This is a genomic window from Streptomyces telluris (genome assembly GCF_024519335.1).
In the GTDB taxonomy this organism is placed as follows: domain Bacteria; phylum Actinomycetota; class Actinomycetes; order Streptomycetales; family Streptomycetaceae; genus Streptomyces; species Streptomyces telluris.
Genome location: NZ_JANIID010000013.1, coordinates 1 through 56,995, shown reverse-complemented (window position 1 = coordinate 56,995; position 56,995 = coordinate 1). Strand labels below are relative to the sequence as shown.

The 56,995-nt window shown below is 72.6% G+C and carries 49 protein-coding genes; 25 read left to right on the top strand and 24 right to left on the bottom strand.

Annotation, left to right across the window (positions count from 1 at the left end; translation table 11 throughout):
* Positions 1-29 precede the first annotated feature (29 nt).
* Together NQU55_RS16090 and NQU55_RS16085 are read left to right on the top strand one after the other, a co-directional pair.
* Positions 30-1,037: a hypothetical protein gene (locus tag NQU55_RS16090; RefSeq protein ID WP_168094935.1), complete on the top strand. Its 1,008-nt coding sequence runs from the start codon at positions 30-32 to the stop codon at positions 1,035-1,037.
* Positions 1,038-1,086: 49 nt separating this feature from the next.
* Complete coding sequence (locus NQU55_RS16085) at positions 1,087-2,262, top strand: DUF4132 domain-containing protein (protein WP_168094934.1); 1,176 nt, start codon at positions 1,087-1,089, stop codon at positions 2,260-2,262.
* A 59-nt stretch (positions 2,263-2,321) separates the two neighbouring features.
* On the opposite strand, the gene NQU55_RS16080 is transcribed toward NQU55_RS16085, so the two are convergent.
* A complete protein-coding gene (locus NQU55_RS16080; protein ID WP_168094933.1) occupies positions 2,322-3,251 on the bottom strand; it encodes a helix-turn-helix domain-containing protein in 930 nt (309 codons plus the stop codon).
* 98 nt (positions 3,252-3,349) lie between these two features.
* Between NQU55_RS16080 and NQU55_RS16075 the strand changes: the two genes are divergently transcribed.
* Complete coding sequence (locus tag NQU55_RS16075; RefSeq protein ID WP_168094932.1) at positions 3,350-4,171, top strand: NAD(P)H-dependent oxidoreductase; 822 nt, start codon at positions 3,350-3,352, stop codon at positions 4,169-4,171.
* A 93-nt stretch (positions 4,172-4,264) separates the two neighbouring features.
* On the opposite strand, the gene kilB is transcribed toward NQU55_RS16075, so the two are convergent.
* Positions 4,265-4,552: a plasmid transfer protein KilB gene (gene kilB / locus NQU55_RS16070; protein WP_505017588.1), complete on the bottom strand. Its 288-nt coding sequence runs from the start codon at positions 4,550-4,552 to the stop codon at positions 4,265-4,267.
* 418 nt (positions 4,553-4,970) lie between these two features.
* Between kilB and NQU55_RS16065 the strand changes: the two genes are divergently transcribed.
* A complete protein-coding gene (locus NQU55_RS16065) occupies positions 4,971-6,017 on the top strand; it encodes an LLM class flavin-dependent oxidoreductase (protein WP_168096565.1) in 1,047 nt (348 codons plus the stop codon).
* Between the two features lie 51 nt (positions 6,018-6,068).
* Here NQU55_RS16065 and NQU55_RS16060 read toward each other — a convergent pair whose 3' ends face one another.
* Both NQU55_RS16060 and NQU55_RS16055 read right to left on the bottom strand, forming a co-directional pair.
* Positions 6,069-6,536: a hypothetical protein gene (locus tag NQU55_RS16060; protein ID WP_168096566.1), complete on the bottom strand. Its 468-nt coding sequence runs from the start codon at positions 6,534-6,536 to the stop codon at positions 6,069-6,071.
* Positions 6,537-6,818: 282 nt separating this feature from the next.
* Positions 6,819-7,616: a hydroxymethylbilane synthase gene (locus NQU55_RS16055; RefSeq protein ID WP_372504733.1), complete on the bottom strand. Its 798-nt coding sequence runs from the start codon at positions 7,614-7,616 to the stop codon at positions 6,819-6,821.
* Between the two features lie 238 nt (positions 7,617-7,854).
* Here NQU55_RS16055 and NQU55_RS16050 point away from each other — a divergent pair, with 238 nt between their 5' ends.
* A complete protein-coding gene (locus NQU55_RS16050) occupies positions 7,855-8,634 on the top strand; it encodes a nucleotidyltransferase domain-containing protein (RefSeq protein WP_168096397.1) in 780 nt (259 codons plus the stop codon).
* A gap of 68 nt (positions 8,635-8,702) precedes the next feature.
* Here the strand turns inward: NQU55_RS16050 and NQU55_RS16045 are convergent, their stop codons facing one another.
* The 4 genes from NQU55_RS16045 to NQU55_RS16030 form a co-directional block, all read right to left on the bottom strand.
* Positions 8,703-9,569 carry a geranyl diphosphate 2-C-methyltransferase gene (locus NQU55_RS16045; RefSeq protein ID WP_256790759.1) on the bottom strand — a complete coding sequence of 289 codons (867 nt, stop codon included), beginning with the start codon at positions 9,567-9,569 and terminating at the stop codon, positions 8,703-8,705.
* A gap of 133 nt (positions 9,570-9,702) precedes the next feature.
* On the bottom strand, positions 9,703-11,037 hold the full coding sequence (locus NQU55_RS16040; RefSeq protein WP_168094925.1) for a family 2 encapsulin nanocompartment cargo protein terpene cyclase: 1,335 nt from the start codon (positions 11,035-11,037) through the stop codon (positions 9,703-9,705).
* A 35-nt stretch (positions 11,038-11,072) separates the two neighbouring features.
* Positions 11,073-12,500 (bottom strand): family 2B encapsulin nanocompartment shell protein, encoded by a 1,428-nt coding sequence (locus NQU55_RS16035; protein WP_168094924.1) that lies wholly within the window; start codon positions 12,498-12,500, stop codon positions 11,073-11,075.
* Between the two features lie 348 nt (positions 12,501-12,848).
* Positions 12,849-13,679 (bottom strand): SAM-dependent methyltransferase, encoded by an 831-nt coding sequence (locus NQU55_RS16030; RefSeq protein WP_168094923.1) that lies wholly within the window; start codon positions 13,677-13,679, stop codon positions 12,849-12,851.
* 537 nt (positions 13,680-14,216) lie between these two features.
* On the opposite strand from NQU55_RS16030, the gene NQU55_RS16025 reads away from it, so the two are divergent.
* Positions 14,217-17,795: an AfsR/SARP family transcriptional regulator gene (locus NQU55_RS16025; protein WP_256790758.1), complete on the top strand. Its 3,579-nt coding sequence runs from the start codon at positions 14,217-14,219 to the stop codon at positions 17,793-17,795.
* 45 nt (positions 17,796-17,840) lie between these two features.
* Here NQU55_RS16025 and NQU55_RS16020 read toward each other — a convergent pair whose 3' ends face one another.
* Together NQU55_RS16020 and NQU55_RS16015 are read right to left on the bottom strand one after the other, a co-directional pair.
* Complete coding sequence (locus NQU55_RS16020; protein WP_168094282.1) at positions 17,841-18,296, bottom strand: hypothetical protein; 456 nt, start codon at positions 18,294-18,296, stop codon at positions 17,841-17,843.
* Positions 18,297-18,426: 130 nt separating this feature from the next.
* Positions 18,427-19,125, bottom strand: coding sequence for a hypothetical protein (locus NQU55_RS16015; RefSeq protein ID WP_168094281.1), 699 nt, complete (start codon positions 19,123-19,125; stop codon positions 18,427-18,429).
* A gap of 341 nt (positions 19,126-19,466) precedes the next feature.
* Here NQU55_RS16015 and proP point away from each other — a divergent pair, with 341 nt between their 5' ends.
* Positions 19,467-21,008, top strand: coding sequence for a glycine betaine/L-proline transporter ProP (proP, locus tag NQU55_RS16010; protein WP_168094284.1), 1,542 nt, complete (start codon positions 19,467-19,469; stop codon positions 21,006-21,008).
* Between the two features lie 163 nt (positions 21,009-21,171).
* Here the strand turns inward: proP and NQU55_RS16005 are convergent, their stop codons facing one another.
* The gene (locus NQU55_RS16005; RefSeq protein ID WP_168094280.1) at positions 21,172-21,735 is read right to left on the bottom strand and encodes a hypothetical protein; all 564 of its coding nucleotides are present in this window, start codon (positions 21,733-21,735) and stop codon (positions 21,172-21,174) included.
* A gap of 141 nt (positions 21,736-21,876) precedes the next feature.
* The gene (locus NQU55_RS16000; RefSeq protein WP_206329647.1) at positions 21,877-22,365 is read right to left on the bottom strand and encodes a GNAT family N-acetyltransferase; all 489 of its coding nucleotides are present in this window, start codon (positions 22,363-22,365) and stop codon (positions 21,877-21,879) included.
* 324 nt (positions 22,366-22,689) lie between these two features.
* Between NQU55_RS16000 and NQU55_RS15995 the strand changes: the two genes are divergently transcribed.
* Positions 22,690-24,582 (top strand): endonuclease/exonuclease/phosphatase family protein, encoded by a 1,893-nt coding sequence (locus NQU55_RS15995; RefSeq protein ID WP_168094279.1) that lies wholly within the window; start codon positions 22,690-22,692, stop codon positions 24,580-24,582.
* A 115-nt stretch (positions 24,583-24,697) separates the two neighbouring features.
* Here NQU55_RS15995 and NQU55_RS15990 read toward each other — a convergent pair whose 3' ends face one another.
* Positions 24,698-25,675, bottom strand: coding sequence for a hypothetical protein (locus NQU55_RS15990; RefSeq protein ID WP_256790757.1), 978 nt, complete (start codon positions 25,673-25,675; stop codon positions 24,698-24,700).
* Positions 25,676-26,068: 393 nt separating this feature from the next.
* On the opposite strand from NQU55_RS15990, the gene NQU55_RS15985 reads away from it, so the two are divergent.
* The 3 genes from NQU55_RS15985 to NQU55_RS15975 all read left to right on the top strand — a co-directional run bounded on the left by NQU55_RS15985 (position 26,069) and on the right by NQU55_RS15975 (position 28,132).
* A complete protein-coding gene (locus tag NQU55_RS15985) occupies positions 26,069-27,055 on the top strand; it encodes an NAD-dependent epimerase/dehydratase family protein (protein ID WP_168092415.1) in 987 nt (328 codons plus the stop codon).
* Between the two features lie 249 nt (positions 27,056-27,304).
* The gene (locus tag NQU55_RS15980) at positions 27,305-27,739 is read left to right on the top strand and encodes a lasso peptide biosynthesis B2 protein (RefSeq protein WP_168092414.1); all 435 of its coding nucleotides are present in this window, start codon (positions 27,305-27,307) and stop codon (positions 27,737-27,739) included.
* Between the two features lie 180 nt (positions 27,740-27,919).
* Positions 27,920-28,132 (top strand): hypothetical protein, encoded by a 213-nt coding sequence (locus tag NQU55_RS15975; RefSeq protein ID WP_168092413.1) that lies wholly within the window; start codon positions 27,920-27,922, stop codon positions 28,130-28,132.
* Here NQU55_RS15975 and NQU55_RS15970 read toward each other — a convergent pair.
* The 10 genes from NQU55_RS15970 to NQU55_RS15925 all read right to left on the bottom strand — a co-directional run bounded on the left by NQU55_RS15970 (position 28,116) and on the right by NQU55_RS15925 (position 38,765).
* Positions 28,116-28,718 (bottom strand): dihydrofolate reductase family protein, encoded by a 603-nt coding sequence (locus NQU55_RS15970; RefSeq protein WP_168092412.1) that lies wholly within the window; start codon positions 28,716-28,718, stop codon positions 28,116-28,118. The two genes, NQU55_RS15975 and NQU55_RS15970, sit on opposite strands and share 17 nt — an antisense overlap.
* Positions 28,699-29,946 (bottom strand): M6 family metalloprotease domain-containing protein, encoded by a 1,248-nt coding sequence (locus NQU55_RS15965; protein ID WP_168092411.1) that lies wholly within the window; start codon positions 29,944-29,946, stop codon positions 28,699-28,701. Before NQU55_RS15965 ends, NQU55_RS15970 begins: the two co-directional genes overlap by 20 nt.
* Positions 29,947-29,996: 50 nt before the next feature.
* The gene (locus NQU55_RS15960; RefSeq protein ID WP_058041802.1) at positions 29,997-30,677 is read right to left on the bottom strand and encodes a GntR family transcriptional regulator; all 681 of its coding nucleotides are present in this window, start codon (positions 30,675-30,677) and stop codon (positions 29,997-29,999) included.
* A gap of 130 nt (positions 30,678-30,807) precedes the next feature.
* A complete protein-coding gene (locus NQU55_RS15955; RefSeq protein ID WP_168092410.1) occupies positions 30,808-32,181 on the bottom strand; it encodes an aldehyde dehydrogenase family protein in 1,374 nt (457 codons plus the stop codon).
* Positions 32,178-33,182, bottom strand: a complete 1,005-nt coding sequence (locus tag NQU55_RS15950; protein WP_168092409.1) for a proline racemase family protein — start codon at positions 33,180-33,182, stop codon at positions 32,178-32,180. The genes NQU55_RS15955 and NQU55_RS15950 overlap by 4 nt, the downstream gene beginning before the upstream one ends.
* 86 nt (positions 33,183-33,268) lie before the next feature.
* On the bottom strand, positions 33,269-34,177 hold the full coding sequence (locus NQU55_RS15945) for a dihydrodipicolinate synthase family protein (RefSeq protein WP_168092408.1): 909 nt from the start codon (positions 34,175-34,177) through the stop codon (positions 33,269-33,271).
* A gap of 88 nt (positions 34,178-34,265) precedes the next feature.
* Positions 34,266-35,732, bottom strand: a complete 1,467-nt coding sequence (locus NQU55_RS15940; RefSeq protein WP_168092407.1) for an FAD-dependent oxidoreductase — start codon at positions 35,730-35,732, stop codon at positions 34,266-34,268.
* Positions 35,713-36,027: a (2Fe-2S)-binding protein gene (locus NQU55_RS15935; protein WP_168092406.1), complete on the bottom strand. Its 315-nt coding sequence runs from the start codon at positions 36,025-36,027 to the stop codon at positions 35,713-35,715. The genes NQU55_RS15940 and NQU55_RS15935 overlap by 20 nt, the downstream gene beginning before the upstream one ends.
* A 114-nt stretch (positions 36,028-36,141) precedes the next feature.
* Positions 36,142-37,287 carry an NAD(P)/FAD-dependent oxidoreductase gene (locus NQU55_RS15930; protein ID WP_168092405.1) on the bottom strand — a complete coding sequence of 382 codons (1,146 nt, stop codon included), beginning with the start codon at positions 37,285-37,287 and terminating at the stop codon, positions 36,142-36,144.
* A 107-nt stretch (positions 37,288-37,394) separates the two neighbouring features.
* A complete protein-coding gene (locus NQU55_RS15925) occupies positions 37,395-38,765 on the bottom strand; it encodes an aminopeptidase P family protein (RefSeq protein ID WP_256790756.1) in 1,371 nt (456 codons plus the stop codon).
* 127 nt (positions 38,766-38,892) lie between these two features.
* Between NQU55_RS15925 and NQU55_RS15920 the strand changes: the two genes are divergently transcribed.
* From NQU55_RS15920 to NQU55_RS15855, 14 genes are all read left to right on the top strand, one after another.
* Positions 38,893-40,641 carry an ABC transporter substrate-binding protein gene (locus NQU55_RS15920; RefSeq protein ID WP_206329218.1) on the top strand — a complete coding sequence of 583 codons (1,749 nt, stop codon included), beginning with the start codon at positions 38,893-38,895 and terminating at the stop codon, positions 40,639-40,641.
* 13 nt (positions 40,642-40,654) lie between these two features.
* Complete coding sequence (locus tag NQU55_RS15915) at positions 40,655-41,602, top strand: ABC transporter permease (RefSeq protein WP_168092404.1); 948 nt, start codon at positions 40,655-40,657, stop codon at positions 41,600-41,602.
* Entirely contained in the window at positions 41,599-42,585 is a 987-nt protein-coding gene (locus NQU55_RS15910; protein WP_168092403.1) for an ABC transporter permease, read from the top strand. Before NQU55_RS15915 ends, NQU55_RS15910 begins: the two co-directional genes overlap by 4 nt.
* Positions 42,585-43,625: an ABC transporter ATP-binding protein gene (locus NQU55_RS15905; RefSeq protein ID WP_168092402.1), complete on the top strand. Its 1,041-nt coding sequence runs from the start codon at positions 42,585-42,587 to the stop codon at positions 43,623-43,625. Before NQU55_RS15910 ends, NQU55_RS15905 begins: the two co-directional genes overlap by 1 nt.
* Positions 43,622-44,611, top strand: coding sequence for an ABC transporter ATP-binding protein (locus NQU55_RS15900; protein ID WP_168092401.1), 990 nt, complete (start codon positions 43,622-43,624; stop codon positions 44,609-44,611). Before NQU55_RS15905 ends, NQU55_RS15900 begins: the two co-directional genes overlap by 4 nt.
* A 192-nt stretch (positions 44,612-44,803) precedes the next feature.
* Positions 44,804-47,170, top strand: coding sequence for a collagenase (locus tag NQU55_RS15895; protein ID WP_256790755.1), 2,367 nt, complete (start codon positions 44,804-44,806; stop codon positions 47,168-47,170).
* A 370-nt stretch (positions 47,171-47,540) separates the two neighbouring features.
* Positions 47,541-48,161, top strand: coding sequence for a hypothetical protein (locus NQU55_RS15890; protein WP_206329677.1), 621 nt, complete (start codon positions 47,541-47,543; stop codon positions 48,159-48,161).
* Positions 48,162-48,367: 206 nt separating this feature from the next.
* Positions 48,368-49,897, top strand: coding sequence for a sugar porter family MFS transporter (locus NQU55_RS15885; RefSeq protein WP_168094417.1), 1,530 nt, complete (start codon positions 48,368-48,370; stop codon positions 49,895-49,897).
* The gene (locus NQU55_RS15880) at positions 49,894-50,943 is read left to right on the top strand and encodes an aldo/keto reductase (RefSeq protein ID WP_308402241.1); all 1,050 of its coding nucleotides are present in this window, start codon (positions 49,894-49,896) and stop codon (positions 50,941-50,943) included. Before NQU55_RS15885 ends, NQU55_RS15880 begins: the two co-directional genes overlap by 4 nt.
* A 20-nt stretch (positions 50,944-50,963) precedes the next feature.
* Positions 50,964-52,046, top strand: a complete 1,083-nt coding sequence (locus NQU55_RS15875) for a polyprenyl synthetase family protein (RefSeq protein WP_168094419.1) — start codon at positions 50,964-50,966, stop codon at positions 52,044-52,046.
* A 60-nt stretch (positions 52,047-52,106) separates the two neighbouring features.
* The gene (locus tag NQU55_RS15870; RefSeq protein WP_168094420.1) at positions 52,107-52,652 is read left to right on the top strand and encodes a GNAT family N-acetyltransferase; all 546 of its coding nucleotides are present in this window, start codon (positions 52,107-52,109) and stop codon (positions 52,650-52,652) included.
* Positions 52,653-52,745: 93 nt separating this feature from the next.
* Positions 52,746-53,942 carry a UDP-N-acetylglucosamine--N-acetylmuramyl-(pentapeptide) pyrophosphoryl-undecaprenol N-acetylglucosamine transferase gene (locus NQU55_RS15865; protein WP_168094421.1) on the top strand — a complete coding sequence of 399 codons (1,197 nt, stop codon included), beginning with the start codon at positions 52,746-52,748 and terminating at the stop codon, positions 53,940-53,942.
* On the top strand, positions 53,939-54,952 hold the full coding sequence (locus NQU55_RS15860) for an SDR family NAD(P)-dependent oxidoreductase (protein WP_168094422.1): 1,014 nt from the start codon (positions 53,939-53,941) through the stop codon (positions 54,950-54,952). The genes NQU55_RS15865 and NQU55_RS15860 overlap by 4 nt, the downstream gene beginning before the upstream one ends.
* 235 nt (positions 54,953-55,187) lie before the next feature.
* A complete protein-coding gene (locus NQU55_RS15855) occupies positions 55,188-55,769 on the top strand; it encodes a universal stress protein (RefSeq protein WP_168094423.1) in 582 nt (193 codons plus the stop codon).
* Positions 55,770-55,777: 8 nt separating this feature from the next.
* On the opposite strand, the gene NQU55_RS15850 is transcribed toward NQU55_RS15855, so the two are convergent.
* On the bottom strand, positions 55,778-56,902 hold the full coding sequence (locus NQU55_RS15850; protein WP_168094424.1) for a lytic polysaccharide monooxygenase: 1,125 nt from the start codon (positions 56,900-56,902) through the stop codon (positions 55,778-55,780).
* Between the last annotated feature and the right edge of the window lie 93 nt (positions 56,903-56,995).

Genomic DNA, 56,995 nt, shown 5'->3' with positions numbered 1-56,995 from the left:
CTCCGGTGCTCTGCCGAGCAGTGCAGATCATGAACACTTCTTCCGTACCCCGCCGGAGCGTCCTCCGGACCCTGGCCCTCACTGTCGCCCTCGTCGGCTGTGCAACGTCCACCTCGGCCGTCCAGGCCGTCGCGGCAGAGCAGAAGACGTACCGTCTCACGATCCGTCACCTCGACCGCGCGGGCAGCTCGACCGGGGCGTACGACACCACCGTCACCGGCATCTCGGGCGCGGGCTCCGGCAAGTCCGTCAACCCCCACGACGCTTCCGGCACGACCACCGTGCGCCTGCCCAAGGGCCGGTACCTGCTGGACAGTTACCTGACTTCCGGCAAGGCGAAGGGCGCCACTGCCGGGACGAGCGGCGCGGACGGCACGGACTGGATCATCCAGCCGCGCCTCGATCTCGACCGCGACACCACCATCACCGTCGACGCGCGCACCACGGCCCCCGTCGACGTACGGCCGCCCGACCACTCCGCGACGTTCCTGCACGGCATGATGGTCGCCGAGGTCAAGCACGGCGGCGCCACCCGCCTCGTCAACCGGATGGTCTCCTCGCCGAACCTGCGCGTCGCCCACCTGGGCCCCGACGCCGAAGCCGGGTCGGTGAAGCAGTGGTACGACGCGTACTGGACGACCAAGTCCGCCGACTACGCGCTCGGCTATGTCTCCACCGGATCCCGCGCCCTGACCGGGCTCACCCGGCACCCCTCCGCGAAGGACCTGGCCACCCTGCAGGTCCGCGGTGGCGCCAAGCCCGGCACCACCGGGCCCGCAACGGTAGATCTGCAGCCGAGCGCCGGACCGACCGTCGGTCTCAGCGGGCGCCTGACGGTCCCCGGCACCGCCACGTACTTCGTGACGCCCGAACGCGGCACCTGGGACATCACCTACTGGTCCCCCACGGCGCCCGGTGCTCCGTCGAACCGCTACAGCGCCGACGGCATTGCCGTGAGCGCCGGGAGCACGACCACCCGCACCTTCGACGGCGCCGCCCTCACCACGCCGGGCACCGAAGCCCACCCCACGCGGTAACCACGGCCGTGCCGGGGGCGGTGTCAGTGGGCCTTGACAAGATCGGCGCATGACCGATCGCGTGGAAGACCTGCTCGACGCCGGCAACGACTGGAGCCGGAGGATGCGGGACCGGCTGACGGGGCTCTCCCCCGAGCTGACGGAACTCGTCCTGCACCTCGGCACGTCCGTGGGCTTCTGGAACCACCAGTACAAGGTCGACGTGGCGTGGAAGCGCCGGACCAAGGTCCTCCTCAAGGCCGGCGGCGCGGGCGAGCTCGTCCGCGCCGCCGTCCGGGAGCTGTCCGTGGGCGGTTCGCTGCACGGCATGACCGACAACGAGCGCGTGATCCGGGAACTCGGCACGGGCAAGCCGCAGTCCCCCGCCCGGGCGGCAGCGATCGGCTTCACGCTCGCCGCCGGCTGGCTGAGCGGGGACGTCGACGGGCCTGTGAACGGACTCGTCGGCGGGCCCGTGGACGGACTCGTCGGCGGACTCGTCGGTGACCTGGCGACGGTCGCCCGGAAGAACGCCGCCGCCATGGACGTCTACTACCGTCCGGACAACGGCCTGGCAGGCGCGGCCTTCACGGCCCTCGGCGAACTACGCGGACGCGCAGCCATGGAGGCGCTGTGGACCCTGCACTTCCAGGTGCCGGCCTCCCAGCCCTCACAGAGGCACCTCGTCAGGTGCGTGAAGAAGGCGGCCGCCCGGCTGGGCGTGCCGCCGCACGAACTGGCCGAGCGAACGGTCCCCCGGCACGGGCTGGAACCCGACGGCACCCTCACCATCGGCGGGATAGGGCGCGGGGCGGTGTGGGTCAACGCCTGGCTGGACGCGGTCATCACCCTGCACGGCAACGGCCGGGTGACGGTCCTCTGGATCGACGAGGACGGCTCCGGCACGACGACGGGAGCGCCGTTCCGCACCCCCACCGGCTACAAGGCCCGCCACCACACCGACAGCGTCGACACCGTCCGCCGCCTCGCGCAGGGCATGGAGAAGACCGTGGCCGACGAGCGGCACCGGCTGTCGGGCCTGGCGGCCCAGGACCTCACCTGGAGCGGGGCCGACTGGGCCCGGTACTACCGTGACCACCCGGTGACGAGGGTGGTCACCCGCTCTTTGGAGTGGGAGTACGAGGTCCAGGACGGTCTCGGTTTCCGACCGCTGGACCCGGGCGCCGCGTCGGCGTCGGTGCCCACCGCCGCGCGGGTGCGGTTGCGCCGCCGCACGGCGCTCTAGCTGTGTGGTGTCCGTTGTCCCGGGCCCGAGAACCCTCCCTCCTCAGGCCGAAAGTCTCGTCAGACCGGAATGGGCACATCCCTTACGGCCGTGGCCGGTCCAGCCGACGAGGCCAGCGAGGCCAGCCGGGCCAGGGCGGACGCCTCCTCGCTGCCCTCCTCGGCGCTGAACACGTGTACCACCAGCCCCGTCTCCCCGGGAGCCGCCGGCACGTGCAGCGTCTCGAAGTCAAGGGTGAGCAGCCCGGCCTCGGGGTGACGCAGCCGTTTGCGGCCCGCTGCGCACATCACGACCTCGCCCGTAGCCCAGATCCTCCGGAAGTCGGCGCTGTGCGCGGACAGTTCGTTGATGAGGGCGGACAGCTCCGCATCGTCGGGGTAGCGCCCCGCGGCGACCCGCAGCTGCCCGACGGCCTCGGCCGCCCTGGCCTCCCAGTCGGGGTGGACGGCGCGGGAGGCCGGGTCGAGGAAGAGGTACCTGGCGTTGTTCTGGTCGCGGCTCCCCGGCAGCCCGGGCTCGCCTCCGATCAGTTCGGCGCCCAGGGCGTTCCAGGCCACCACGTCCATGCGGTGGTCCGTCACGAACACCGGGAAGTGATCCAGGGAATCCAGCATCCGCTGCAGGAGGGGGCTGACCTCTGCCCTCGGCACGGGGTCACGCTTGGCGCAGGCGAGGGTGTCCAGGTGCTTGCGCTCCGCCGCGTCCAGGCCCAGCGCCCCCGCGAGCGCGTCGAGTACCTCCGCGGACGGCTGGGTGGCCCGGCCCTGCTCCAGGCGGACGTAGTAGTCCACGCTGATGCCGGCGAGCTGGGCCAGCTCCTCGCGGCGCAGCCCACGCACCCGTCGGCGCCGACCACCTGCGAGCCCGACCTGCTCGGGCGCGACACGCCCCCTGCGGGCGCGCAGGAACCCGCCGAGCGCCCGCTGGGCATCGCCGACCCCGTCGACCCCGTCGACTCCTCCGATGTGACTGCCGTCCACGCCGTTCATACGCTCCAGTATGCGTGGCCCTGGCAGTACCAGGATTACGGATCCGCAGGTAAAACAGGGTGCTGGCTACCCGGGCGCGGCCGGGAGAACGTAGGTGCATGAACGACACCGCACCCCAGCAACAGCAGCCGCACCCGCAGCCGCAGCCGCAGAAGAAGATCCTCATCGTCACCGCCCACCCCGATCCCCGCTCGCTCACCAACTCCCTGGCCGCCTTCGCCACCGAGCACCTGCGCGCCGCAGGCCACGAGGTGCAGGTCTCCGACCTCTACGCGATGAAGTGGAAGGCCACGGTCGACGCCGACGACTTCCCCGACGAGCCCGGCGACGGGCGGCTGCACGTGATGTCCGCCTCCGAGCGGGCCACGCTGGCGGGCCGGCTGTCCGCCGATGTCGCGGCCGAGCAGGAGAAGGTGCGCTGGGCGGACGCGGTGATCCTGCAGTTCCCCCTGTGGTGGTTCTCCATGCCCGCGATACTCAAGGGCTGGGTCGACCGGGTGTTCACCGCCGGCTTCGGCTACGGCCCGGCCCTCCCTCCGCCCTACTCCGAGAGCGCCCTTGGCGGGCGGCGGGCGCTGGTGTCGGTGACGGCAGGCGCCCGGGAGACGTCGTTCTCCGACCGGGGCATCCACGGGCGCCTCGCGGACGTCCTCCACCCTGTGCAGCACGGCCTGTTCTGGTTCACGGGCATGACGCCGCTCGAACCGTTCACGGTGTACAACGCCAACGACCTGCCGGCGGAGGGCTTCGAAACGGCGAAGCGGGAGTACGCCCGCCGCCTCGAAGGCCTCTTCACGGACACCCCAGTCCCCTTCCGGACGCTCACGGGCGGCGACTACGACCACGACATGCGCCTCCTGCCGAGCGTGGAAAACCCGGGCACCACGGGCTTCGACCTCCACGTCCGCCCCCACGACTGACGAACGACCCGGCCCTCCACCGGAGCGGCCATCGGGCCGACCGCCGGGGTGGGCCCTCTCCTGGCCTTCGGCTGGCCCGCCCGCACGTTCTCCTCACCGGACCCGAGCCGAAGCGTGGGACACGAAGGCTTCAATGGCCCGCCTTGCCCGGGCGTCCTTAACGTCCTGGTCCTCCTGGCTCCGTGCGTTCGACACGTCCCGCGTGGCCTCGTAGGCCCGCTCGGCCGCGAGGTTCACTTGCTCGTCGTCAGTGAGCAGCCTGACCCTGTAGAGCGACTGCCGGGCCACGGTCCGCAGACGGTGCGCCTCATCCCGCGCCGCGATGAACGCTTCCCCGTCCGCTCCCTCCCCTCGGCGGTACCAGCGGTCCGCCTGGGCCATGGCGATACCCCTCCACCGCCGCGGCGAACGCACTGTACGTGGCTATGCGCTCCTGCCGGAGGGCCTCCGAGCGCGTGAACAACTCGCTGCGCCTGGACGCCATGCGCTGAAAGGTGTGCGTGACCACGGAACCCAGCAGTGTGCCCATGACCGCTACGACGCTTGTCCAGATGGCTTCCACCACGCCAGTCGATCACACCGCTCCAATCGGGCCAGGGCGGGAGGCCACGTTCGTCGCCCGCACCGGAGTCGGTCAGCCCCCTCGACCGTTTCGCCGGTGGTGATCAGCCGGCTCAACACCTCCTCACCGCTGCGGTAGGCCCACCAGCACACGGGGAAGCATGATTCTGCCTATGGACGGCAGCGAACTGTAACTGCAGTGGTTCAGCCATCTCACTCGACTGCGAGGAGAGTCGCCATGCGGACCGGCATCGTCACGGCAGCAGGGCCAGGTGTGGAACGTCTGGCCGCCCACGCGGAGGAACTCGGCTTCGACAGTTTCTGGGTGTACGACACGCCGGTGATCCACGGCGATCCCTTCGTGAGTCTCGCCCTCTGCGCCAAGTCCACCCACCGGATCAGGCTCGGCATCGGCGTCACCTCACCGGCACTGCGTTCAGCCCCCGCCGCGGCGGCGGCCGTCAGCAGCCTCAACGCCCTCGCCCCCGGCCGCATCATCTGCGGGGTCGGCACCGGCAACACCGCGCGCCGTACGCTCGGCATGCGGCCTGTGAAGGTGGCAGAGCTGGAGTCGTTCACGGCCGCCCTGCAGGATCTCACCGCGGGCCGCGAGTCGGACTACCGCGAGGGGAGCCGGTCCAGCAGGGTGCGGTTCCTGCACACCGGGCCGTACGTCAACACCGAGGCTCCCGTGGAGTTCGTCGTGGCCGCGTCCGGCCTGAAGGCTGCCGCGGTCGCCGGCCGGCTCGGCGCGGGAGTGATCTCCTTCGCCATCCACGACCCCGCCGCCTGGTCCGCCCTCGGCCGGGCCCGGCACGCTGCGGCACGGGAGGCGGGCAGCGCCGGGGAGACCCATTCCTATCTCATGTCCTCCCTGCATATCCTCGCCGACGGCGAGGACCGCTACGGCGATCCGGTCAAGGACTCGGTAGGACATATCGCACTGAGCGCACTGATCTTCGGCGCGGAGAACCCCGCCTTCCGCGCGTCCCTCCCACCGGACGGGGCCGCGGCCGTCGACCGTCTGCTCCAGTTGCGCGGCACCACCCCCACCGACCCCAGGCTTCACCAGGCGCTCTACGGCAACCACCTCGGCCGGCTGTCCCCCGAGGACCGCGAGCTCATCGTGCCCTCCCTGTTGGACAAATTCGGCCTGGTCGGCACCAGAGGCGAGCTCACCGAGAGGATCAACGCGCTGGAGAAGTCAGGGGTCGACGAACTGGTCATCCAGCCCGTCGTGGACCCGGAAACCGAAATGACCGAACTCGCACAGCTGCTGACCTGACACTCAGCGAAGGGCAGCCGTCGGAGGAATTTCACCGGGGTGTGCGCTCCATCAGCAGTTGAACCGAACGAACGGGTCGACCTTGAAGCCGGTGTTCAGCACCCTGATCTCGGGCGTGGCCAGGCTGTACCCCCAAGACACGAACCCCTCGAACTTGTTATCCGTCGCACCCAGCCCGTACCACTTCAGCTGACTACCCTCCCATCCCTTGACCTGAACGGCGATGGAGGTGGCGTCACCTCCGTTCGAGACGAATCCCTGGTAGTGCTGCCGGTACCCCGGATACCCCGCGACGGACGTGTTGGCCCTGATGTGGATCCAGCCGGCCCCGAGCGGGACCGACCCCTCCCCATGACAGGCCTCCATTGCTGCGGGCGCAGTTTTCACCGGGCTCCCAACCGGGGTCGGCGACGCCGCCTTTGCGAGGGAAGCCGCTCCCTGGGTGAGACCGCTTGCCGCGATCAGGAGTGCGGAGATCACGAGCGCCACTCGCCGGTTCTTTCCAACCCTCAGATGCATACCAGTCTCCTTCGATGGCAACCGAGTCCACGCTGCGGCACAGCAGTGCACCGCACGCGGACGCGCGGGCACGCAGAGCAGTCAATCAGTTACACAACGCAAGCAGCAGGGTGCACGGAGTGAGAGGTAGGGCGTGACCTACGGGGCGCGAGCCGGGTCCTGGCGTTGGGCCAGACGTACAGGGAGTCCGCGAAGCGCGACTTGTGTCACTTCTGTACTGAATTACAGGGGTGGGCGCCACCCGCGTCATGGCGTACGGCGCCCTGGAGATCGCCCGCGAACTCAGGGTCCCCTGATCGACTCCAGGATGCCGGCAGCGCCCTGAGCAAGGACATCAGTGGCGACGGACGCGCCCACCTTCTCGGGGGCGTCCACCGGTCCTGCGCCGGCGGCGGTGACCTGCACCGACCCGTCCAGGGAGGTCACTGTTGCGGTGAGGTGGAGCAGACCGTCCGGTTCGACCCTGCCCCAGGCGCCGACCGGGACGGAGCAGCCCCCGTGAAGCTCAGCCAGCAGGGCACGCTCGGCCCGTAAGCACGCATCGACTTGCGGATCTCCGGTCTGTTCCAGCAGCCGGGCGGCCTGGGAGCCGATACGGACCTGGATGCCGAGCGCGCCCTGCCCGGGGGACGGCGGGAAGACAGCCGGGTCGAGCACTTGGTGCACCTCGGGCATCAGGCCGAGCCGGTTCAAGCCCGCCGCCGCGAGTACGACCGCGTCAAGACCGCCCCTGGTGGTGCGGCCGTCCAACGTCGCTCCGCGCAGCACGTCTCGTACGTCCTCGCGGGGACCGGGTGTGGTCAGCAGAAGCGTGCCTTCGTGCACAGCAGTGGGGAGGTCGTTGAGCGAGTGCACGATCACGTCGACTTTCCCCGCGACCTGAGCCTCTTCCTGATTCGCGGAGAAGGCGCTCCCGCCGGCCGTCTTCACCACCTCGGCGAGGGTGGGCGTGACGCGGTCCTGGTCGCCGCCTTCGAGGATGATCTCCCGCTTGAACCGGACGGCCGGAAACTGCTGCGCGAGGGGCGTGAGCCACTCCGTGACCTGGGTCTTCATGAGCCGAGTGGGCCTTGGCGTCAGCGCTCACGCTTCACTGTCCGCCCTGAGCTCCCCGCCTCGCGTCTGCTTTTCGTCGGCGGTGATCCGGAAGTCCACGTTTCGACGGTAGATCGCGGCTACAGTCGGCGTCATGAAGTAATGACAACGCCCCAACACATCGATGCGCATGACGCCGTCCGAGCCTCTGCTCCGGCGTTCATGTGGTGTGCCCGCATCGCCCGTCATTCACTTCTCGCGTTCTCAGGATCGGATCCTCCCCATGAACCACGACGACATGCTCTTCCTCGACCCCGTCGCAGACCGCCTCGCAGCGCTGCCCGCCGTCCGTGCCGTCACGCTCGGCGGCTCGCGTGCTCAAGGGACGCACACAGCCGGCAGCGACTGGGACCTGGCCGTGTACTACCGCGGCGGTTTCGATCCCGGCGAGTTGCGTGCCGTCGGCTGGGAAGGTGAGGTTTCCGGGGTCGGGGACTGGGGTGGCGGGGTTTTCAATGGCGGGGCGTGGCTCACTATCGACGGGCGGCACGTCGACGTGCACTACCGCGACCTCGACGTCGTCGAGCACGAACTCGCCGAGGCTCGGCAGGGCCGTTTTCACTGGGAACCGCTCATGTTCCACCTAGCGGGCATCCCCAGCTACCTCGTGGTCGCCGAACTCGCCGTCAATCAGGTGCTGCGCGGCACCCTGCCCCGCCCCGAGTACCCGCAGGCCCTGCGCGAGGCGGCCCCGCCTGTGTGGCGGGAGCGGGCGGCCCTGACGCTCCGCTACGCCGAGGGCGCGTACGTCCGGCGCGGCCAGGCCGCCGAGGTCGCGGGCGCCCTCGCCGTCGCCGCCATGCAGACAGGACACGCGGTGCTGGCGGCGCGCGGCGAATGGGTCACCAACGAGAAGCGGCTCCTCCAGCAGGCCGGCCTACGCGGCATCGACGCCATCGTGGCCGGGCTGCGGCCGGAACCCGAAGCCCTCACCCGGACGATCAACGAGGCCGCAACGCTCTTCGAGCGGGCGCGCACACACGCAACGCATCCGGCGCGTTGAACCGCTCAGATCAGCGCGCCACGGGGGGCGGGACGAGCCGGGAGGCCCCCCGCCCCGCCCCGCACGCGTCAGATGCGGTCCGCCGCGATCAGCAGGTAGTGGAAGCTGCCCTCCTTGTACGCGGTCAGGAACGGGTCCTCGACGCCGGTGGCGAGGGAGGACTGGGCGCGCAGCTCCCAGTAGGGGATGGTCGCGGCCGTGAGGTCGACGACGTTGATGGGCACGAGGCCGTTGGCGGCCATGGCCTTGAAGTAGGCGCTGCGGGGGTGAATGTTGCACGTGTAGTGCTCGTCGATGCGGCTGACGGCCTTGGAGCGCAGGCCCGTCACGTCGTTGGAGCAGCCGGTGATGGTGACGTAGCGGCCGCCGTAGGCCAGCTGGCGGGCGTGCTCGGCGAAGAGCTCGTTCAGGTCCACGTACATGGTGGACTCGTTGTTCCAGATGCCCTGGAAGGCGCCGGTGGGCAGGCCGGTGTCCAGCATGTTGGCGAAGTGGTAGCGGACCTTGTCGTCCACGCCGCGCTTGCGGGCCTGCTCGTTGGCGAAGTCGACCTGGGCCTGGGAGATGGAGACGCCGTCGGCGCGGCAGCCGAAGCGGGCGTTGGCCATGATGCTGGTGCCGCCGCGGCCGCAGCCGGCGTCCAGGACGCGCTGGTCGGGGGCGATGGGGCCGAGGTGGTCGAGGAGGACGTCGGCCTGGGCCGACTCCAGGCGGTGCAGTTCCTCGATGATGCGCTGGTCCCGGGTCTCCTCGGGGCCTTCCAGGACGGAGGGGTCGTAGTCGCCGAGCCCGTAGTGGTGGTGGTAGAGGCCGTCGACGTCGCCCAGGCGCAGGTTGACCGGGTCCTTCTCGTTGTTCCAGTACTCCGCTACGGACTTCTGGTACGCGGTGCGCAGGACGCCGGTGGACGCGGCGGGGGTGGGCGTGGTCGTCATGGGTGCTCCTTACAGATGGCGCCGGATTGCGGCATGCGTGCGCGATGGCGCGTGGCGTCGCGTGGTGTCGCGTGGGGTGTGCAGGGGACGTGCGAGGGAGGTCGGGGGCGGTGGCGGAGAGAGGAGGGCGGGCTCACGCGCCGTTGTAGCGGGGGCTTCCGGCGTGCCATTCGCGGTTGCCGCCGAGCCAGGCCCAGACTCCCGCGAGGAACCGGCGCAGTTCGGGCGTTCCGGTGAGGGCGAGGGCCGCGGCCTCCGTCTCGTAGGTGCGCACGAGCTCGTCGTGGATCTCCGCGCTGCGCTCGATCGCCTCGCGCAGCGAGCAGCCGTCCTCCTCGGCGATCACGACGGGGAGGTTGAACTCCACGCCCGAGGAGTCGTGTTCCTTCGTCATCGAGTACAGGTCGTTGACGAGCGTGGCGGCCGTGGCGGCCATCGTCACGGCGCGGCGTACGCGCGGTTCGGCGTAGACGGAGGCGGGCAGCGCGTAGCCGCCGACCACGTCGGTGAGGGCGATGCAGGGGAGGAAGCTGTTGATCTGACGGTGGGCCAGGTATTCGCGGACGCCGGGCATGCGGCCCTGGGAGCGCCACGAGCCCTCCTGCTCGTACCCCACGAAGAGGACGGCGACCTCGTGCCGCAGCCGGGCGACCTGCGAGGGCTCGGCGTAGCGGGAGAGGTGGTCCAGGCCCGAGCGCAGGGCGACCCGTACGGGGTCCTGCCGCATCTCCTCCTCCCACGCCGGCGCGTAGCGGGCAGGGAGGTGGGAGGGGTCGACGGCCGTGTACGCGAGTCCGAGGTGGGAGCCGAGGAGGTCGGTCCTGGACCCCATGGTCTCGTCGTCGCAGTAGTAGTCGTCCGTGGCCCACTCGGCCAGGGCGCACTTGCCCGCCGCCAGCAGCCGGTCCGGGTCGTCGCCGTCGGGGTGGGCCAGCATCATCAGGCGGCCGAAGTCGGCCGCGCGGACGCGGTCGAGCCGTCCGTCGTAGATGCCGACCTCGTCCGCCCAGTCCACCAGCCGGTCATTGACCTCCCGGGCGAGTGCCGGGTCGTCGCGGAGCGCGGGCGGGCAGTACAGCTCGGGGACGCCAATGCCGCGGTCGTCGGAAACGGCGGCGGAGCCGGAAGCGGCGGGAGCACCGGCGATGCCGGAGGCGCCGGAGGTGCCCGGGGCACCGGCCGTCGGCTTCCCGGCAACCCTCCCGGCCTCCCTGACCTCTCCCGCCTCCCCCGCCTTTCCGGCCCGCCAGGCCTCCCGGGCCCTCCCGGTCGCCGCGAGCCGCGCGGCGGAAGTGCCCAGGCCCGTCGGCCCGGTGGGCAGGGCGGTGCCCGCCGGGCGAGGGGTGGTGCCGGGCAGCGCCTGCGGTGCCCGGCGGCGGGCGCCCTGGCGGTGGGTGAGCAGCGTGGCCACGAGCCGCGCCACGTCGTGGTGGGCCGGGGGCGCGGTGATCCGGGACAGCAGTGACAAGGTTCTTCTCTCCGTTCCGCGGGGTGGGGTGCCCGTCAGGACGGGGTGTGGAAGACCTCGACGTTCTCGAGGACGCCGAGGGCGTCGGGGACGAGAACGGCCGCCGAGTAGTAGGTGCTGACCAGGTAGGAGATGAGGGCCTGGTCGTTGATGCCCATGAACCGCACGTTCAGGCCGGGCTCGTACTCGTCCGGTATCCCGGTCTGCCGCAGGCCGACCACTCCCTGCTCGCCCTCGCCCAGGCGCATGGCGAGGATGGAGGAGGTGCCCTCCTCCGAGACGGGGATCTTGCCGCAGGGCAGGATCGGCACGCCGCGCCAGGCGGGCACGGGGTGGCCGTTCACGTCGGCGCTGTCGAAGGACAGGCCCCGCTTGTTGCACTCGCGGGCGAGGGCGGAGATGGCCCGGGGGTGGGCGAAGAAGGCCTTGGTGCCGCGCCGCATGCTCAGCAGCTCGTCCATGTCGTCGGGCGTGGGCGGGCCGGAGTGGGTGGAGATGCGCTGGCTGTAGTCGGCGTTGTGCAGCAGGCCGAACTCGGGGTTGTTGACGAGCTCGGACTCCTGGCGCTCGCGCAGGGCCTCGATGGTCAGCCGGAGCTGGTGCTCGACCTGGTCCATCGGGTCGTTGTAGAGGTCGGCGACGCGGGTGTGGACCCGGAGGATCGTCTGGGCGACGCTCAGCTCGTACTCGCGGGGGGAGAGCTCGTAGTCGACGAAGGTGCCCGGCAGCGCCGGCTCGCCGGTGTGGCCGGAGGCGAGGGAGATGTTCGCCTCGCCCTTCTTGTTCTGCGGACGCGCCTTTTCGGCCTGGCGCCGGCGGACGTGGGCCCGCAGCTCCTCGTGGCGGCCCGCCACCTCCTCGTAGGCGTACCGGGGCAGGGCCAGGACGGTGCACGCCGTCATCGCGCGCGCCGTGAACTCCCACTTCCCCGGTTCTTCGCCCACGGCCTGCGCGCCGAAGAAGCCGCCGTCGGCCAGCACGCCGCGCCGGGTCTCCTCGCCGTACTTGCCGGTGCCGGCCTTCTCCACCTTGCCGTGGGCGATCAGGTAGACGTGGTCGACGGGACGGCCCCGTTCGGCGATCACCTGGCCGGGTTCGTACTCCTGCTGCCGGCAGCGCTCGGCCAGCGCCCGCAGCGCCTCGTCGTCGTGGAATCCGCGCAGCAGCGGCAGCTCCCCCAGCTCGGCGGGGACGACCTTGACCGCGGCGCCTTCCTGGACGAAGGTGACCCGGCCGTCGCCGACCTCGTAGACCAGGCGCCGGTTGACCCGGTACGTGCCGCCCTTGACCTCCACCCACGGCAGCATGCGCAGCAGCCACCGCGAGCTGATGCCCTGCATCTGCGGGACGGTCTTGGTGGTGCTCGCCAGATTCCGCGCAGCGGCGATCCCCAGGCTGAGCTGGGCCCGGCCTGCGTGCTGTTCGGGCTGCTCCGGCTGCTGCCAGTGCGCTGCGGTCGACATCCCGGTCCCTCTTCCGTCTCGGCGCATGCGTCAAGAGGGAGCCCCTGAAGTCGCCCGATCGGACGACTGGAGCTCCCGCCGCGCAAGTGAAGCAGCGCCTGATGATGTTGGTCGAGGTGACCGGGGCGGAACCGTCATCTTTGCGCCATGAAGGGGACGCGTGTTCGCGTGATCGGCACCGGCTTTCCGGGGTGTTCAGGGAGGGGAACCAAGGCTGACCTGGTGCGATTATCCGCATTTTCCTCGCTCCGGACCGGCGTGCCGGAAAGCCCTGCCCCTGGGGGTGAGGTGGCCGATTGTGTGCGGTCGCGTCGCACGCCCGAGGTATGACGGTCAGTCAGACCTGCTTCAGACCGGCTTCTGAGCCGTCAGCAGGACGGCGCCGAACTCATCGACGTCGATCATGTCGGCAGGGCCGAACTTCTCCCCCGCGGCCTCGTCGAAGGCGGTCCGCATGCCTCCCTGGTCCCGGCGGGACCTGCTCATCTGGTCGAACGTCCGGCGCACGCATTGCTCGGTGATGTCGAGGAGTTCCGTGAAGCGCAGACCCGCCCGGCTCAGCATGGGCACGTACTCCTCGGGCCGCGCCAGGGTCATGATGAAGTCCCGCAGGCACCGGTCCATGGCGGAGCGCAGCCCGGCCGGGATCGGATCCCGTTCGAAGAAGTCGGTCAGCACCAGCCGGCCCCCGGGGCGCAGCACCCGCCGGATCTCACGGAACACCTGCTCGCGGTCGGGCATGTGGAAGATCGATTCGATGGCGATGGCGGCGTCGAAGGAATTGTCCTCGAAGGGGAGCCGCATGGCGTCGGCGTAGCGGAACTCCACGCGGTCGCGGAGCCCCGCCGCCTCGGCGAGCGCGGTGGCGCGGGCGACCTGCCCCCGGCTGACGGAGATGCCGGTGACCTGCGCACCGGTGCGCCGGGCGATCCGCATGGCCGGCTGCCCCACCCCGCAGCCGACGTCGAGGACCCGGTGGCTCTCGTCGACCTGCAGGCGGTCCGTCATCATGTCGGTGAGCCGGTCGGCCGCCTCCACGAGCGGCGCACCGTCGTCCTCGGCGTCCCAGTAGCCGAGGTGGAGGCTTCCGCCGACCGTGCCGGTGTCGAGCGCGGTCAGGCGGTCGTAAAGGCGTCCGACCTCTTCGGGGACTGGGAAGACGGTGTGAGCACTGGACACTAAGGTCCTCCGTTTCTCTTCTGAACGTCTTTGCTGAACGGGGCCTGCTGAGGGCTGCCGAACGGGTCTTCCGACCAGGGAAAACGGAGTCCCTCACACCACCCCCGTTGGCGTGAGGGGTTCCGTGCGTTCGCGCCACGCCACGTTTGCCGTCGACAGCGGTGGCTCTTCCGATGACGAACATCGTGCGACACCGCCCTTGCGGCACCCTGGCCGTGCCACTGACGTTTCCTTGCCGCTGCCTGCGACCGGATTCGGCCGCACTGGCGAAGTCCCTGCAGTACCCTCGCCGTTCGCTTGCCATGCGCTTGCCGATGGCTTGTCGTGATCTTGGATTGCCCTGGTGCGTATGCCAAGATCCGATTTGTAAGGCACCGGACTCTCCATGCCGGAGGCCCGTCATCAGTCGCGCGTACGAGAACGATTGGGACCGACATGCCCGCATCTCCGACGCCGGAGCCGACACCGACAGCCCCGCCGGCAGCCGAGCCGGCGACCAGCACCCCGAGCGAGCCCCTCCTGAGCGTTCTGGGTCCCATGTCGGCGCACCACGACGGGCACGACCTCCTCATCGGCCCCCCGCGCAGGCGGGCGCTGCTCGCCCTGCTCCTCATACGCCTCGGCCGCGTGGTGCCCACCGAACTGCTCGTCGAGGAGCTGTGGGGCGAGGAGCCGCCGGGCCGGGCCGTCGCCACGCTCCAGAGCCACGTCTCCCACCTGCGCCGCGCCCTCCAGCCGGCGGCCGGGCCCGACGGTGCGTCGCTGCTCCGCCACCGGGCGGGCGGCTACGTCCTGGAACTCGACCCCGCACGGATCGACGTCTGCCGCTTCGAGCTCCTGGTCACCGAAGGACGGCGGCTGCTGGAGCAGCGCGACCCGCTCGCCGCGCGCGACCGGCTCACGCAGGCGCTGGCGCTGTGGCGAGGCACGCCCTACGGGGAGTTCGACGGGCACCCGCCCCTCAGCGACGAGAGCGCCCGGCTCGAACACGTCCGGCTCACGGCCGTGGAATCCTGCGCGGAGGCGCTGCTGGCCCTCGGAGCGGCCGAAGAGGTGGCCGCGGACCTCGAACAGGAAGCGCGCCGCCATCCGGCGCGGGAGCGCCTCGTCGGCCACCTGATGACCGCTCTGTCCCGGCTCGGGCGGCAGGCCGAAGCCCTTGAGGTCTACGAGCGGACGCGCAGCCACCTGTCCGAAGAGTTCGGCGTCGGTACGACCGCCGCGCTCCGCCGCGTCAGGACGGCGATACTCCGCCAAGAACCGGGAACGGGCGGACCTACCGAGGAATCGCGCCACGGGCGCGTCGATGCCGTGGTCCGCGGCGGGGAGGGCCGCGTGGCCGATGCGGTCGGTGCAGGCGGTGCAGCTGGTGTCGCCGCTGCCACTGCGACTGCCACTGCCGTCACCGCTGTCACCGCTGTCACCGCCGTGCCCGACGGACCCGTCCCGGCGGACGGTCACATGCACGTCGTGCAGAGCGCCGAGGGCGAGCAGCCCAGCACGGCCGCGGTCGCGGCTGCCGCCAGCGGCGGACCAGCCGGCACAACACGTACAGCCGACACAGCCAGCACAGCCAACACTTCCGGCACCTCCGACACTTCCGATACCGCCGGCACCGCCAATACCGCCGGCACTGCCAATACATCCGGCACCTCCGACCCCACTGACACCACCGGTCCCACCGACACCCCCGAACCCGGCCTCCCCCTGGGCCAGTCGCCGTTCACCGGCCGCAGCGAGGAGCTGCAGCGGCTGACGGCCGCGGCGACGAGCGCGCTGTCCGGGCACGGGCACGTGGCCGGCGTCCTCGGCCCCGCCGGAGTCGGCAAGACCCGGCTGCTTCTCGAACTCGCGCCACGGCTGGAGGCCTGCGCGAGCCGGGGCGGCGCGGACCTGGAAGTGATCTGGAGCCACTGCTTCCTCAGCGAGGGCGTACCGCCCTACTGGCTGTGGACGCAGGTCCTCCGGCGGCTGTCCGCCACCCGCCCGGAGGCCTTCCGCCGCGCGGCGGAACCTTTCGGCTGCCTCCTCGCCCCGCTCATGCCCGAGCGGTCGGCCGGGCCCGGTGCCGGCGGGCCGGGCGCCGACTCCGACTGGGGTCAGGCGCGGTTCCTCACCCACGACGCGGTCTGCGAGGTCCTGCTCACCCTGGCCGGGCAGCGTCCGCTCGTGCTGTTCCTGGAAGACCTGCACTGGGCCGACACCGCCTCGCTCGACCTGCTCCGGCTGCTGAGCACCCGCCGCCAGGGCCACCGGCTCGGCATCGTGCTGACCGCCCGCGAGTTCGAGGTCGAGGCCGACGCCACGATGCGCCGGATGCTCTCCGAGGTCCTGCGCGGCCCCAGGACCGAGACCCTGCGGCTCGACGGGCTCTCCCGGCAGGCCGTGGCCGCCATCGTCCTGGCGCAGGCCGGGCCGGGGGTGGACGCGAAGGTCGTCGAGGTGCTGCACCGGCGCAGCGAGGGCAACCCGTACTTCGTGATGCAGCTCCTGTCCCTCCTGGGGGACCCCCGCAGCCTGCACCGCCCCGACGCGGCGGACGTGCTGCTGGCGCGCGTTCCGACGGGGGTGCGCGAGGTGCTGCACCAGCGGTTCGCGGCGCTGCCCGAACCGGTGCTGCAGGTGCTGCGGCTGTGCGCCGTCATCGGCTCGGAGGTCGACACCGACCTGCTGCACCGCACGGCCACGGCGGACGAACCCGTCGCCGTGGCGCTGGGGTCGGCGATCCGCGCCGGGCTGCTCGGGGAGGAGCCGCAGCATCCGGAACGGATCCACTTCGCCCACGCCCTGGTCCAGGAGACGCTCATCGAGGAGCTGGCGCGCGAGGACCGGCAGCGGCTGCACGCCAGGGTCGCCGAGGCGCTGTGCGCCCGCAGGCACGGGCAGGTGGGGGACGGGGACGTCGAGCGGGTGGCCCACCACACCTGGCACTCCGGGAGTGTGCTGCCGCCCGCGCAGGCGCTCCCGCGGCTGCTGCGCGCCGCCGACCAGGCCGAGCAGCAACTGGCGTACGAGCGCGTGGAGACGTGGCTGCGGCGTGCGGCGCACCTCGTCGGCCTGCTGCCCCCCGGCGACCCCTCGGCCCTGCCCCTGGAACAGCGGCTGAACATACAGCTCGGGCAGGTACTGGCCACGACCCGGGGCTACGGGCACCCCGAGGCCGAGACGGCGCTCGCGCACGGCCGGGCCCTCAGCTCGGCCACCGAGGCGCCCGAGGACCCGTCGGTGCTGTGGGCGCTGTGCGCGGCGTACCTGGTGACCGGACGCTACGACGCCTCACGGCGGTTCTCCGGCCTGCTGCGCGGCCTCGCGGAACGGACCCGGGAGCCCGTGGCGGTGCTCGGCGCGGCATACGGCGAAGGCATCGTGCTGCACATCCGCGGGCGGCTGCCGCAGGCGCTCGCCGAGCTGGAGCACGGCGTCGACATGGCGGACCGCTACGCCCGCGAAGGCCACGCGCTGGCCCGCACCTTCCAGCACGACCCGCGCGTCTCCTGCCGCTCGTACAACACGTTCACCCACTGGCTCCTCGGCGACCGGCGGACCGCGGCGGCGCGACGGCGCGAACTGCTGCACCTGACCGAGTACGACAGCAGGCCCTCCGACCGGTCCTTCGCCCTCTACGTGGACGCGGTCGTCGCGGCCTGGGAGGGCGACGCCCGTACGGCCCGCGCCTCCGGCGCCGAAGGCGCCCGCCTGGCGGGCGAACACGGGCTGCTCTACTGGAAGGCGATGCTGGGCCTGCTCGAAGGGTGGGGCCTGACGCACTCGGGGTGGGAGGACGACGGCCTCGCCCTGATGCACGTCTCCCTGGCCGAACTGCGCCGCTCCAGCACGCTCTTGCGTCACCCCCTCCACCTGGGTCTGCTCGGCGAGGCGCAGCACCACGCCGGGCGGCCCGAGGAGGCGCGTGAGACCTTCCGCGCGCTGCTCGCGGCCGTCGAGCAGCGCGGAGAGCACGTTTACCTGCACGAGGCCCTGCCCGCCACGCGGCTGCTGCGCGACCTCCTGGGGAGCGGAGCGGCGGGGGCGGTGGAGAGAGCGGCGGCCGGGGCGACGCCTCCCCATGCCCGGTGGGGGTCCCGGAGGCCTCCGGGCGGGCTCGCCGCCATCTGAGCCTCGCAGCGGTCCGCGAGTCCGTACGTTCCGCATGCGGGCTCGCTACGTGACGGGTTCGGCTTCGAGCCAGCGCTGCCGGCGTGCCCCGCGGTACTCCAGCGCCGGCCACCCCAGGCCCTCCAGCACGCGGGCGCAGCGCTGGAGGGCCTCGTGCTGCCCGGCAGCGGCCCCGCTCCCCGGAGGGCCGAGCCACTCGACCCGTACGCTCCCCAGCTGTTCCCCGGGACGGACGCGGTAGCCGGTCGCGCAACACTGCCCGTCGGCGTCGACGGCGGAGGGCGGAATGCCCGCGGCTTCGAGGACGAGGGCGACGGCGCGCACCGGCTGGCGCCGTTCCCAGTCGGCGGGGCGGGAGGACGGGTCCGTGAGGTGGCCGTTCATCAGCCGCCTGATCTGCAGCAGCCCTTCCATCGCCTCGCGCACCGCAGCGGCCCGCTCGGAAGCGTCCCCCGACGGCGGGCGGCCGTCTCCGGTGTCCACCTCGAACGTCCCCTTCATACGGCTGCCTCCTTACGCCTCGATCCGGCCATGGATCCGGCGTCGTCCGCCCCTCCGGCTCCCGTCCGGCTCCCCGGATCCCCGGATCCCACTATGGACGCAGCCACTGACAACACCGCGCGTACGGCCGTCAGGCGCGGCGACGGCGCAGGCGGCCGTAGAGGATGAACGCCTCCATTCCGGCCAGCAGGCCGGCGCAGGCCCAGGCCGTTCCCGACGACAGTCCCGGGGCGTCGCCGCCCAGACGCGGCCTCAGCCAGTCCTCCGGGTCCGTGACGATCGTGGCCTTGTCACCCTGCCGGACGCTCTCGTCGCAGCCCCTGCGGTCGCCCACCTCGGCCCTGTGCGTCTCCCCCGCAGCGGACCACACGATCGTGCAGGTGCGGCCTTCACTGCTGTGTTTCCGGGTGTACGTGGAGACGTCGCCGACCAGCGCCTCGTGGACGGTGCCGCGCTGTCCCAGGACGTAGTCGTCCAGGGCCGGGCCGGTGAAGAGGACGAAGAAGAAGCCGAGGGCCGCCATGCCCGCGCCCGGTCCCGGGCCGCACATGCACCAGGCGGCGATCAGGATGACCACCGTCAGGGCGAACCCGGCGAAGAGCAGCAGCGTGTCGTCGGGCGGGTTCAGCCACGAGACGGCGGCCAGGAGTACCGGCGTGAGCAGCATCGTGGCCACCGTGCCCGGCCACCGGGGCCTGCCGCCGACCCGCCGGGCGGGCGCCGCGCCGGGGCCCACCGACAGCTGCCCCGAGCCCTGCGCCCCTCCGCGTATGCCCGAATCCGCATCCGGATCCGGATCCGGATCCGCACCCACCCTGCTGTTCACCACGAGTTCACCACGCCTCGATCTCTTCTGCCCCGTACGGGGATCCCCGCTGGAGGACCCGAGGGGCGAGGTTACGCGGTGGCGGGATCCACGGGGCCGGCCGTGTCGGCTGTGGATGGCGCTGGACGCGACCGTACCCCCGGCGGGTCAGAGGGCTGCCGGGCAACGGGCGATGTTCAATGCATAAACCACAGGATTCGGCCCATGCGTCTCTGTGCGCCCCAGGAGCCTCAGCGCCCGGACCCCCGACCCGTCGGCAGGTGAATGTGAGCCCCGATCGCAAGAAGATCCCTACGCCCGGGCAGCGCGTCCCTGCGCGCGGTGGCGCGACGGCCACCGACCGGATGCTCCGCACCCTGCTGCGGCGCCGCAAGAAGTCCTTGAACATCCAGGACGTCACGGTCACCGACCGCCCGCAGGTCCGCCGCGCGGTGCTCGCCGCCGCGCTCGGCAACATGATGGAGTGGTTCGACTTCGGGGTGTACGCCTATATGGCGGTCACCCTGGGCAGGGTCTTCTTCCCCTCCACGTCGCCCGGCGCCCAGGTCGTCTCCGCCTTCGCCACCTTCGCGGCCGCCTTCCTCGTCCGGCCCCTCGGCGGCCTGGTCTTCGGCCCGCTCGGCGACCGCATCGGCCGCCAGCGCGTGCTCGCCGCCACGATGATCATGATGGCGGTGAGCACGTTCGCGGTCGGTCTCCTGCCGGTCTACGTGACGGCCGGCTTCGTCGCCCCGGTCCTGCTCCTCATCTGCCGTCTGGTGCAGGGCTTCTCCACGGGCGGCGAGTACGCCGGAGCCACCACGTACATCGCCGAGTACGCGCCCGACACCCGCCGCGGGTTCCTGGGCAGCTGGCTGGACTTCGGCACGTTCGTCGGTTACGCGCTCGGCTCGGGCCTCGTGACCGTGCTCACCGCGGTCCTCGGCACCGACGGCATGACCGACTGGGGGTGGCGCCTGCCCTTCCTCGTCGCCGGGCCCCTCGGGCTGATCGGCCTGTACATGCGGATGCGCCTCGAAGAGACGCCCGCCTTCCGCGCGGAGACAGAGGCGGCCCGGGCGCGGACGCCGGGCACCGCCTCCGGAACGGGCTCCGCGGAGGAGAAGGCCGAGGAAGACGTCGAGCAGGCGCGCCAGTCCGGCCACGGGCGGCTGAAGGAGATCTTCACCCGGCACTGGGAGGCGGTACTGATCTGCATGGGGCTGGTCGTCGTCTACAACGTCACCAGCTACATGGTCACCTCGTACCTGCCGACGTACATGACCGAAACCCTGAAGAAGGACGCCACCACCGCACAACTGCTCATCCTCGGCACCATGGTCCTGGTGGCCCTCACCATCACCGTCGTGGGCCGCTCCTCCGACCTGTGGGGGCGCAGGCCCATGTTCATTGCGGGCAGCGCCGCCCTGATCGCCCTCGCCTACCCCTCGATGCTCCTGGTCCGCGCCGACGGGGCGCTCCTCCCGGCCTTCGGCTGCCTGATCCTCGGGCTGCTGCTGGTGTGCTTCGCGGGCACCGCCGCCGCGACCCTGCCGGCGCTCTTCCCGACCCGGCTTCGCTACGGGGCGCTATCCGTCTCGTACAACATCTCCGTGTCGCTCTTCGGCGGCACCACTCCCCTGGTGGTCTCCGCCCTCCTCGAGACGACCCGCGACGCCATGGTCCCCGCGTACTACCTGATGGCGGCGGGTGTGGTCGGGCTCGTCTCGGCGTTCTTCCTCCATGAGACGGCGGGCAGGCCGCTGCGCGGCTCGGGGCCGATGGTGGAAACCCCGGAGGAGGCCCGGGTACTGGTCGCCGACAGCCGCACGGAGGCCGGCCGCCGCGCCAGGGACATCTGGCTACGCCTGCGCCACCCGGGGCACCGGCACCACGAAGACCAGTGACCGGCCCAGGTGCGCTGGGCTCCGCGGCCCGGGCGCAATACGAGGTCTGGGATCTGCTCCGGGTCATGAGGACTGCCATGCGGCACGACCTCGGGGTGTCGCCCCCGAGGTGACGGCTCGGGGCAGCCCGGCCTCGGAGGCTGGACGGGCCTCCGGCACGGGCCTACCGCTTCGCCTGGCCCAGGCCCTCGCTCCGGTGGGCCCACAAGGTCGCCTGCGGGTCGACGTAGGGGGCGGCTCCGGCGGCGCGGTCCTGGTCGTGGCCGCAGCGCAGGCTGATCGTCGCGGGGCTCGTGCTGGTGAAGGCGCCGTGGACACTGACCGTGGTCACGAAGGTGCCCGTGCCGGCGCTGCCGGGGCCGGGGTTCCCGACGACCGTGCTCGCCCCGCCGATGTTGGTGTTGCCCGTGTACAGCATGCAGCGGGTGTAGTCACTGGGTCCCCAGCTGACCAGCGTCGCGTTGGCCGACAGCACCCACGACCCCGCGGGCACGGACTCCGAGATCACCGTCGTGTGCGCTCCGCCCGCGGTGCTGAGCTGCACCGCGGACGTGCTCTGTCTCACGACGTCCTGTCCGTTCGCGAGGTTCGGCGCGTCCACCACGGATCCTCCCGCGGTGCTCGCCGTGCCCGCCGTGCCCGCCGAGGCCGTCGCGCCCGTGAGAACTCCACCGGCCACCAGCACACCGGCGCCCAACCCCATCGCCAACCGGGACGACATCTTCATGTTCCTGGCTTCCTCTCGCAGAACCGGTGAGTCCTTGCGTGCCAAAGGATGCTGCCGGGGAGGGCTACTGGATAGGGCGAGTTCGGCCGTCCGGGCCGGGAGCCGGGCCCGTGCCCGCGGACGTCATTGCGCCGCCTTCGTTCAGAATTGGCGGTACATGAGATGCAGGCCCACCGGCCCGAGTTCGGGATGCATGAACGCACCGGGAACGGTCCCGAGGACGGCGAAGTCGAGGCGCTTGTACAGGTCCACCGCGGCGTGGTTGGACTCGACCACGGCGTTGAACTGCATTCCCGCGTAACCGCGCTCCTGCGCCCAGTCCACCGCGTACCGGCACAGGGCACCGCCCACGCCCTTGCCGCGGGCGTCGGCGGCCACCATGAAGCTGGCGGTGGACACGTGGGCGCCGGGGCCCGGCCGGTTCGGTCCCATCTTGGCGGTGCCGAGGACGCGCTCGCCCTCGACCGCGACGACGGTCAGCCCCGGCGGCGCCTCGACCCACATGCGGGCGTCCGCCTCGGTCATCTCCGGGTCGTAGACAAAGGTCTTCCGCTCCTGGACGACGTCCCGGATGATTCCCCACACCTGGGGCCAGTCGGATTCTGCGAATTCACGGATGTGCAAGTGCATGGCCGTACGCTAGCGGGGCCGTCCGGACCGGCAGCGCGCACAGGGCATCGTGGACGGCTTCCCGGCCGCTGCACCGACGGACGCCCGGTCGGTGATGTCGGCCACACGAAGGTGAAGTGCCCACAACTGGACGGGACTTCGCCTGCTTACGGGCCCGTGCGGCCGGACCTGCCGCGACGACCGGGGCCGTACGCCGACGCACCGCCGCATCGCGCGCACTCCCGGGGCGCGTGGCGAACACGGGGTCCTTGACGCGAACCGTCCGATAGTGAACGGATCGTTCCTGCGGTTGTACGTACCCGATCGCTCCGTAAGGAGACCACGATGCGTTTACCGATACCACCGCCGCGCTCCAGGGCCCGACCCGGACCACGCGGATCGCGGCTGACGGCGGTCCTCACCTCCGCCCTGCTGGCGGCCGGACTGCTGGTCGGCGCCGCCCCCGGACCGGGCGGTTCCACGGCACAGGCGGCCGGCCGGCCGAAGGCGTCGGCCGCCTCGGCGGCCAACGGCTACCTGCCGTTCGCCACCTACAACATGCAGGGCTCCGACCACGGGCTGCGCTGGGGCGGCGAGGTCGGCCCCCTGACCATGCACCACAACGTGGTCGCGCTCCAGGAGGCGGGCAGCGGGCCGCCCGCCGAGCCGCACCAGGCCCGCGGCACCGGTGAGTCGATCCCCATCCCCGGCCCGTTCCCGGCGGGCCTGCCGGGCGCGGTGAACCACACGCAGTGGGAGTACCGCCACCACCGTCGCCACGTGTACTTCCTCCAGACCGACCCGCGGCGCGACAGCGCCACGGGACGGGACCGGTGGACCGGCGGCCGGGTCAACCTGGCGGTGGTCACGCACGCCCGCGCGGACGAGGTCCGCGTCATCGAGAACCCGCTGTACAACCGGGACGAGCCCCGCAGCGAATACCGCTACCGCCGTGCCCTCGGCCTCCGGTTCGGCAACACCGTCTATTACAACGTCCACGCGCGCGGCCCGGACGTCGCCCCTCTGCTCAGGCGGATCCGTGCCGCCACCCGCGCCGGCGAGAACTGGGTCATGGTCGGCGACTTCAACCTCGACATCCGCAACCGCACCGACCGGCAGGCCCGGGAGCGGACCCTCCGCCTGCGGGCCGACGAGCAACTGGCCCGGGCCGGCCGCTCCACCCACCAGCGGGGCGGCGAACTCGACTACGCGATCACGCACGGCACGCCCCGGTTCAACGCGGCCATCCCCGCGGGGCGCGGGGCGGACCACTATCCCGTCCAGTTCGAACCCGCCCCCACTCCCGTGCCGGCCGCGCCCGACGGTCCGGTGCACAACTTCTCCACGGCCCTCGAGAACACCGCGACCGGGCAGGTCCTGGATGCTCCGGGCACCGCCGGAGGCCGGGTGACCACCAGTCAGCAGCGGTACAACCTCCGTCAGCGGTTCCGCATGGACACCGTGCAGGGGCACTGGTACCGCTTCGCCCGCGGCAACAGCCCCCGAGCCGCGTCCGGCGCCCTCGCCGCCCGCGCCGACGGCGACCTGTGCCCCGGCATCAACCCGTTCCTCCCGCTGTCCGTCGTCATGCTGCCGTGCAGCGCGCCCGGGGCCCAGTGGCGCCCCGAGGACCCGGGTGCGCCCGGCGGCCCGCTGCGCTGGCGCAACTCCCGCCACCCGGAGCTGTGCCTGACCGGTGGGAGGAACGGGGCGGTCGCGGCCCTCGCGTGTGGTGACGGCACCGCCCAGCAGTGGTGGGACAACTCCCGCGCGGTGGACGAGCGCGCATGGGAGAACGAGGAGAAGCGGGTGCAGCTGCGCGCGTTCAACGGCCTCTTCCTGGACAACTTCAGCGGACCCGGCCACGACGGCACGCCGCTGACCACCCGCCGGCGCAACATCGGGGTCATCTCCCAGCGATGGGACATGCGGTACGCCGGCAGCGGCGACAACCTCGTCCGGGTCAAGGGAAGCGGCAGTGGAAGGTGCGTCGATCTCCTGAACGAGGAGCGGCCCCGTCCCGGTGACCGTTCCGTGCTGCACGGCTGCACCGACCGCGGCAGCAAGATCGACGGCGCGGGCCACCGCTGGCAGGTGGAGACCTATGCCGACGGCAGCCTCCGCTTCCGCAACGAGGCCGCGCACATGTGCCTGGTGGCACCTCTGCGGGAGACGGGCTACGTCACGATGGACACGTGCAGCGACGACGCCCGTCAGCGCTGGACGGTTGTGCCGTGACGCCGTGACGCCGTAACGGCGAGGCGAACCGGCCTGAGCCGGGCGGCGCGCGCCGCCCGGCTCAGGCCCCGGGACGGTACGTCCCGGGACCGGTACGAGTACGGGGCCTCCCGCATCAGCCGAAGAAGACCGAGGAGATGTCGTTGTCGAAGCCGATGGAGGCCAGGTCGGCGACATCGCGCTCGACGACCTTCGACTTGCCGGTGCAGTTGCGCCCGGACCAGATCTTCAGGCTGCCCTGCACCTGGAGGGAGGAGGCCACGTTGTCCCGGGCCACGTTCTGGCAGCCCTTGCCGGCCAGGCCCTGGGCGGGGTCGCCGAAGTTGCGGTTGTCGAAGAGGACGACGCTGGTGGCGGGCTTGGCCGGCGAACTTCCGCTGCCGCTACCACTGCCGGCACCAGTGCCGGTGCCACTGCCGCTACCGCTCCCCGTGCCTTCCCCACCCGCGCCACCGCCGGCCTTCTTGCCGTCAGGGGTGACGCCGAACCACGTGCCCCCGACCCCCTGGCCCTTGGTGTCGCCGGGCTTGGTGTCCTTGCTGAAGCGGTAGACGGGCCAGCCGCCGACGGTGACCTGAAGGGTGCCGTCGTCCCGCTTGACCGTGCCGACCTTCGACTTGTCGACGCCGTCGAGGAAGATCCTGCCGTCCCGGGCGACGACGACCGGCGGCCAGGTGACCGCGCAGTCGCCGTTGCAGGTGGACTTCGACGGGTTCGCGGTGTCCTTGTCGAAGCGGTAGAGGGTGAAGCCGGCACCGTTGACCACGACCGGGTTCAGGCTGCCCGCCTTGGACGCGGAGAGCTGCACCCAGCGCTGCGCCTCGGGCTTCGTGGCGGGCTTTCCGGGCTCGTTCGCCCAGTCGCCCGTCATGGGCTGGGCGTTGTTCTTCTTCGCCGTGCCGCTGAGGAAGTTCAGCTCCTGCCCGTCGGACTGGGCGCCGGTGTTCGCGCCCGCCCGGGCGGCGGCACCGGCGGAGGCCGACGTGGCCGGCGCCGAGGAGTCCTTGCTGTCACCGCCTCCTCCGCAGGCGGTGAGCAACAGGGCTCCGGCGGTGGCCGACGTCACGATCGCTGCAGTGCTCTTGCGGAACATAGGAGATCCCCCACCTATGGGCCCCGGTTCCCTCCCGGGGCCGTCTCCCCCCTGTACGGAGCCCGCTCCGCGAAGACCTCAGCCGGTTACCGTTCCGATACACGACGTGGACGATGTAACAGCGCGATCAGCCGGCGCCGGCACGGCACAGCGGTGCCCGCACTCAGCGGTCGAGAACGGTCCACAGCGCCCGCTCGACCGCGCCGGGGTCGCCTTCGGCCGCGCTGCACCAGGCGACGATGCCGACCCGAGGAGAACGCGGTGAAGTGCCCCCGCACGCCCGCAGCCCAGGCCGGAACACGGTGCGCAAGACCCGCGGCAGAGCGGTGACGGCCGTGTCTGCCCGTAGCAGATCCCCTTGGTGCCCTGCGTACGCGGTGCTTGAGTGAGCGCATGGAGATATTGGTACTGGGCGGGACCGCATGGCTGGGCCGGGAAGTGTCGCGGCAGGCGCTCGGGCGCGGTCACCGGGTGACGTGTCTCGCGCGCGGCGAAAGCGGGCAAGTGGCCGATGGGGCGGCGCTGGTGGCCGCGGACCGGCGCGACCCTTCGGCGTACGATCCGCTGCTCGACCGCGAGTGGGACGCGGTCGTCGAGGTGTCGTGGCAGCCCCGCTTCGTCCGCGAGGCGCTCCGGGCCCTGGGCGGCCGGGCGAAGCACTGGGCCTACGTGTCCTCGGTCAGCGCCTACGCCTCGCACGGCCTGCCGGGCGCGGACGAGTCCGCGGAGTTGCTGGCGCCGACCGACCGGGACGAGGCCGGCCGCGAGCTGTACGGCGAGGCGAAGTCCGCCTGCGAGCAGGCGTCGGCGGCCGCGCTGGGCGACCGCCTCCTCATCGCGCGCGCCGGCCTCATCGGCGGCCCGGGTGATCCCAGCGGGCGCTGCGGCTACTGGGTGGCCCGCGCCGCGCGCGATCCGCACGGGCCGATGCTGGTTCCCGACACGCCCGCCATGCCCACGCAGGTGATCGACGTACGGGATCTCGCCGCCTGGCTGCTCGACGCCGCGGAGGCGGGGACCACCGGCACGTACAACGCCGTCGGGCCGGTCCTCCCGTTCGAGGAGTGGATCGGGATGTCCCGCCGCGCGGTCGGGCACACGGGGCCGCTGGTCCGTGCCGACTCGGCCTGGCTGCTCGGCAACGGCGTGGCCGAGTACATGGGGCCGGAGTCGCTGCCGATGTGGCACGTCGAGCCGGGGTGGGAAGGGTGGTCGGCCCGGGACGGCTCCGCGGCCCTCGCCGCCGGGCTGCGCCACCGCCCCCGCGCGGAACTGCTGGCGGACACGCTGGTGTGGGAACGCGAGCAGGGGCTGGACCGCGAACGGCGGGCCGGGCTCAGCGCCGGGCGGGAGCGCGAACTGCTCGACGCCCTCGGCTGAGGCGTCGACCCGGCGATCCACCACCTCCCTTGACCCGACCGGGATCGCACCGCCTCCCCGCAACGCCCCGCTTTCCGCCACTCCTTCGGGTGGACAGTGGGGCCGGTCGGCGTGACGGGTCCATGCCCGGGCAGGGACCGCCGAGTCGTGGTTCGACCCCGCACAGCCGCCACCGGAGGTTCCCATGCCCCTGAGCTTGCCCCGCGCCGTCCACGCCCCGGGCACCCGCGACGACGGCATGGTGCCGGCATGAGCCAGGCCATGGTCCCGGACCGCGGTGACCGCGCCGCCGTCCCGTGGCGCCGCCGCCCGGCGGTGCTCCTGGCCGTCGCCGTGGCCCGGCTGCTCGTCCTGCTGCCGCCCCGCCGCCTCCGCCGTGCCCTGACCGCCGCCCGCAACGGGGCGGCGCCGGCCACCGCCGAACAGGCCCTCGCCGCCCGTCAGTCGGTCACCGCGCTCAGCCCGCGCTGCGCCGGAGAAGGCTGCCTGCAGCGCTCGGTCGCCACCGCACTGCTGTGCCGGATGCGGGGCGTCTGGCCCGACTGGTGCACGGGGGTGCGCACCGGCCCGTTCCGTGCGCACGCCTGGGTGGAGGTGGACGGCCGGCCGATCGGCGAAGCCCACCAGGCCCCGGGGTACTACCACCGCCTCATGACCGTCCCGGCGCGGAATCCGCAGGCCTGACGGCGCGTGCGACATCGCGCCGTCCTCGGAGTCCCTCCCCCGCAAGGGGCGCAAGGCAGTTGTGCAGGCGCCGGGCGCGCACTGCCGCGCACCGAGCGGCCGCCGCTTGTCGGACTACCGCACCAGCCTCATGGAAAGGAACTCGACTCGCCCCTGCACCTGATCACCGAGGGAGAGCCCATGAAGGCCACCGTCCGACGCGTCCTGACCGCCTTCGCCGCCACCGCCCTGCTCACGGCCGGGTCGGCGGCGATGGCGGCGCCTGCTCACGCGGAAGTCCACGCCACCGTGCTGGACGTGATCGGCGCGGAGGCGAACGGCGCCATCGCTCTCCTCACTCCTGACGGCACCACCCTCCTCGCGCTGCCGAACCCCCTCAGCCCTCTCGTCTGACGGCAGGCCGGTACGTGCTCACCTGCACCCCCGCGCTGCTGGTGACCGTCGAGACCAGTTCCAGCGTGTGCTGTGCACCGTCCTCGGGGAAGACCGACTTACCGCCGCCGAGGAGCACCGGCATGATCATGAGGCGGAGTTCGTCGACGAGGCCCTCGCTCAGGAGGGTGCGCACGAGCGTGGGGCTCCCCATGACCAGCAGGTCGCCGCCCTCCTGCGCGCGCAGCTCGCGGATGCGGGCGACGGCCTCGCCGCCGGGGATGCGCGTGGTCTTGTCCCAGGTCAGGTCGGCGTCGCTCAGCGTCTCGGACACCACGTACTTGGGGATGGCGTTCATCCGGTCGGCGAAGGGGTCCCCGGCCCGCTCGGGCCACGCCGCGGCCATCGTCTGCCAGGTGCGGCGGCCGAACAGCAGCGCCTCGGCGCCGGACAGCGCGTCGTCGAAGGCGCCGCCCACCGTCTCCGGGTCGAAGAAGGGGTGCGACCAGCCGCCGTGGGCGAACCCGCCGTCGGTGTCCTCCTCGGGGCCGCCGGGGGCCTGCACGACGCCGTCCAGGCTCATGAACTCACTGACCACGATACGCACGGGACTTGCTCCTCTTCCTCGCTCCAGCGGGCACGCCACGCAGCCGCGGCGAGGCGGCGGTGACGTTCGGAACGATCGTCGCACCGACCACTGACAACGCCCGGGGCGACAGGCGGACGACGCGCACCACGTCCCCGCCGCGGCCGCCCGCGACCACGTCGATACGGACTCCCGCCGCCGGATCGGTGAAGGACTCTCCGGGGGCGTGGGCCCGGGGCCTCACGACGCGGACCGGTCCCTCCCCGGTGGGGGTGGCGGAGTCGACCTCGTAGATGAGGACGCCGGTCGAGGGCGCGTCCTCGTCGTTGCCCTCGGCGCGCCGCGACTCGGCGACGTAGGCCTTCGCCGGGCCCGTGCGCACCACCGCGATCTTGGTGCCGCCCGGCCGCTCGACCGGGGTCAGCCGGACCGTTCGCCGGCCGGGGGCGGCGAGGCAGGCGACCTGGTCGTCCCGTGTCCAGCCGAGCTTCCAGGAGTGCCAGCCGAGGTACTGCGGGGCGGCGCCGGCGATGTTGCCCATGAGGTCCCAGCCGCCGACGTGGCGGTGGGTCTCGCCCGTGAAGGCGTAGAGGTCGGGCAGTCCGAAGACGTGGCCGGTCTCGTGGGCGGCGACCTTGTGCCCCCAGCGCCACATGTCCTGCCCGAAGGTGACGGCCCATCGGATGCGGGTGCCGTCGGCCGTGACGCCGGGGGTGGCGGGGTCGAAGAGGTAGGTCGGCGAGAAGGAGATCGCGGACGCTTCTCCGGCGGGGACGACGTACACCATGTCGTAGCGGGAGAAATCCGCGTACGGGTCGGCGGCCGTGACCGCGTCGCGGAGGTAGCGCTCGTGGGCCTCGAAGGTGAGGCCGCGCTGGAAGCCGTAGGAGGCGGAGGGCGCCGGCATCCGGATCCAGCGGTGCAGCGGCGTGATCTCCAGCCGTGCCCGCCCGTAGGAGGCCTTGCGCAGCCAGCCGGCGGCGGGGGCGAGGTGGGCGGCGTACGGGGCGGTGGGGCCGGTGGCCTGTGCGTCGGGGAAGTCGGCGAACAGGGTCAGGACGCGGTGCGTGCCGGTGGCGCGCCGGAAGCGGACGGGGTCGGTGTCCTGGCCCTCGTCCGTCCAGCCCGTCGTGCCCTTGAGCGCGCAGGCGCGCGCGGTCGGGGGCCGGGCGGAGGACGACGCCCAGGCCGTCGCGGGAACCGTCAGGCAGCCGGCGAGGGCCGCCGCGATCAGCGGTGAGGTGCGCATGTCCGCCCTCCATCTCGCGCGCGCCGAAGCCGCCGGCCTCCCGCACGCGGTCATGAGTCCTTGTCGCTGCTCCCCTTCGCCCACAGGGAGCGCACGTGGCCGAGGTGCCGTGCCATGCACTGCTCGGCGCCCTCGGCGTCGCCGGCCAGCATGAGGTCGAGCAGTTCGAGGTGTTCTTCGGCCGAGGGGATGAGTTCGCCGCGCCGGTCGAGCGCGGTCAGCCCGTACAGGCGCGAGCGCTTGCGCAGGTCGCCGACGGTCTCGACGAGGCGTTCGTTGCCGGAGAGGGCCAGCAGGGTGAGGTGGAACTGCCGGTCGGCCTCCAGGTAGCCGATGAGGTCGTGGTCGCGGGCGGCGCGCACGATCTCCTCGGCGACCGGGCGGAGCGCTTCGAGGTCCTCGCGGGCGGCGGTGCGCGTGACGCGGCCGGTCGTGGGGACCTCGATGAGCGTGCGGATCTCGGTGTACTGGTCCAGGTCGCGCTCGTTGACCTCGGTCACCCGGAAGCCCTTGTTGCGGACCGGCTCGACCAGGCCCTCGCGGGCGAGGTCGAGCATGGCCTCGCGCACCGGGGTCGCTGAGATGCCGAAGTCCTCCGCGAGCTGCGGCGCGGAGTAGACCTCGCCGGGGTGGAGTTCGCCGGAGATGAGCGCGGCCCGCAAGGCGTGGGCGACCTGGTCGCGCAGCCGCTCGGTGGCGGTGATGAGAGTGCGCTGCTTGAGGTGGCCCATGGTCCCGTGTCCCTTCGTCGCCGGTGCGGCGGCCGAGGTCCGGCAGCCGCGTCCGCGGTACGTGCGCAGCCGCGCTCCCCGGCTGGTCCGTACCTGGACGGACCAACGAGCGTACAATGTCACATCTTTCTCAGGGAGCGAGGGTGTAGGTCCGGCTGGAGGTGTAGAAGTCCAGGGCCGCGCGCCCCTGCTCGCGCGGGCCGTGCCCGGAGGCCTTGGTGCCGCCGAACGGCAGGTGGAAGTCGACGCCCGTGGAAGGGGCGTTGACGCGGATCATGCCCGTGTCGAGACCGTCGAGACCGTGCAGGGCCGCTTCGAGCCCGCCGGTGTGGACCGAGGTGACCAGGCCGTACGGAACGGAGTTGCTGATCCGTACGGCGTGTGCCAGATCGTCCGCGGGCAGCAGGACGGCGACCGGGGCGAAGACCTCCTCTGTGAGCAGCCGGTGACCGGCCGGGACCTTTTCGGCCACGGTGGGCGCCGCGTACCAGCCGGGGCCCTCCGGCGCGGTGCCGGCGGCCAGGACGGAGGCACCGGAGAGGGCCTGGTCGAAGCGCCCCCGGGCCCGGGCCGAGACGAGGGGGCCGCACACGGTGGCCGGGTCGGCCGGGTCGCCCACGGGCAGGGCGCGCAGGGCTTCGGCGAGGGCCTCGCGCAGGGGGTCGAGGGCCGCGCCGACGGCGATCACCCGGCTGGTCGCCGTGCACTTCTGCCCGGCGTATCCGGCGACGGCCGCGGCGATGTGGGCCGCTGCCCGCCCGATGTCGGCGTCGGGCAGGACGATCGCCGCGTTGAGCCCGCCCGTCTCGGCCTGGACCGGGATGCCCCGGGCGGTGGCGGCCCGGGTGACCACGCCGCCGACGGCGGTGGAGCCGGTGAAGGAGACGACGTCGGCGGTCGCGAGGACGGCGCTCCCCTCGGTCGCGCCGCCGGGCACGACGGTGAACACCGCCGCGGGCACCGCCTGCTGGACGAGTTCGGCCAGGCGCAGGGCGCACGCGGTGGCCTCGGGCGCGGGCTTGAGGACGACCGTGTTGCCGGCGGCGAGCGCGGGCGCGGCCTTCCAGGAGGGGATGGCGAAGGGGAAGTTCCAGGGCGTGATGAGACCGGCGACGCCGTGCGGGCGGCGCCGGGTCAGCAGCAGGCCCGGGCCGCCGGCCGTCTCGTGGACGGCGCCGGTGGGCTCGTAGGGGGCCTGGGCGTAGTACCGCCAGATCGCGGCCGTGCGGGCCACCTCGGCGCGCGCCTCGGCGAGGGGCTTGCCCACCTCGCGCACGGCGAGGGCGGCGAGTTCGCCGGCCGCGGCCTCGACCACCGCGGCGACGGCGGAGAGCGCGGAGGAGCGGGCGGTGGCACCGGCCTGCAGCCAGCCGGGCTGGGCGGCACGGGCCTGCTCGACGGCCTCGGCGGCGCCGGAGGCACCGGAGGCGGGCACGTCGCAGACGACGTCGGACGGGTCGGCCGGATTGTGCGAGGCGAAGGAGGTCGGGGCGGCGGCGGTCACAGGAGGAAACCTCCGGGGAAGGGGTCGTCCGGGTCGAGGAAGTACTGGGCGGTGCCGGTGATCCAGGCGCGGCCGGTGATGGCGGGCACGACCGCCGGCACTCCGCCGACCTGCGTCTCCCCCACCAGGCGGCCGGTGAAGCGCGTGCCGATGAAGGACTCGTTGACGAAGTCCCGGTCGAGCGCGAGCGCGCCGCGGGCGTGCAGCTGCGCCATCCGGGCGGAGGTGCCCGTACCGCAGGGGGAACGGTCGAACCAGCCGGGGTGGATGGCCATGGCGTGCCGGGAGTGACGGGCGTCCGAGCCGGGCGCGGCGAGGTAGACGTGCTTGAGCCCGCTGATCTCGGGGTGTTCGGGGTGGACGGGCCGGTCCGGTGAGGCGTTGACCGCCTCCATGACGGCGAGCCCGGCGGCGAGCAGGTCGTCCTTGCGGGCCCGGTCGAAGGGCAGCCCCAGGGCGTCGAGTTCGACGAAGGCGTAGAAGTTGCCGCCGAAAGCGAGGTCGTAGGTGACCGTCCCGTAGCCGGGGACGTCGGCCTTGCGGTCGAGACCGACGCTGAAGGAGGGCACGTTGACGAGCGTGACGGACTTGGCCGCGCCGTCCTCGACCTGGACGTCGACGGTGATCAGACCGGACGGGGTGTCGAGGCGCACGGTCGTCACCGGCTCGCTCACCGGCACCATGCCCGTCTCGACGAGCACGGTGGCGACCCCGATGGTGCCGTGCCCGCACATCGGCAGCACCCCGGAGACCTCGATGTAGAGGACCCCGTAGTCGGCGTCGGGCCGGGTGGGCGGCTGCAGGATCGCGCCGCTCATCGAGGCGTGGCCGCGCGGCTCGTACATCAGGAGCGTGCGCAGGTGGTCCATGTGCTCGATGAAGTGGAGCCGGCGCTCGGCCATGGTGGCGCCGGGGATCACGCCGACGCCACCGGTGATGACGCGCGTGGGCATGCCCTCGGTGTGCGAGTCGACGGCATGGAAGACATGACGGGTACGCACGGATGTCCTTTCCTGTCGGCAGCGGGGAACAGAGGGAGAGAGCGGGGAACAGAGGGAGAGAAGGAGGGCCCGGAAGCCGGCGGCGGTCAGTGGTGCCCGTCGGCGACGGCTTTCTCCGTGGCTGCGCGCACCGCGGCCTCGGTCTCGCCCGTGAGCGGCAGGCGCGGGGGGCGGGTGGGGCCGCCGTGGTGGCCGGTGATGTCCATGGAGAGCTTGATGGCCTGCACGAACTCGGTCTTGGAGTCCCAGCGCAGGAGCGGGTGCAGCGAGCGGTAGAGGGGCAGTGCCGTCTGGAGGTCCCCGGCCACGGCGGCGCGGTAGAGCGCGGCGCAGGTGGTGGGGAAGGCGTTGGGGTATCCGGCGATCCAGCCGACGGCGCCGGCGGCGGCCAGTTCGAGGAGGACGTCGTCCGCACCGATCAGCAGGTCGAGTTCGGGGGCGAGTTCGGCGATCTCGTAGGCGCGCCGCACGTCGCCGGTGAACTCCTTGACGGCCACGATGGTGCCGTCGGCGTGCAGCCGGGCCAGCAGGGCCGGGGTCAGGTCGACCTTCGTGTCGATGGGGTTGTTGTAGGCGACGACGGGTATCCCGGCCGCGGCGACCTCCGTGTAGTGGGCGCGGACGGCCCGTTCGTCGGCACGGTAGGCGTTCGGCGGCAGCAGCAGGACGGAACCGCAGCCCGCCTCGGCGGCCTGCTCCGCCCACTGGCGCGCCTCGGCGCTGCCGTACGCGGCGACGCCGGGCATCACCCGCGCCCCGTCCCCGGCCGCCTCGACGGCGGTGCGTACGACGCGGGCGCGCTCCTGCGGGGTGAGGGTCTGGTATTCGCCGAGGGAGCCGTTGGGAACGACGCCGTCGCACCCGTTCTCGACGAGCCTGCGGACGTGTTCGGCGTAGGCGTCGTAGTCGACGGAGAGGTCCGCGCGCAGCGGGAGGGCGGTGGCGACCATGATGCCGCGCCAGGGGCGGTCGGGGGTCCAGGAGGAGGCGGTCATACCGGTAACCCTTCTTTGGCGTTCTGTGGCGTGGGACGTGTGCGAGCGCGGGTGAGGCGATCGTGCGGTGGTTCGGTGGTTCGGTGGTTCAGGCGTCTCCGGGTTCCTCGGGGGCGGCGGCGAGGGAGCCCAGCGGTACGGGCACGGCCAGCGGCCTGCGCTCGGCGGACGGCGGTACGGTCCCCTGCGCCGTACCGGACGCCGCGAGGCAGGCCACGGCCGCGCCGCACATCCGGCCCTGGCACCAGCCCATGCCGGCCCGGGTGAGGAGCTTGACGGTCCGGGCGTCCCGGGCGCCGAATTCGGTGACGGCCTCGCGGATGCTTCCGGCGGTCACCTCCTCGCAGCGGCAGACGTCGGTGTCGTCGTCGAGCCATGCTGTCCAGCCGGGGCCGGGGGCGTGGGCGGCGGCCATGGCGTCGGCGAAGGCGCGCATGCGGTCGCGGCGCCGGGCCAGGTCCCGTACGCGCCGGCTCCGGGTGAGCGCGGGGCGCGCCCGCAGCCGGGCGGCCACCGCGATGCCCGCCAGCTCGCCCTCGACGCGGGCGAGTTCCCAGCCCCCCGTCCCGCCTGCCTCTCCGGCGGCCCACAGGCCGGGCACCGACGTCTCCTGGAGGCCGTCCAGGACGAGGGCGTGCGTGCCGTCGGGCGTACGGCGGGTCGCGCAGCCGAGTCCGGTGGCCAGTTCGGTCTGCGGCGCGAGCCCGTGGCCGACGGCCAGGGCGTCGCAGGCGATGCGGCGGCCCGTGCCGGGCACGGGGTGCCAGTCGCGGTCGAGCCGGGAGACGGTGACGGCCTCGACGCGGTCGGTGCCGTGCACCTCGGTGACCGCGCTGCGGGTGTGCAGCGGGATGCGGTGGCGCAGGAGCGCCGTGCCGTGGACGGCGGCTTCGACGAGCTTGTGGGGGTTGGCCGCCAGGGCGCCCGGCCGGCGGGCGTAGCCGAGGTAGCCGGACGCCTCGGCCACCGCGGGGACGCGGGCGCCGGCGGCGGCGAGCGAGGAGGCGACGGCGAGCAGCAGCGGACCGCTGCCCGCGACGACGATCCGCTGCCCGGGCAGGACGAGCCCGGACTTCAGCATGGCCTGGGCGCCGCCGGCCCCGACGACGCCGGGCAGGGTCCACCCGGGGAAGGGCAGCTGCCGCTCGCCCGCGCCGGTGGCGAAGAGCACGGCGCGGGCGTGCAGGCGGGCGTGCGCACCGCCGTCTTCGCCCACGAGCGCGTGCACGCTCCACACCTCCTGCCCGTCCTGCCCGTCCCGCCCGTCCTGCCGCGTGACGGCCCACACCTGGTGCCCGGCCAAGTGCGCGGCGCCGCTCACCTCGAAACGCGCTCGCAGCTCGGTGAAGGCGGCCCAGTCGTGGTGGAGGGCCTGCGGGCGCGCCGCGCCCAGGCCCGGGGCGGGGTGGCGGAAGTACTGGCCGCCCACCTGCGCGGCGGCGTCCAGGACGGCGACGGACAGGCCGAGCCGGGCGGCGGTGGCGGCTCCGGCGAGGCCGGCGGGTCCCGCGCCGATCACGGCGAGGTCGTACGGTTCAGACGGCGAGCCCGGCACGGCCGTGTCCTTCCTGGGTGGTGATCGCGTCCCCGGGCCGGGCGGGCACCAGGCAGGCCCGGCGGTTGGGCTCGCCGTTGACGGTGGCGAGGCAGTCGTAGCACTGCCCGATGCCGCAGAAGACCCCGCGGGGGCGGCCGCCGTAGCGGGTGGTGCGCCAGGCGAGGATGCCCGCCGCCCAGAGGGCGGCGGCCACGGTCTGGCCGGGCAGGGCGGTGACCGTACGGCCGTCGAAGGTGATCTCGAAGGGCGGGTCGGGCTCCGCCCTGACCAGGTCGGCGGGGGTACGGGCCACGTGCGGGCCTCCTCTCGGGGCGGTTCGGGGCAACGGGCGGACTCGGGGCGGGGGTTCAAGCGGCGAAGACTTCGGGCAGCGGAGGTTCGGTGGTGGGGGTTCGATGGCGGGGGTTCAAGCGGCCGCGGCGAAGCGGCCGGGGCGGAACGGGTTGAGGTCGAGCGGGGGTTCGCCGCCCGTCAGCTGCCGGGCGACGGCCAGGCCGGTGGCGGGGGCGAGCCCGATCCCCGCGCCTTCGTGGCCGCAGGCGTGCAGCAGCCCGGGGACGCGGGGGTCGGGGCCGATGGCGGGCAGGTGGTCGGGCAGGTACGGGCGGAACCCGGCGTACGTGCGGATGGCCCGCACCCCGGCCAGCACCGGGAACAGGGCCGTGGCCTGGGCGGCGAGGCGCCGGAGCACCTCCACCGACAGGGTCCGGTCGAAGCCGACCCGTTCGCGGCTGGCGCCGATCAGGACCGGGCCGGCCGGGGTGCCCTCGACCACCGCGGAGGTCTGCAGCGCCGCCGAGCCGCTGGCCACGTCGGCGACGTAGTCGGCCGCGTAGACCTTGTGCCGCACCACGCGCGGCAGCGGTTCGGTGACGAGGACGAAGCCCCGGCGGGGCAGTACGGGCAGGTGCCCGCCGGCGAGCCGGGCGACCTCGCCGCCCCAGGCGCCGGCGGCGTTGACGACGAAGGGGGCGTGCAGTTCGCCGGCCGCCGTGCGCACGCCCCGCACCCGGCCGTCGGTGCCGGTGAGGACGGCGGTGACCTCCTCTCCGGTACGCACCCGTGCGCCGGAGGCGCGCAGCAGGTGGGCGGCGGCGAGGGCGGGCTGGACCTGGGCGTCCTGCGGATAGCGGAAGCCGCCTCCGAGGCCGGGGGCCAGGTGCGGCTCCACGTCGTGCAGCCGGCCGGCCGGGATCTCCTCGGCCGTGACGCCCGCCCCGGCCTGCGCGGCGGCGAACTTCCGCAGCGCTGCCATGGCGGAGGCGTCGGAGGCGACGACGAGGCCGCCCTTGGCCTCGTACTCGATCCGGGCCGGGAGCTCCCGGGCCAGCTCGTGCCACAACCGCGTGGAGAGCAGGGCCAGTTCGAGCTCCGGTCCGGGTTCCTTGTCGGAGACCAGGAGGTTTCCCTCTCCGGCGCCCGTGGTCCCGCCGGCGACGGGGCCGCGGTCGACCACGGTGACGGAGAGGCCGCTGCGGGCGGCGTAGTAGGCGCAGGCGGCGCCGACGACACCCGCTCCGACGACGATGACGTCCGAGGAGGAGTTGCTCATGAGCACGTCAGTAATATTTCACATTGCACTGCACGCTGCCAAGAGCCGGTCCGTACCTTGTGGTTGACGACTTCGCCGTGCCCGGCGGAATCCACCGCGGAGTTCGCCTATCCCGCGAGGAGCTCCCCCATCCACGCCTCGACCGCGTCGGGCGTGCGAGGCAGGGCGTGCGACATCAGCCGGGCCCCGTCGGCGGTGATGACCAGGTCGTCCTCGATCCGCACGCCGATGCCGCGCAGTTCGGCCGGCAGCGTCTCGTCGTCGGGCTGGAGGTAGAGGCCGGGCTCGACGGTGAGGACCTGCCCCTCCTCCAGGACGCCGTCGAGGTAGGCGTCCGCCCGCGCCTGGGCGCAGTCGTGGACGTCCAGGCCGAGCATGTGGCCGCTGCTGCACAGGGTGTACCGGCGGTGGAAGTCGCCTTCGGCGCTCTTGAGCACGCCCCACTCGGCGAGCCCCTCGGCGATGACCCGCATGCCGGCCCGGTGGAAGTCGCGGAAGCTCGCTCCCGGCTTGAGGGCGGCCATGCCCGCGTCCTGGGCGGCGAGGACGAGTTCGTAGACCTGTCGCTGGACGGGTGAGAAGCGTCCGGACAGCGGGAGGGTGCGGGTGATGTCGGAGGTGTAGAGGGTGTCGGTCTCGACTCCCGCGTCCAGGAGGAGCAGTTCGCGGGGGTCGAGGCGGCCGTCGTTGCGTATCCAGTGCAGGACGCAGGCGTGCGCGCCGGAGGCCGCGATGGTCTCGTAGCCGGGGCCGTTGCCCTCGGCGCGGGCGCGCAGGCCGAAGACGCCCTCGATCCACCGCTCGCCGCGCGGGTGGGCGAGGGCGCGGGGCAGCGCCCGCACGACGTCCTCGAAGCCGGCGACGGTGTGGTCCACGGCCAGCTGCAGTTGCTCGACCTCCCAGGCGTCCTTGACCAGGCGCAGTTCGCTCAGGGCGGCGGCGAGTTCGGCGTCGGCGGAGGCGTCGCGACCCGGCGGCAGCCGGTCGTACTCCCCTTGATGCACGCAGCGGATGCCGGTCATGCGCTCGGCCTCGGCGAGGTCGGGGCGGCGGCCGACCCAGAACTCGCCGTAGCGCCGGTCGCGGTAGAACTCCGCGCCGGCACGCGGCGACCGCGGCCGCACGTACAGCACCGCCTCGTGCCGGTGCGGGCCGTCGGGCTCCAGGACCAGCACGTGACCGGCCTGGTCCTCGCCGGTCAGTCCGGTCAGCCAGGCGTAGGCGCTGTGCGGGCGGAAGCGGTGGTCGCAGTCGTTGGAGCGGACCTTGAACTCGCCCGCGGGCACGATCAGCCGCTCGCCGGGAAAGCGTGCCGACAGCTTCGCGCGGCGTGCCGCGGCGAGGCCGGCCACGGGCAGCCGGATGTCGGCGGGCAGCGGCGTCGCCGCCCAGCCGTTCGCCATGAACGACTCGAACTCGGCCGAAACCGGCAGGTCATGACTGACCGTACGGATCGCGGCAACTGCGGGTTCCTGCACGGGACTCCCCCTCGGACACAGGTGGATAACGGAGTGACTGACGCCTTGTCAGTGCAATTTCACATTACTATGTTACGGGTCACATTTCAGCCGTCCGGCTGTTCGACTGTTCACGGAGTGACCACTGATGAACAAGCGCACGTGTACTGCCATGGCCACCGTCCTGGCGGCCTCCCTCGCCCTGGGGGCGGCCGGTTGTTCCGGCGGAAAGCGGTCGGCCGGCGGCAAGGACGGCGGGAAGAACCCCGCCGCCGCCCACGAGGGCAAGGCGATCGGCGGGGCCCCGCAGAAGGGCGGCACGCTGACGGTGCTGTCCAACCAGGACTTCACCCACCTCGACCCGGCCCGCAACTGGGTCATGAACGACATGGACTTCGGGACCCGGCTGCTCTACCGCACCCTGGTCACCTACAAGGCCGCGCCCGGGGCGCAGGGCGGCGGGCTGGTCCCCGACCTCGCCACCGACCTGGGAACGCCGTCCGCCGACGCCAGGACGTGGACGTTCCGCCTCAAGCCGGGTGTGAAGTACGAGGACGGCTCACCCGTCACCGCGCAGGACGTCAAGTACAACGTCGAGCGGTCCTTCTCCCCCGACCTGCCCGGCGGCGCCGACTACGCCGCCCGCTACCTCGTGGGAGCCGAGGGCTACCGGGGCCCCGCCGAGGGCAAGCACCTCGACTCCGTCAGGACGCCGGACGAGCGCACCATCGTCTTCGAACTGCGCAAGCCCTTCGCCGAGTTCCCCAACGCCACGGTCATGCCAACCTTCGCGCCCGTACCGCAGGCTCAGGACAAGGGCCCGCAGTACGACAACCGGCCGTTCTCCTCCGGCCCGTACAAAGTCGACTCCTACGCGCGCGGCAAGAAGCTCGTCCTCGTCCGCAACGAGCACTGGGACCCCGCGACGGACGAAGTCCGCAAGGCGTACCCGGACAAGCTGGTCGTCATGATGGGCCTGAAGGCCAACCAGATCGACGACCGGCTGATAGCGAGCCAGGGCGCGGACGCCTCCGCCGTCTCCTGGGGCGCCCTGCGGCCGGAGAGCGCCGCGAAGGTCCTGCCCGACGCCGGGGTGCGCGAGCGGCTGCTCGCCGAGTCCACCAACTGCACCGACATGGTCCAGATGCACACAGGCCGGGCGCCCTTCGACAACGCGAAGGTCCGGCAGGCCGTGCAGTACGCCCTCGACCGGGACGCCGTCCTCACCTCCTCCGGCGGCCCCGCCTTCAACGACCCGTCGACCGCCTACATGCCGGCGTCCCTCTTCGGCGGCAAACAGCCCGACACCCTCAAGATCCCCTCGACGGGCGACACGGAGAAGGCGAAGCAGCTTCTGAAGGAGGCCGGAAAACCCGGCGGCTTCACGACGAAGATCACCGCGTCGGCCGGCGACAAGGGCCGGGCCGAAGCCATCCAGCAGGCCCTGGCCCGGGCCGGCATCAAGGTCACCATCGAGACCGTGGACCCGTCCGCCTTCTACGCCACCATCGGCGACACCAAGAACCGCACCGACATGGTCTACACCGGCTGGTGCCCCGACTACCCCTCCGGCTCCACCTTCCTGCCCTTCGTCTTCGACGGCCGCTTCATCAAGGAGAAGGGCAACTCCGGCAACCACTCCCTCTTCCGCGACGACGCGACGATGAAGCGGATGGACGCCATCGCCGCCATGACGGACGCCAAGGAGGCCGCCGGGGCCTGGCAGCAGCTCGACGGGCAGATCCTCGCCCAGGCGCCGGCCGTCCCGGTGCTCGTCCGGCGGTGGCCGCTGGTCCTGGGCACCAACATCGCGGGCGCGTACGGGCACACCTCCTTCGGCGGCCAGATCGACTACGCCACGGTCGGCCTCAAGGACCCCGCCAAGAGCCGGGACTGAGGGCCGGCGCGCCATGACCACCACCGCGAACACCGCCCCACCCGCTCCGGCGGCCGTCCCCGAGGGCAGCGGCCCCTGGCGGCTGGCCCGCGCCGACCTGCGCCGCCGCACCGCCGTCAAGGTCTCCCTCGCCGTCGTCGCCCTCTTCCTGCTGATGGCGGCGGGCGCCCCGCTGCTGAGCTCGCTCGCCGGCTGGTCGCCCGAGGAGTTCGACAAGACCGCCGTCGACCCCTACCTCGGCGGCCGGCCCCTCGGCCCGCTGGGAGGCATCTCCGCCGACCACTGGCTCGGCGTCGAACCCGTCACCGGCCGCGACCTGTTCGCCCGGGTCGTGCACGGCGCCCAGGTGTCCCTGCTGATCGCCCTCACCGCCACCGCGATCGTCGTGCTCGCCGGGACCGCGGCCGGCATCACGGCGGGCTACTTCGGCGGGCGCACCGACGCCGTCCTCTCCCGCCTCATGGACCTCACGATGTCCTTCCCCTCCCTCATCTTCATGATCGCGATGATGTCGGTGGCCAAGGACGTCAACCGCATCCTGCTGATGACCGCCGTCATCGGCCTGTTCGGCTGGCCCGGCGTGGCCCGCGTCGTACGCGGCCAGACCCTCTCGCTCCGGCACCGCGAGTACGTCGACGCCGCCCGCGTCGGCGGCTCCGGGCCCTGGCGCATCCTCACCCGCGACATCCTCCCCGGCGTCGCCGGGCCCGTCATCGCCTACACCACCCTCATCGTCCCCGGCATGATCGCCACCGAGGCGGCCCTGAGCTACCTGGGCGTCGGCGTCCGCCCGCCCACCCCCTCCTGGGGCCAGATGATCGCCGAGAGCGTCGCCTTCTACGACACGGACCCCATGTACTTCGTCATCCCGAGCACCTGCCTGTTCCTGACCGTCCTCGCCTTCACCCTGCTCGGCGACGCGCTGCGCGACGTCCTCGACCCGAGGAGCGGGCGCACATGATCCTCTACCTCGGCCGGCGCCTGCTCGCCGTCGCCGGCGTGCTCCTCGCCATCGCCGCCGTCACCTTCACCGTCTTCTACGTGCTGCCCTCCGACCCCGCGGCCGCCGCCTGCGGCAAGTCCTGCAGCACCGACCGCCTGGAGGCGATCCGCGCCCACATGGGCCTGGACCGGCCGCTGTGGCGGCAGTTCGCCGACTTCGTCACCGGCATCTTCACCGGCCGCACCATGGGCAGCGGCCGGTACGCCCTGCACTGCGACTTCCCCTGCCTCGGCTACTCCTACGAGAACTCAGAGGCCGTCTGGGACCTGCTGACGGACCGCCTGCCGGTCTCCGCCTCCCTGGCGCTGGGCGCGGCCGTGCTGTGGCTGACGCTCGGCCTGAGCGCCGGCGTCACCGCGGCCCTGCGCAAGGACACCCTCACCGACCGCGCCCTGATGGTCGGCGCCGTCGCCGCGGCCTCGCTGCCCGTCTACTTCACCTCGATGATGCTGATCTACGGCCTGATCCGGACGGCCGGGCTGCTGCCGTACCCGCAGTACGTGCCCCTCGGCGACGACCCCCTGCGCTGGGCGTCCAACCTGCTCCTGCCCTGGCTGGCGCTGGCCGTGCTGTACGCCGCCATGTACGCCCGCCAGAGCCGCAGTTCGATGATCGAGACGATGGCGGAGCCGTACATCCGCACCGCCCGCGCCAAGGGCCTGCCGCACCGCACCGTCGTCGTCAAACACGGGCTGCGGGCCGGCATGACGCCGATCCTCACCCTCTTCGGCATGGACCTGGGCGGGCTGCTCGCGGGCGCCGTCATCACCGAGTCGATCTTCGGGCTCCCGGGGGTCGGGCGGCTCTTCTACGGCGCGCTGTCCACCGGCGACCAGCCCGTCATCCTCGGCGTCACGCTGATGGCGGCCGCCTTCATCGTCGTCGCCAACCTGGCCGTCGACCTGCTCTACGCCGTCGTCGACCCGCGAGTGAGGTACTGATGACCGTCCCCAGCACGCCGCCGGCGGAGGAACAGCCCCTGCTGTCCGTCACGGACCTGACCGTCACCTTCCCCACCCGGCACGGGGACGTACGGGCCGTGGACTCCCTGAGCTTCGCGGTGCGCCGCGGGCAGACCCTCGGCATCGTCGGCGAGTCCGGCTCCGGCAAGTCCGTCACCTCCCTGGCCGTGATGGGCCTGCACACCGGCGCCCGGGTCACCGGCTCCATCGCCCTCGACGGCCGCGAGCTGACCGGCCTGCCCGAGCGCGAGCTGAGCCGACTGCGCGGCCGCCGCATGGCGATGATCTTCCAGGACCCGCTCTCCAGCCTCCACCCCTACTACACGGTCGGCGAGCAGATCGCCGAACACCACCGGGTCCACTTCGGCTCCCGCAGGGCGGCGGCCCGCAGACGGGCCGTCGAGATGCTCGCCGAGGTAGGCATCCCCGAGCCCGCGCGGCGGGCCGGCGAACACCCCCACCAGTTCTCCGGGGGCATGCGCCAGCGCGTGATGATCGCCATGGCCCTCGCATGCGAGCCCGACCTGCTCATCGCCGACGAGCCGACCACCGCCCTCGACGTCACCGTCCAGGCACAGATCCTGGAGCTCATCGCCCGCCTGCAGGAACAGCGTGGACTCGCCGTCGTCATGATCACGCACGACCTCGGCGTCGTCGCCCGCGTCGCCCGCGAGGTCCTCGTGATGTACGGCGGCCGCGCGGCCGAACAGGCCCCGGTCGACACGCTCTTCACCGACCCCGGCCACCCCTACACCCGCGGCCTTCTCGACTCGCTCCCCCGCCTCGACGACGGCGACGACGCACCCCTGCGGGCCATCCCCGGCAGCCCGCCCTCGCTGCTGGACCCGGCCCCCGGCTGCGCCTTCGCACCGCGCTGCCCGCGCGCCGCCGCGGCGGCACCGGCCGAGCGCGAGCACTGCACCGCCACCCGGCCCGGACTCCGGCCCTCCAGGGGGCACCTGGTCTCCTGCCACCTGTCCCTGCACACCGCCTCCCCCGTGCCGGGAGGCACCCGATGACCGCCGCAACCGCACCCCTGCTGTCCGTACGCGACGTGACCATGACCTTCCCGGGCAAGCGGGGCCGCCGCGCGGCGCCCGTCCGGGCCGTCGACGGCGTCTCCTTCGACCTGGCGGCGGGCGAGACCCTGGGCCTGGTGGGCGAGTCCGGCTGCGGCAAGTCCACCACCGGCCGCATGATCGTACGGCTCCTGGAGCCGACCGCGGGGTCGATCACCTACGACGGCCGCGACATCAGCCGCCTGGGCAGGCGCGAGCTCAAGCCGCTGCGCAAGGACCTGCAGATGGTCTTCCAGGACCCGCACTCCTCCCTCAACCCGCGCCAGACCGTGGCCCGCATCATCGCCGACCCGCTGCTGGTCCAGGGCGTCCCGGCGGCCGGCGCGCGCAAGCGGGCGGCGGAGCTGATGGAACTGGTCGGGCTCATCCCCGAGCACATCGACCGTTATCCGCACGAGTTCTCCGGCGGGCAGGCGCAGCGCATCGGCATCGCCCGCGCGCTGGCCACCGGGCCGCGCCTGATCGTCGCCGACGAACCGGTCTCGGCCCTGGACGTCTCCGTGCAGGCCCAGATCGTCAACCTGATGGAGCGCCTCCAGCGTGAGCTCGGGCTCGCCTACCTCTTCATCGCCCACGACCTGTCGGTGGTGAAGCGGGTGTGCGACCGGGTGGCCGTGATGTATCTGGGGCGGATCGTCGAAGTCGGCGCCAAGGAGCGCGTGTACGCGGCCCCGGCCCACCCGTACACCCGCGCCCTGCTCTCCGCGGTGCCGCTGCCGGACCCGGCCGCCGAGCGGACGCGTGAGCGGATCACCCTGCTCGGCGACCCGCCGAGCCCGGCGGCTCCCCCGCCCGGCTGCACGTTCCACCCGCGCTGCCCCAAGGCTCAGGAGATCTGCCGGACCGAGGCGCCGCTGCTGCGGGTCGCCGCGCCGGGCGAAACGAGGGAAGTGGCCTGCCACTTCGCCGTCCCGGACAACCCGTAGCGCCTGAGGGGTTGTCAGTACCATTTCACATTACTACGTTACGCATGACATGGCGCATCAGCAGACTCCCACGTCTCTTCTGCTGAACGGCAGTTGAACAACTTCCCTGTGCCACTTCCTCCGCTGTTGCCGTGCGCACACCCTCACTTCGCGTGCGCACGGCAACCCACACCTCCCACACAGGAGTCATCGGTGACCCACTCCAGATCGCTGCGCAGATCCCTGCACGCATCGCTGCTCACCACCGCCATAGCCACGGCGCTCTGCGCCACCGCCGTCCAGCCCGTCCACGCCGACTCACCCTCCCCCGCACCCCGGTCCTCAGCCTCGGCGCCGGCGGCGGGCGTGCGGCAGGACACCCCCACGCCCAACCCCTTCGACGAGGTCACCCGGCTGGCCAATGCGCCCAAGCCGGCCACCGCCTCCCCCACCGCCCCCGGCGGCCTCACGCACGGCCGCGTCCCCGGCGCTCTCACCGCCAAGCCGAAGCCCACGGCCGTACCGCCCCGCGCCACCCTCGGCGGCACCGCCGTGCCGTGCACGCTCGACGGCATCACGCGCCTCTCCCCCGAGCAGTTCGCCGACTTCCTCGCCGACCGGGCCGTCACCGCCGACGGCTGCCTGCGCACGCTCATCTGGACCTGGGACCAGCGGCTGGTCCCGGTCATGTCGAGGCCGCACGTCCAGGCCGTCTCCCGCCGGATCGAGAGCCTGGCCGCGGCGCACGACGGCAAGAACGGCAGCCATCTGCTGGAGATGTTCACCTACCTCCACGCCGTCGCGTACCACGACTTCTCCCGCAGCGAGATCGACCTCACCGACGCGCCGACCGTCGAGGCGATGCGCCGCGCGGTGTCCGCCTTCGGCACCGCCTCGCGCACCTTCGACGTCACCCGCACCAACGCCGAGACCCTGCGCGAGGCCCTGTACGCGGCCGGCGCCCCGGGGCTGCGCCAGCACCAGCTGCCGCTCATCAAGCGCGTCCTGGCCACCATGGACGCCGCGCACCCCGACACCGCCAAGGACACCTCCTGGGCGGGCGCCGCGCTCGCCGCGCTCTCCCTCAACTACCTGGGCGTCTACCCGGGCAACCACGACACCGCCTTCCACGCCGCCGTCACGGCCGACGCCTCCTACCGCGCGGCCTTCAAGGCCTTCGCCGGCTACACCCACCTCAAGGGCACGTCCAACGCCTGGGTGGTGCGCGACGGCGTCGGGGAGTACGGGCGCATGGGCCAGATCGACGCGCTCAAGGGGCAGATCACCGCCGACCTCGGCGGGCTGCTGGCCACCACCACCGGCAACTTCGGCGAGGGCAGCGAGCCCTGGGCCAAGGTCGTCACCTGGCTGATCGAGTTCGACGCCTGCAAGCAGTACGGGGTGTGCAAGCCCGACATCGAGCGCCGCGTCTTCCCGTCCACGTACACGTACGACAACGGCGCCATCAAGGTCCGCACGGCCCTGCCCCGCGCCACCGTCGACCGCCTCTACTACGCGAGCAAGCAGGTCAAGGCACAGTTCCACCGGGTCCTGGGCACCGAGCAGCCGCTGGCCGGCGACACCAACACCACGCTCAACATCGTGCTGTACGCCTCCCGCGCCGACTACGAGGTCTACCACCCGCTGCTGACCGGCATGGGCACCAGCAACGGCGGCGTCTACATCGAGAAGGGCGCCACCTTCTACACGTACGAGCGGCGCGTCCCCCAGGACTCCACTCTCACGCTGGAGGAGCTCTTCCGGCACGAGTACACGCACTACCTCAACGGCCGCTGGGCCGTCCCCGGCTCCTTCGGCGAGGGCCCGTGGTACCAGGGCGACCGCACCACCGCCATGGACGAGGGCACGGCCGAGTTCTTCGACGGCGCCACCCGCGGCGAGGGCATCAAGGTCCGCAAGTCCCTGGTCCAGAGCATCATCAACGACACGGCGGGCGGCACCAAGCCGCGCATGAGCGTCTACGAACTGCTGCACGCGGAGTACGACCGGGACGGCTTCCGCTTCTACTCCTACGCGGGCACGTTCTTCGAGTTCCTGTGGACGGAGCGCCCCTCGCTGCTGAAGGAGATGTACGACCGGCTCCGCGCGAACGACGTCGCGGGCTTCGACGCCTGGCGCGACCGGCTCGGCCGGGACGCGGGCCTGCAGCGCGCGTACGACACCTTCCTCGACCAGCAGATCGCCAAGGTCAAGGACCTGTACGTGCCGGACACCTCGTTCACCCCCGTCGGAGGGCTCGACGCCGGCCACCCCGCCACGGTCCGCGCCTCCTTCAAGGCCACCACCGGCATCACGCCCGAATGCCGCACCAACGAGGCCCCGGAGCGCCCCCGCTTCACCTGCACCGGCCGCATCACCGCCAACCTGAGCAGCCCGGGCAGCCCCGACCTGGTCTTCAAGGACATGTCCTCCACGGTCGACTACTTCATCCTCGACCGCACGAAGAAGGGCACCAACAACTTCGCCGACATGAACTGCTCCTTCGGCAAGGTCGACCTCTGGTCGGACCGCCCCGCGGGAACGGCGGACTTCACCTGTGAAGGGCCGCTGAGGGGCTGATTCCACGGGGGTTTCGGGCCGCCCGGGAAGGGCGGGCCCGAAACCCCCTGCTCATGCGCGCTCACGCACCCGCTCAAGGAATGTGCCGCGTCACACATTCTCAAGAAGAGCGATCACCATTCCGCGGTCGTAAATTCGCCGCACGCCCCCGGAATGCATACGGATCAATAGCCGCCATTCCCTTCTTGACCTGCGAAGCTTGCGATTTCCTGCCGACAGTGCTCAGGTTTATCGGGCACCGAGCCCGGCCCCTTCCCCGAGAAAGTCTCATTCCGGCAACAAGCCGATAACGACGGCCGGTCATCGACAAGCCTTTCCGCTGTAAGGTCCTGCGCTGCTCGCCGCAGGGCCTGTGTTGGGAGAATTCCGCGTGTCCGCTCTTCCGTCCGAGACGCCCCTGTCCGTCGTCCGCCCGCCTGAACCGACCCGCACCCCCCTCACCTCCGGCGCCCGCCACGCACGGCCGCTGAGCCTGTACGACTCCTGGTGGACGGTGGCCGGCGCCGCGCTCATGCTGTGCGCGGCCTGGGCGGCCTGCGTGTGGATCTCCTTCCACCTGACGGCCGACGCGACGCTCCACACCACCGCGCTCTTCGTCCACCTCGCGAGCCTCGTCCTCGGCTTCGGCGCCGTGCTGGTCGCCGACTACTACGGCCTGCTGTGGATCACGGGCCGCTGCAGCCTCCAGGAGGCCCTCGGCAGCGCGGGCCGGCTGCACCTGCCCATCTGGGCCGGTCTCGTGGGACTCGTCCTCAGCGGCATGCTGCTCCACCCCAGCCCCTCCTCCACGCTCACCGCCGTCAAGCTGGTGCTGGTGCTCCTCCTCAGCCTCAACGGCCTGCAGGCGGGCCTCCTCAACAAGCGCATGGCCGAGCAGACCTCCTCGTCGCCCGCACCGCGGCTCCTGGCCTGGGGCGGCGCCACCGCCCTCGTCTCGCAGATCTGCTGGTGGGGGGCCGTCGTCATCGGCTTCCTGAACAGCCAGGGCTAGCGCACCGGCCGGTTCCGGCGGCACCGCCTGCCCCCGCACGCGGCAGACGGTGCCGCAGGGACCGGTCTTGCGGCCGTACGGCGCGGTCGTCATGCTGGCTGCTGCTCACCTTCACGCTCACGCTCACCAGGCGGCTCCGTCATCACGGGCGGTCCCCCAAGAAGCCGGCGCCGCGCCACCCCGGTTCACCGATCCTGGGAGGGGCCGTGACCGAGGCGCATCCGGCGTCCCGTACAGGCGACCACGCCGACGACCGGGGCGATGGCCGGGCAGGCGGCCGGGCAGGCGAGAAGACGCCGCGGCTGGTGCACTTCGTGGCCGTGCTCGGCGGGCTCTCCGGGATCCTGTACGGCTACGACGCCGGGGCGATCTCCGGCGCGCTGAAGCCGCTCACTACACGCTTCGGCCTGGACTCCACCGAACAGGGCCTCGTGACCGGCCTGATGCTGCTCGGCGCGCTGCCGGCGATCGTCGGCGGCGCGCTGGCGGCGCGGCGCTGGGACCGGCGGCACCTGCTGATCCTGGCCGGTGGGGTCTTCGTGGCCGGTTCGGTGGGGTGCGGCGTCGCCCAGGACGTCGTGGTGCTGATGGTCTCCCGGTTCGTGCTCGGCTTCGCCGTGGGCCTGGCCAACATGTTCGGCCTGATCTACCTGAGCGAGCTCGCGCCCGGACGGCTGCGGGGCCGGATCACGGCCTTGTACCAGCTCTCCGTCAACGTCGGCATCCTGCTCGCCTACGCGGTGGGCGACGCGCTGTCGGCGGCCGGCGCGTGGGAGTGGATGCTGGGGCTGGGGGCGCTCCCGGCCGTCGTCTTCCTGGCCGGGATGCTCGTCAGCCCGCCGGGACCCCGCTGGCTGATGCTGCGCGGCCGGGAGGCCGAGGCCCGCCGGGTGCTGCGCCGCCTGCGCGCCGACGCCCGCAGCGCGGACGAGGAGGTGGCCGAGATCCGCGCGGGCCTGGCCGGCCGGCACGCGGGCCTGCGCGAACTGCTGAGCGGCGGGTACCGTCCGGCGCTGGGCATCACCCTCGTACTGACGTTCTTTCAGGTCTTCACCGGGATCAACGCGGTGGTGTACTACGCGCCGGTCATCTTCTCCCACGTCGCCGGAGGCGGGAGCGCCGGCGCCGGCACCGTGGCGAACTACTGCGTCGGCACGGCGCTCGTCCTGTCCACGGCCGTCTCCCTGCCGTTCGTCGAGCGGCTGGGGAGGGTGCGGATGCTGACGGTCTCGCTGGCCGCGCAGGCGCCGCCGATGGTGGTGCTGGCCGCCTTCCCGGACGTCGGACCGCTCGCCGTGGCGTGCGTGTTCGCCTACACGCTGGCCTTCGGGTTCGGTCTCGGCCCCGTGTTCTGGCTGTACTGCCCCGAGGTGCTGCCACTGCGGGCCCGGGCGGTGGGCATGGGCGTGGTGACCTTCGCGCAGTACCTGCTCAACTTCGTCTTCTCCCTGGTCTTCCCGGATGTGCTGGAGGCGGTCGGCAGCTCGGTGTTCGCGGTCTTCGCTGCCCTGTCCGTGGTGGCCGCGTGGTACGTCGCCCGGTGGGTTCCGGAGACGGCGGGGCGGTCGCTGGAGGAGATCGAACGGTACTGGCGGCACCGCGGGGCGGCGGGCGAGGACGGGGGCGGGGACGGGGGCATCAGGGCGGACGGGGATTGCGGAGGCGGTGGGGAGTGCGGGGAATGCAGCGGCTGTGGAGAGTGCAAGGGGTGCGAGGGCCGGGCGGGTGCCCGGTGACCGCCTCCGCGGTGCCCCTCGCCCTGCCCGGCGGCCCGGCCGGGTACGCCGTCCTCGGCCGGTCCGGTCTGCCGGTCACCCGGATGGGGTTCGGCGGCGCGGCGCTCGGCGGGCTGTTCCGCCCGGTCGGTGCGGCCGCGGCGGAAGGGGCCGTCCGCGCGGCCTGGGAAGCCGGCATCCGCTACTTCGACACCGCTCCGCACTACGGCGCGGGCCTGTCCGAGGAGCGTCTCGGAGCGGCTCTGGCCGGACAGCCCCGCGCCGCGTTCACCATCTCCACCAAGGTCGGGCGCGTCCTCGCCGATGCCGGTCCCGGCGCCGGGGTGCCGCGGGGCGGGGACGGCAGCGAGTTCGCCGCCGGCCGGGACCGGGCGCGGGTGCGCGACTACAGCCGGGACGGAGTGCTGCGCAGCCTGGAGGGCAGTCTGCACCGCCTGCGTCTCGACCGGGTCGACGTGCTGTACGTCCACGATCCCGACAACCACTGGGAGCAGGCGGCCGGCGAGGCGTTCCCGGCCCTGGCCCGGCTGCGCGACGAGGGCGTGGTGCGGGCGATCGGGATCGCCATGAACGACGCCGAGATGCTCACCCGGTTCGTCGCGGAGACCGATCCGGACGTGGTGCTGTGCGCGGGGCGCTGCAGCCTGCTCGACGGCGGCGCGCAGCGCGAGCTGTTCCCGTTGTGCGAGCGGCGCGGGGTGGCCGTCGTCGCGGCCGGGGTGTTCAACAGCGGCCTCCTCGCCGACCCGCGCCCGGGCGCCTATTACGACTACCAGCGGGCGCCGGAACGCTCGGTGGCCCGGGCGCAGCGCATCGCCGCCGTATGCGAGGCCCACGGCGTACCGCTGCCCGCAGCGGCACTGGCCTGGCCGGCCCGGCACCCCGCGGTGGCCTCCGTGCTCGTCGGCATGCGCAGCGCGGAGGAGGTCACGGCCGACGTCCGCCTGGCCGGCACGGGGGTTCCGGAGCAGTTGTGGCGGGACCTGGCCGCGGCCGGGCTGCTGCCGGGCCGATGCGATGATGGAGGCGCATCCCCGAGCGCCTGACCTGCTGAAATGGTGGTCCCATGGATAACTCGACCGCGGCCGCCGCCCAGCAGCGGGTCGCCGGCTACCGGCGCCGGTTCGACAGCCGCTTCGCGGCGTACTTCGACTCCCTCGCGGAGAGCCTCGACACCCCGCCGCTCAGCCGCTTCACGCCCCGCTGTCTTGAACTGCTGCGGGACCTCTCCCTGCGCGGCGGCAAGCGCCTCCGGGTCGCCCTGCTGTACGAAGCGGCCCGGCTGGTCACCGACGAGCAGGTGCCCGGCCTGGAGGAGGCCGCGCTGAGCATCGAACTGCTCCAGACGCACGGCCTGGTCCACGACGACATCATCGACGACTCGCCCGTGCGCCGCGGCGGCCCGTCCACGTACTACGCCTACCGCCGGGAGTTCCCCGGGGACGACAGCACCGCGCTGGGGCTCGCCGTGCTCGCGGGAGACCTCGCGTCCTTCCTGTCCATGCACGTCCTGCTGGGGGCGGACGCCCCCGCGGAGCGCAAGCAGGCCATGCTGGAGGTGCAGTTGCGGGCGGGCGCGGAGACCGTCGCCGGGCAGATCGCCGACCTGGAACGGGACTTCCGGCCCCTGCCGTCCGAGGACCTGCTGCACACCGTCTGCGAGTACAAGACCACCCGGTACTCGATCCTCGCCCCGCTGCGGCTGGGCCTGCTGGCCGCCGGCGAGGACCTGGCCGGGCACGACGAGCGGCTGCGCCGCTACGCGACCCCGGCCGGCATCAGCGGACAGATGCGCGACGACTACCTCGACCTCTTCGGCGACGAGGACGTCATCGGGAAGTCGCCGGGCTCCGACATCCGCTCCGGCCGCCGCAGCTACGCCGTCCGCGCCGTCCTGGCCGCCGCCACGCCCGCGGAACGCGGCCTGCTGGAGTCCGCGCTCGGCGACCCCGGCTGCACGGCCGGAACGATCGACCGCATCCGCCGGATCGCCCGGGAGCACGGCGTGGACGACGCACTCCGGGCCGCCATGCTCCGCCACGCCGAGGAGGCCGCCGGGGAAGCGTCCGGCTGGCGTGCGCACTGGCGCGAGGAGGCGGTGGCCTTCTTCGAGGGGCTGCCGCTGTGGAACGTCCGGCGCGCCCACTGACGGGGCGGCCGCTCGCGAAATCGGCTGGCGGCCGCGGCACGTCCTGACCAGGATCGCCGCATGACCCCTTTCCTCACCACCGCCCGCCTGGCCCTGCGCCCCTTCGCCGACACCGAGGCCGACCTGGACCTCGTCGTCGAACTCGACGGCGACCCCGAGGTCATGCGGTACATCACGGGCGGCCGCCCCATGACCCGGGCCGAGATCCGCGCCGAGTCCTTCGAGCGGATGCTGCGCGGCGGCTTCTGGGCCACGCACCTGCGGAACACGGGCGAGTTCATCGGCTGGCACTGCCTCCGCCCCCTCAAGGACACCCCCGCAGGCTCGGCCGACCTCGGCTACCGCCTCCGGAAACCCGCCTGGGGCCACGGCTACGCGACGGAAGGCGCCCTCGCCCTCATCGAAAAGGGCTTCACCGAGCTGGGCTACGACAGGATCACCGCGAACACGATGCACGTGAACGCGGGCTCGCGCCACGTCATGGAAAAGTGCGGGCTCACGCACACCCGCACTTACGTCGAGGACTGGCCCTACCCGGTCGAGGGCGACGAACACGGGGACGTCGAATACGCACTGACCCGGGAGGAGTGGTCGGCCCGGTCCTGAGTGCGAAGGACGGAGCCCGGCCGGCAGACCCGCGCGGTCTGCGGCGAGGTTTTTTCTTAGTGGCTTCTTAAAGCGTTTCGTCAAGCTGCGGTCATGGCTACAGCAGACGACAACCTTTCGGTGGTCATCGGCGCAGGCGGGACCGGCGGTCATATCTACCCCGGGCTGGCCGTCGCCGACGCGCTCCGCAGAGCAGTGCCGCACGCCGTCATCAGTTTCATCGGTACGGAACGGGGTCTGGAGACCCGTCTGATACCGGACGCGGGATACCGGCTCCACACCGTGGACATGATCCCCTTCGATTCCTCGCTCGGGGCCCGCCGGTATCTGCTCCCCGCCGATCTGTTGCGCTCGGGGAGACAGGCGCAGCGCGTGATCGAGGAGCAGGGTGCGCACGTCGTCGTGGGCATGGGCGGGTATCCGAGCGCGCCCGCGGTGCTGGGGGCGCGGATGGCGCGCCGGCCGGTGCTGGTGCACGAGTCGAATGCGGTGCCGGGCAGGGCGAACCGGTTCGCCGCGACTCTCACCCCGCACCTCGCGCTCGCCTTCGACCGCACCCGTGAGCACTTGCCGGCGCGTACGGCCCTGCGTGCGGAGACGGTCGGCATGCCGCTGGTCAGCGATGTCGCCGGGCTCGACCGGGGCGGGCGGGCGGCTCTGCGCGGGGAGGCCCGGCGCTGGTTCGGCGTGCCGGAGAGCACGCGGCTGGTGCTGTTCAACGGCGGGAGCCTGGGCGCGGCGCGGCTGACGGAGGCGGCGCTCCAGCTGGCCTCGCGGTGGCGCGGGCGGCCGGACGTCCAGCTGGTGATCAAGACCGGGCCGGGCGCGCTGGAGCAGGTACGGGCCCGCCTCGCCACCGAGGGCGGCGACCGGGTGGCCACCGCGGTGGGCTACCTCGACCGGATGGACCTCGCCTACGCGGCCGCCGACGTGATGGTGTGCCGGGCGGGATCGGCGACGGTGGCGGAGCTGTCGAGCGTGGGCGTGCCCGCGGTGCTGGTCCCGTACCCGCACGCGCCGCACGACCACCAGACGCACAACGCCCGCGTCCTCTCGGACGCCGGCGCGGGGCTCCTGCTCCCCGACGGCGAGGCCACGGGCGACCGTCTCGCCGGCCTGATCGAGCCGCTGTTCGCCGACCCGGCCCGGCTCGCCGCGATGAGCACCGCCGCGGCACCGGGCACCCACGCCCTTGCGGCCGACCTCATGGCGGCGTGGGCGCTTCGCCTGGCGGGCCGCGCCCCCGCGAATCCCTTTTCGTTCCAGGCTGTTGAGAGGAACCACGCATGACCACCGAACTGAAGCAGCACATCGACTGGGCCGGCCGCAGCGTGCTGGTCACCGGAGCCGAGGGCTTCATCGGGTCGACGCTCGTCGACCTGCTCGTCGAGCGCGGGGCGCACGTGCGGGTGCTCGTGCACTACAAGCCGTACGCCGAGCGCGGCCACCTCGCCCGCTATCTCGGGCCCGGTTCGCCGGTCGAGACGCTCGCCGGTGACGTCCGCGACGCCGGGCGCGTGATGGACGCGGTGGCAGGATGCGACACCGTCTTCCACCTTGCGGCGCTCATCGGCATTCCGTACAGCTACGCGTCGCCGGAGGCGTACGTGCAGACCAACGTGGCCGGTACGGAGAACGTGGCCGCGGCCTGCCGCCGCCACGGCGTGCGCCGCATGGTGCACACCTCGACCAGCGAGGTCTACGGCACGGCCCTGACCGCGCCGATCAGCGAGGAGCACCCGCTGCAGCCGCAGTCGCCGTACTCCGCCTCGAAGATCGGCGCGGACATGCTGGCCCTGTCCTACGCGCACTCCTTCGAGCTGCCGGTGACGGTCGTGCGGCCCTTCAACACCTACGGCCCGCGCCAGTCGGCGCGGGCGGTGATCCCCACGATCCTCGCGCAGCTGCACTCGGGGGCCGAGGAGATCCGGCTGGGGTCCACGTCGCCGACGCGCGACTTCACCTACGTCACCGACACCGCCGAGGGGTTCTTGGCGCTCGCCGACTGCGACCGGGCCGTGGGGCACGCGGTCAACCTCGGCACCGGGCGGGAGATCTCCATCGGCGACCTCGCCGAGTCGCTGGTGCGGGCCTCCGGCCGGGACGCGAAGATCGTGGTGGACCCGTCGCGGCTGCGGCCCGCCGGCAGCGAGGTCGAGCGGCTGCTGTCGGACAACAGCCGGGCCCGGGAGTGGGCCGGGTGGCAGCCCCGGGTGGGGCTGGAGGAGGGCCTGGCCCGCACCTCGGACTGGGTCCGGGACAACCTGCACCTCTTCGCCCCGGACCGCTATCAGGTCTGACCAGGGTTGATCAGGACCAGTCAGGGCCGGTCAAGACTGATCAGCCCTGACTGGTGACGGGCCTGCCACCATCCGTGACGAGTTGACGGTGATGGCGGGCCTCGCGCCCCCTCCAGACGGAGGGGGTATCGACCGATTTGCCAGCCATTAGGCCGATACGTATCCGGTGGGCGCTTCGTAGCGTGGATCACGTTGCCGTACAGCGCACAGACGAATCCCGAGGGAGGCGGACGGTATGGCTCGCACGGTGGAGCGGACGGTGGAGCGCGTCGTCGTAGGCGTGGACGGTTCGGCAGGGAGCGTCGCCGCGCTCAGGCAGGGCGCGCAGGAGGCGGCCCGCCACGGCGCGGCGCTGTGTCCCGTGCTGGCCTGGTCGCCGCCGGGCGGAGAGGCGGCGGACGCCCTGCAGCCCGCACCGGCCGACGTCCGCGCGTACTGGGAGGCCCAGGCCCGCCGGGCCCTGACGAAGACGTGCGAGAGGGCGCTCGGCGCCGCACCGTTCCGCCTGCGGGTGGCCCCGCGGATCGTCCGCGCGGAGCCGGGACCGGCCCTGGTGGCCAGCGCCCGGCACGACACGGACATGCTGGTGCTGGGCGCCGGCAGTCACGGGCTGTGGCACCGGTTCCTCCACGGCTCGGTCAGCCGCCACTGCCTCCGGCACGCCCGCGGCCCCGTCCTGGTCGTCCACCCCGACGAGGCGGACGTGAAGGACGCCCGCGGGGCGGCGCGGCCGCCCCGGAGGCACCCTCCTGTGGTGGTGCCGGTCGGCCCGACGGACACCTGGAACCGGCCGACCGGCCCCGAGCGCGACAGCTGACCCGGACCTCAGGCGTGGTTGCGGGCGGAGCGGCGCCGCATGGCCAGGAACAGGGTGGCGGAACCGACCGCCAGGACACCGGCGCCCCCGATGGCCAGCATGGCCGTGCTGTCGTCGCCACCGGTCTCGGCGAGGCGCCCGCCCTGGGCAGCCGGGGCGTTGGCCGTCTTCACCGAGGACCCGGGCGCGTTCCCGGCACCGACGTCGCCGGCGCCGACCTCTCCGGAACCGGCCGCCCGGCCGTTCTCGCCGTGGCCCTTCTCAGCGTGGCCCTTCTCCGCGTGCCCGTTCTCGCCATGCCCGTTCTCGTCGTGGCCTCCCGCGCCGTGGCCTCCCGCGCCCGGACCGCCGTCGCCGGGGCCGTCACCGCCGTGCCCGCCGTGGTCGACGGTCGACTTCCCGGCCTCCTCGGCTATCTGCCGCTCGCTGGGAGCGGACGCGGCCGGGGCTGCGGCCTCGTCCGCGGCCTGCGCCGCCGTCGCGACCTTCCCGTTCCCCTTCCCGCCGAAGTCCACGTCCGAGCAGGTGTAGAAGGCCTCGGGGCTGTCGGAGCGCTGCCAGACGCTGTACACGAGGTGGCGGCCGGACCGCTTCGGGACGGTGCCGTCGAAGACGTAGCTCCCGTTCTTCAGCGTGGGGTTGGTGACCTTGGCGAACGGCTTGGCCTCCAGGTCGGACCACTTCAGCGGCTTCTTCGGGTCGTAGCCGTCCTTCGTGAGGTACAGCTCGAACGTGCCGCGGTGCGGTGCGGTCGCCCGGTAGCGGAAGGTGTGCTTGCCCGGGGCCAGCTTCGAGCCGGGCCAGTCGGCGCGCGGCAGGTCCAGCCCCTTGTACTTGGCGCGGCCCGCGCTGCACAGCTTGCCGTCCGGGATGATCTGGCGGTGGCGCCCGGCGGCGTCGCCGATGTTGACCTCGTTCCAGTCGTAGAGGGGCTGGGTGCCGCCCGCCGCGACCATCGCCTTGCAGGCGGCCGAGCGCGGATGCTCCGGCCCCTCCGCGAAACAGGCGGACACCCGGCTGACCGGGTCCGTCATGGAGCCGTGCGCCTGGGCCGGTACGGCGGTCAGCGCGGTGAGCGCGAGAGGGGCGGCGCCGAGCAGGGTCATCCGTACGGCCTTGTGACGCGTGCGCATGAGGGTCTCCTTGTGGGTGAGGGGGGTGGCCCCGCACGCCGGCCGTGAGGTGGGGGGTGCCGGACGTGCGGGGCGGTGTGGGGGGATGTGTGA

What these genes read in the sequence shown, in the direction of transcription:
- NQU55_RS16090 (WP_168094935.1), top strand. Translation starts at nt 30, where the DNA reads ATGAACACTTCTTCCGTACCCCGCCGGAGCGTCCTCCGGACCCTGGCC.
- NQU55_RS16085 (WP_168094934.1), top strand. Translation starts at nt 1,087, where the DNA reads ATGACCGATCGCGTGGAAGACCTGCTCGACGCCGGCAACGACTGGAGC.
- NQU55_RS16080 (WP_168094933.1), bottom strand. Translation starts at nt 3,251, where the DNA reads ATGAACGGCGTGGACGGCAGTCACATCGGAGGAGTCGACGGGGTCGAC.
- NQU55_RS16075 (WP_168094932.1), top strand. Translation starts at nt 3,350, where the DNA reads ATGAACGACACCGCACCCCAGCAACAGCAGCCGCACCCGCAGCCGCAG.
- kilB (WP_505017588.1), bottom strand. Translation starts at nt 4,552, where the DNA reads ATGGCCCAGGCGGACCGCTGGTACCGCCGAGGGGAGGGAGCGGACGGG.
- NQU55_RS16065 (WP_168096565.1), top strand. Translation starts at nt 4,971, where the DNA reads ATGCGGACCGGCATCGTCACGGCAGCAGGGCCAGGTGTGGAACGTCTG.
- NQU55_RS16060 (WP_168096566.1), bottom strand. Translation starts at nt 6,536, where the DNA reads ATGCATCTGAGGGTTGGAAAGAACCGGCGAGTGGCGCTCGTGATCTCC.
- NQU55_RS16050 (WP_168096397.1), top strand. Translation starts at nt 7,855, where the DNA reads ATGAACCACGACGACATGCTCTTCCTCGACCCCGTCGCAGACCGCCTC.
- NQU55_RS16045 (WP_256790759.1), bottom strand. Translation starts at nt 9,569, where the DNA reads ATGACGACCACGCCCACCCCCGCCGCGTCCACCGGCGTCCTGCGCACC.
- NQU55_RS16035 (WP_168094924.1), bottom strand. Translation starts at nt 12,500, where the DNA reads ATGTCGACCGCAGCGCACTGGCAGCAGCCGGAGCAGCCCGAACAGCAC.
- NQU55_RS16025 (WP_256790758.1), top strand. Translation starts at nt 14,217, where the DNA reads ATGTCGGCGCACCACGACGGGCACGACCTCCTCATCGGCCCCCCGCGC.
- NQU55_RS16020 (WP_168094282.1), bottom strand. Translation starts at nt 18,296, where the DNA reads ATGAAGGGGACGTTCGAGGTGGACACCGGAGACGGCCGCCCGCCGTCG.
- proP (WP_168094284.1), top strand. Translation starts at nt 19,467, where the DNA reads ATGCTCCGCACCCTGCTGCGGCGCCGCAAGAAGTCCTTGAACATCCAG.
- NQU55_RS16005 (WP_168094280.1), bottom strand. Translation starts at nt 21,735, where the DNA reads ATGAAGATGTCGTCCCGGTTGGCGATGGGGTTGGGCGCCGGTGTGCTG.
- NQU55_RS16000 (WP_206329647.1), bottom strand. Translation starts at nt 22,365, where the DNA reads ATGCACTTGCACATCCGTGAATTCGCAGAATCCGACTGGCCCCAGGTG.
- NQU55_RS15995 (WP_168094279.1), top strand. Translation starts at nt 22,690, where the DNA reads ATGCGTTTACCGATACCACCGCCGCGCTCCAGGGCCCGACCCGGACCA.
- NQU55_RS15990 (WP_256790757.1), bottom strand. Translation starts at nt 25,675, where the DNA reads ATGTTCCGCAAGAGCACTGCAGCGATCGTGACGTCGGCCACCGCCGGA.
- NQU55_RS15985 (WP_168092415.1), top strand. Translation starts at nt 26,069, where the DNA reads ATGGAGATATTGGTACTGGGCGGGACCGCATGGCTGGGCCGGGAAGTG.
- NQU55_RS15980 (WP_168092414.1), top strand. Translation starts at nt 27,305, where the DNA reads ATGAGCCAGGCCATGGTCCCGGACCGCGGTGACCGCGCCGCCGTCCCG.
- NQU55_RS15975 (WP_168092413.1), top strand. Translation starts at nt 27,920, where the DNA reads ATGAAGGCCACCGTCCGACGCGTCCTGACCGCCTTCGCCGCCACCGCC.
- NQU55_RS15965 (WP_168092411.1), bottom strand. Translation starts at nt 29,946, where the DNA reads ATGCGCACCTCACCGCTGATCGCGGCGGCCCTCGCCGGCTGCCTGACG.
- NQU55_RS15960 (WP_058041802.1), bottom strand. Translation starts at nt 30,677, where the DNA reads ATGGGCCACCTCAAGCAGCGCACTCTCATCACCGCCACCGAGCGGCTG.
- NQU55_RS15945 (WP_168092408.1), bottom strand. Translation starts at nt 34,177, where the DNA reads ATGACCGCCTCCTCCTGGACCCCCGACCGCCCCTGGCGCGGCATCATG.
- NQU55_RS15930 (WP_168092405.1), bottom strand. Translation starts at nt 37,287, where the DNA reads ATGAGCAACTCCTCCTCGGACGTCATCGTCGTCGGAGCGGGTGTCGTC.
- NQU55_RS15920 (WP_206329218.1), top strand. Translation starts at nt 38,893, where the DNA reads ATGAACAAGCGCACGTGTACTGCCATGGCCACCGTCCTGGCGGCCTCC.
- NQU55_RS15915 (WP_168092404.1), top strand. Translation starts at nt 40,655, where the DNA reads ATGACCACCACCGCGAACACCGCCCCACCCGCTCCGGCGGCCGTCCCC.
- NQU55_RS15910 (WP_168092403.1), top strand. Translation starts at nt 41,599, where the DNA reads ATGATCCTCTACCTCGGCCGGCGCCTGCTCGCCGTCGCCGGCGTGCTC.
- NQU55_RS15905 (WP_168092402.1), top strand. Translation starts at nt 42,585, where the DNA reads ATGACCGTCCCCAGCACGCCGCCGGCGGAGGAACAGCCCCTGCTGTCC.
- NQU55_RS15900 (WP_168092401.1), top strand. Translation starts at nt 43,622, where the DNA reads ATGACCGCCGCAACCGCACCCCTGCTGTCCGTACGCGACGTGACCATG.
- NQU55_RS15875 (WP_168094419.1), top strand. Translation starts at nt 50,964, where the DNA reads ATGGATAACTCGACCGCGGCCGCCGCCCAGCAGCGGGTCGCCGGCTAC.
- NQU55_RS15870 (WP_168094420.1), top strand. Translation starts at nt 52,107, where the DNA reads ATGACCCCTTTCCTCACCACCGCCCGCCTGGCCCTGCGCCCCTTCGCC.
- NQU55_RS15865 (WP_168094421.1), top strand. Translation starts at nt 52,746, where the DNA reads ATGGCTACAGCAGACGACAACCTTTCGGTGGTCATCGGCGCAGGCGGG.
- NQU55_RS15860 (WP_168094422.1), top strand. Translation starts at nt 53,939, where the DNA reads ATGACCACCGAACTGAAGCAGCACATCGACTGGGCCGGCCGCAGCGTG.
- NQU55_RS15855 (WP_168094423.1), top strand. Translation starts at nt 55,188, where the DNA reads ATGGCTCGCACGGTGGAGCGGACGGTGGAGCGCGTCGTCGTAGGCGTG.
- NQU55_RS15850 (WP_168094424.1), bottom strand. Translation starts at nt 56,902, where the DNA reads ATGCGCACGCGTCACAAGGCCGTACGGATGACCCTGCTCGGCGCCGCC.